This is a genomic window from Streptomyces sp. NPDC093018 (assembly GCF_040684035.1).
Taxonomy (GTDB): Bacteria; Actinomycetota; Actinomycetes; order Streptomycetales; family Streptomycetaceae; genus Streptomyces; species Streptomyces murinus.
Genome location: NZ_JBFBFF010000006.1, coordinates 57,300 through 113,754, shown reverse-complemented (window position 1 = coordinate 113,754; position 56,455 = coordinate 57,300). Strand labels below are relative to the sequence as shown.

Below are 56,455 nucleotides of genomic sequence, written 5' to 3'. Positions count from 1 at the left end.
GCGGTCGGAGGTGCGGTCCAGGAACCACAGGCGCTCCTGCGCGAAGGACAGCGGCAGCGGGCGGGAGCGGTCGACGGGCACCACCTCGGTCGTGCCGGAGGCGCGGGCACCGGCCACGCGCGGGGCGAAGCCGCGCACGGTCGGGTGCTCGAAGACGGTGCGCAACTCGATGTCCCGGCCGAGCCGCCCGGCGATCCTGGAGACCGCCATGGTGGCGAGCAGGGAGTGCCCGCCCAGGTCGAAGAAGCTGTCGTCGATGCCGATCCGCTCCAGGCCCAGTACATCGGCCCACACCTCGGCGACGATCCGCTCGGTCTCGTCGCGGGGTGCGGCGAAGGCGTCGTCGTCGCACGGGCGGCCGCGGTCGGGGTCGGGCAGGGCGCCCCGGTCGAGCTTGCCGGAGACGCCGACCGGGAGGGCGTCCAGGGTGACGTAGTCGGAGGGGACGGCGTAGTGCGGCAGATAGCGTGCGCACCAGGCCCGCAGCTCCGCCCGGTCGGGCGCGGCGGACGCGTCCGGGGCGGGTACGACATAGCCGGTGAGGGCCTGTCCGGTGGCACGGTCGGGCCGGACGGCGGCCGCGGCGACCAGCGGGCAGGCCCGCAACACCCCTTCCACCTCGCCGAGTTCGATGCGAAAGCCCCGGATCTTGACCTGGTCGTCGCGGCGGCCGACGAACTCCAGCTCGCCCCCGGGCGTCCAGCGCACGAGGTCGCCGGTGCGGTAGAGGCGGCCGCCGGGCGGGCCGTACGGGTCGGGGACGAAGCGGTCGGCGGTCAGCGCGGGCCGGTTCAGATAGCCGCGCGCCAACTCGGTGCCACCGATGAGGAGTTCGCCCGAGACTCCGATGGGCACCTGCTCGTCGTCGGCGTCCACCACGTACACCCGCCGGTCGCCGAGCGGGCGGCCGATGGGCACGCTGCCGGCGGGCGGTTCCTCGGCGTCGTAGGTGGTGGCGGTGACGGTGGTCTCGGTGGGCCCGTAGGCGTTGCAGACCCGCACCCAGGGCACGGCGGCCCGCCAGACGGCCAGGGTGTCGGCCGGTACCGCCTCGCCGCCGAGGACCAGCAGCCGCAGCGGCGCGAGGGCGGCGGCCAGCCGCCGGTCGAGGGAGAGGGCCAGCTCGGACCAGTAGGTGGGCGGCACATTGACCACGGTCAGTTCGTGCCGCTGGACGATCTCCGGTACCTGGGTGGGCAGCCAGGGCTCCTCGGGGCGCATGACGACGGTGGCGCCGGAGGTCAGGGCGGGCAGCACCTGGTCGAGGGAGGCGTCGAAGGAGAAGGAGGCGAAGGCCAGTACCCGGTCGGCGGCGGTGATGCCGAGGCGCTGCCGTGCGGCGGCCACGTGCGAGGCGAGCGCGGCGTGTTCGACACCGACCGCCTTGGGGCGTCCCGTGGACCCGGACGTGAAGATGACATGCGCGAGCTGGCGGGGGTCGGGCCGGTGGCGGGGCCCGTCCGGGTCCGGGGTGACGGCGGTGACGTCGACGGCGACGGGTGCGAGCGGGGCGGCGGTCACGGCGGTCGCCGGTGCGCTGACGACGCAGGACAGCTGGGCCTCCTCGGCCATGAACGCGAGCCGCTGCGCGGGGAGTTCGGGGTCGAGCGGCACGTACACGCCACCGGCCCGCCAGATCCCCTCGATGGCGGCGACCGACCACAGACCGCGGCGCAGTACGACACCCACCGGGCTGCCCGCGGTGACTCCGGCGGCACGCAACGCGGCGGCGAGTCCACCGGACATGGCGTCGAGTTCCGCGTACGTGGCGCGGTCGTCGCCGCAGCGCAGCGCGAGCGCGTCGGGCCGCCCGGAGAAGGCGACCGGCTGCGCGGGGGCCGCGGGCCGGTCGGGGGCGTGGTGCCAGTCGCTCCCGGGCCGCGCGGGCGCACCGGGCCCGGCGGGCAGGGCGCGCGCCAACTCGTTCACGGGGGCGCCGGGTCGGGCGATGACGGCCCGCAGCAGGGCGACGTACGCCGTCCCGAACGCACGCATCGTGGTGGCGTCGAACAGGGCGGTGGCGTACTGGAGGATGGCGGCGACGCTGCCGTCCGTGCGCAGGGTCAGGTCCAGGAAGACGTCCAGCGGGGTCTCGGTCAGCGGCGGTTCGACGAGCGCCACGTCCAGGTCCGCCATCCGCACCGGCCGGATCGGGGAGTTGAGGAGGGTGAACGACGCCTGGGCGAGCGGGTGCCGGGACAGGTCCCGGGATCCGCCGAGCGCGCCGACCACGAGGTCGAAGGGCGCCTCGGCATGCGACAGATCGGCCGGCACCCGGCGCCGTACCCGCTCCAGCAGGGTGTCGAAGCCGGGCCGTCCGGACAGGTCCGTGCGCAGCACGACGGTGTTCACCAGCGGGCCGATCAGCTCCGCGGCACCGCGCTGGGCCCGGTCGGCGAGCGTGCTGCACACGGCGACGTCGCTGCTGCCCGACCAGTGGCCGAGCAGCGCCTGGTAGGCGGTGAGCAGCACCATGTACCGGGTGACGCGCCGGGAGCGGGCCAGCCCGTCCACGGCGGCGACCAGTTCGGCGGGCAGGTCGAAGCGGACGACGTCACCGGAGCCGTCCCAGACCCGGGGCCGCGGCCGGTCGGTGGGCAGCTCCAGCGGGGTCAGCCCGGTCAGCCGCTCCCGCCAGTGCCCGAGCAGCCGTTCCAGCCGGGCGCCGGAGAGCCGTTCGGCCTGTGCGCGGGCGAGTTCGGCGTACTGCACGGCGGGCGGCTCGACCTCCTCGCCCCGGTATCCGGCGGCCAGTTCCTCCAGCAGCACGCCCCAGGACCATCCGTCCACGGCGATGTGGTGGACCTCGACCAGCAGCAGATGCTCGTCCTCGGAGACCCGGGCGAGGGTGGCGCGGAACGGGTGCTCTTCGGCGAGGTCGACGGGGCGGCCCAGGCAGCGGGCGTACAGCTCTTCGGGGCCGTCCGCCGCGATCCGGCGCAGCGTGAGCCCGGCGGGCGCGTCCACGACCGGCACCGGCTCCCCGTCCACGGCGGTGAACCGCGTCCGCAGCACCTCGTGCCGGGCCACGATCCCGGCCAACGACCGCTCCAGCCGGTCGGCATCGAGGCGCCCGCGCAGCCGCAGCACCAGCGGCAGCATCGACCCGCTGGAGGACCCCGCCAGCTGGTCCATGAACCACAGCCGGCGCTGTGCGAAGGACGCCGTCCGGGCGTCCACGTCGTTCGGCGCCCCCGCAGGGGCCGGGCCTGTAGTCACTGTCGCCTCCCAGCCGTCTTTTCCCAGCAGCCTGCCGCCACCGGCGGGCGGTCCCCAGGGAAGAAGACGCAGCGGTGTGAGCAGAGTCGACTGCGGTTCTGGGGGCGGGGGCGGACTCGGGTAGCCGGGGCCGGGACGGCCGGCTCAGTGGCGTCGGGCCTTGCCGATGCCTTCGGCGATCGCCGGCTTGTCGAGATAGCGGTGGACGTCGTGGGCGTTGAGCTTGCCGTTGTCGACCCTGACGTCCGTGACGCCGACCGCCAGGTGCGACAGGCCCCTGCCCTTGTTCACCGGATCGTTGGCCGCGTACAGGTTGGTCCACTCCACCCCGGCGGGCACGGACAGCGGGCTACCGGCCGTGTGGACGCCCTTGCGCACCGCGAGCCAGCCCAGCGGTGATCCGCAGGTGATCAGCGACGCCACCCCGGGGCCGCCGTCCGCCGCGGGCGGAACCTCGCCGCGGGTGAGCATGTCGTAGAACACGACGGTGCCCAGCGAGTGTGCGATCACCATCCGGGCACCCGTGGTGACCAGTGCCTCCCGGATCAGGGCGCGGACCGCGGCCGCCGTTTCCTCATGGCGCAGGTAGCCGTGGGCTTCCCGGACCAGCCACAGCAGACGGTCGGTCACCCCCTTGCCCGCCACCCGGTCCACGGCCTGCGCCCGCCGGAGGATCCGCGGGGTGAGCCGGCCCGCACCCAGAGTCCGGCCGGCCGTCGGGGAGTCCTGCTCCTTGGCCACCGCGGAGGGCGCGTAATCGGCCAGGGCCTCCAGGATGAAGGCCTCTTCCGCTGCGTCCACGGGCACGTCGTCGGCCGCACGAGCGGCGTCCGGGCCCAGCCGCATGTACCGAGTGACCGTCTTCGGATACACACCTCGGTACGACGGGACGGTGAGGCCGACCGGACCGGCCACCTCGGCGAGCCCCGAGCAGGCCAGCCCCTCGTCCACGGACTCCTGCCAGCTCCTGCTCAGTGCCTCCGTCGTGGCCGAAGCCCCCTGCCGGATGCCGTGCACCCCGACGATCTGCAGTGCCCCCATCGTTCCCCCTCCTCGTCCGCCGCCAGGGCCTCGGCCCCGGGCCGATCGTAGCCGCGGGCGACGGGCCGTCCGCTCCGGATAGGCTGACCGAGCCGTGCGCCGCACCTCGCGTACGGAGCAGGGGGAGAGCTGTGGACGCGCATGAGCCGGCGGGAATCGTCCGGCGGCGGCTGATCGTGGTCGCGCCGGACGGTTACAAGGACAGCCCCCCGGGGTTCGACGAGGCCATCGACGCCCAGGTCGCGCGGATCACGGGATGGCTGGCGGACCCGGAGATCGAGGACGCCCGCCGCTTCGAGGTGACCCGGGCACCGTCGGTGCGTACGGTCGGCGAACTGCGCGACTTTCTGCGCGAGGAGAATCTGGCCGCGGCCAAGTACCGGGAAGCCGTCGTGGTCTACATCACCGGCCACGGCGTGCGCCGGGTCGCGCCCCGCCACTTCCTGACGCTCGCCGAGACCGATCCGGATCGCCTGTTCGCCACGGCGTTCCCGACGAGCGAACTCATCACCGCGGTGCTCGACAGCTGGTCCGAGCATGTGCTGGTCCTCGTCGACTCCTGCTTCTCCGGCACCCTGCGCACGGAGCTGACCAGCCTGCTCGAAGCGCTGTCCACGGAGCGCCACGGGTTCGACGGAGCGGCCGTGGTCACCGCCGGCAATCACGAGGAGCAGCCCCTGGTCGGTTCGTTCACCGAGCGCGTGGCGCTGGCGTGCGAGCGCATGCGCGACGAGACGGCCGGGTACACCGCCCCGTATCTCTCCTTCCAGGAGTGGGAGCAGCTCCTGGAAGAGGTCGGATGGGACGACCGGGGCGTCGAGAAGGACCTGGTCCGTGCCGAGTGGATCGTCCCGCATTCGCGCAGGCGGTTCCCCAGTGCCTGTCTGCCCAACCCCCGCTACCGGCCGCCCGTCGGCACAGCCCGCCCGGCACTGCGCCAACTGGCCCTGACGCGGTCCGCGGACATCGGCACGAACCCCGATGCCCTGGACGAGTTCTGGCTGGAGCGTGCTTCGGGGCGGGCGGCCGCCGACGACCCGGGCTGGTACTTCAGCGGCCGGGCCGAGCTGATGAGCCGCCTGGTCGGGTTCCTGCGCGCGGGCGAGGGGGTCCTCGTCGTCACGGGCGCGGCCGGCTCCGGCAAGTCCGCGCTGCTGGCCCGCCTGGTGACCCTCTCCGACCCCGGGTTCGCCGCGGATCCCTCGTACGCGGCCATGGTGGCGGGGATTCCCGAACGGCTGCGGCCGGATGCCGGGGCGGTGGACGTCGCGGTGCTGGCCCGCAACAAGTCCGCGGGGGCGGTCGTCCAGGATCTCGTCACCAGCCTCGGCCTCGGGTGCGAGGAGCCGTCGCCCGGACAGGCCGAGGAGCTGCCGCTGCCGACGCTGCTGCGACAGGTGCGAAGGCGGGCCGACACCGCCGAAGGGCCGGTCACCGTGGTCATCGACGCGCTGGACGAAGCCAGTGACCCCCTCGCCGTCTTCAACGACGTCGTCCTGCCTCTCGCCCGGCTCCGCGGTCCGGGCGGGGCCCGCCTCGTCCGTCTTCTCCTCGGTGTCCGCAGTTCCCCGGACGTGGCACACCCGTCGGGTGGGTCCCTGCTCGACGAGCGCGCGGACCATTTGCTGCTGCGGTTGACCGAGGCGCTGAAGGACGAGGGCCTGCTGCCCGGGGTGCTGCGCAGTGACGGTCCCGACTGCGCCGACGACATCGCGGCCTACGCCGCCACCCTGCTGCTCGCACCGGCCGACAGCCCCTACCGCGGCGCGTCGGAGGCGGCCGCCGAAGCCGCCACGATCATCGCGGACGCGGTCGCGCCGTCCTTCCTGGACGCACGGATCGCCGCCGACCAGCTGCGACGGGCCGAGACCCGCCAGGAGATGGCCGAGGACGGGTGGCCGGCACGTCTCGCCGACGGGACCACCGGGCTGCTCCGTGAGGACGTCACGGCCGTTTCCCGGAACACCGGCGCCCCGGACACCCTGCTGGTCGCCGCGCTGCGCGCGACCGCGTTCGCGCCGGGCGCCGGTCTTCCCTGGGCGGATGTCTGGCCGGCCGTCACCGCCGCCCTGGCCGGGCCGGGCCATGGATACGGTCACGGCACCGAGGCCGTCGACCACGCCCTGCGGACCCTCCGCCACAGCCGCCTCACCGGTTACCTGGCCATCGCCGAGGAGGATGCCCGCACGGTCTACCGTCCGGTCCACCAGCGGCTGACCGACCTCCTGCTCACCAATCATGAGCTGCTGCTGCCGCGGTCGTCGGTCCTGCCCGGTCCCGCACGGCAGGTGCCGACCCGGGCGGAACGGTTCACCGCGGCCCATGCCTCGATCGCCGCCGAGCTGGCCGCTCTGGTCCGGCGGTCCCGGGCGCGGCACCCGCACCCGTACGTCCGCAGGCATTTCCTCCACCACGCGGCCCTCGGGGAGATGCTGAACGATGCCGACGTACCGCTGGAACTGCTGGCCCAGGAAACCTCCGGCACGCTGCGGTCCCGCCTCGGGCTGCCGCTTCCGGCGGCGGACCCGCGGCGCCGGATGCTCACGGCGGCGGCGGTGGTCGAGCCCTACCTCGACGAGAGCGTGGACCCGGCCTCGCGCCTGGGCAGCATCGCCTTCCAGCGGGGCGTGCGGGGCGAGCCGTGGGAGGCGCCGGCGGGCCTGCCGGCCGCCCTTGCCTGGGGCCGGTGGTCGGCGCGCGTGAACGTTCTCGCCCCGACGAAGGGGGAGACGAGAAGCCTGCACATCCTGCCCACGCTGGACGGGCGGGCACTGATCGCGGTGCTGTCGGAGGCCGGGGCCGTACGGATCTGGGACGCCTCGACCGGCCGCCTGGTGTCCGAGCTCGACGACACCCGCTCCCCCGTCCGTGGCCTGTGCACCATCCGTGCGACCGGGGGCCGGACGTTCCTCGTCACCTGGCACAGGAGGGGCGTGACCCTGTACGACCCCGGCTCGGGCCAGCCCATCACCGCCCTCTCCCTGCCAGCCGTCAACGATGTGCACGTCCTGGAGGACGGCGCCGCGCGCTGGAAGCTGTTCGTCATCACGACGCAGAGCGCCTACGTGTGGCGGCCGAACGCTCATGGCGTCGACGAGGGCCGCGTCGTCGAGGCCGAGGGTTTTCCGGGGTCGGGCCTTGTCTTCCGCCGCAGCACGTCGGCCGTGGTGCGGCGGGCGAGCGGACACGCGCTCGTGGCCTTCCCCACGCCGGAGGGCATCCGCCTCTGGGACCCGTTCTCGGGCTTGACCCCGCATCCGCCGTTCGGGGGCGACCGAGCGCACGTGGCCCTCGCCGTGTCCAGACCCGGGAAGGACGACCTGCTCATCGCACAGACGGGAGCACCTGTCCGATGGCGGCTCTGGGACCCCTTCCGGGGTGAACCCGCTCCGTACCCCGCGCTCCCGGGGCGCCCCCGGGTGACGCTGCCCGGTGGCACGGCGATGGCCTACACCCGGCTCAACCGCATCGTCGTGCGGGACATCGACAGCGGCCGGGAGAACTCCTTCGATGCCGACCTCCCGTCCATCGATGCCCTCGCCGTCCTGGACGACCCGAATGGCCAACGTGTCGTCTCCGCCGGTCCCCAGGGGATCAGGCTGTGGCAACCCGGCCACGGGGCAGCGCTGAACGGGGGCGACCTGATGGAGACGTTGTACAGAGCGCCGCTCGGGCCGCTCGGGCGCGGGGAGGCGTGGCCGCTGTGCAGGACGCAATACCCGGGCCTCGGCGGAGCCGGCGATGTCCTCGTGGTCGGCACCCTCGTCGGACTGGAAGTCCACGACGCCCTGACGGGGCGGCTGGTGAAGCGGTTGGACACCGGGCGTGTCAGGAGGGTCGAGCCGGTCCCGTCGCCTCCCGGCAGCGCGTACATCGTGGTCGAGGATCACGGCTCCTGGTCGGTCTGGGACCTGGTGTCCGGCACGGAGGTGCATCCCGCGCACGAGACCGGCCCCGCCCCCGGACGGTCCTGCGTCGTCACGACGACGGCCGGCGTGCCGATGCTGGTCCGGCTGGAGGGCCGAGGAGACCTCAGCGCCGTGGTGTGGGATCCGGTCGGCGGCGCCGAGACCGCCGCCCTGCCCAGGCTGGCCACCGAGCAGCCGCGCTTCCTGGCGCCCCTTCCCGCGCGGGACTCGGGCACCACCCTGATCGCCGTGGTGGGCATGGCCGGCATCGATCTCGTCGACCTGTTCTCCGGTCGCGTCGTCACCACGCTGAGACGGCCCGCCCATCGCCGGTCGCTGGTCCGGCACGTGTGCGCTTTCCGCAGCCACCACGGGGTATTGCTGGTCGCGACCACATCGGCCGAGATCTTCGTCTGGGACACGGCCGACGGCTCCCTTCTCGCCCACTGGAGAGCTTCCGACACCCTGGCCCTGGCCGCGGTGCCCCTCTCGGACGGCCGGGCGCTGATCGCCTCCGCGAGCCCGAGCGGCATCCGCCTCCGGGACCCGCTGACCGGCGAACTCCGCCACACCCTCCTCACCGGCGCCCCGGTCCACGCACTGGCCGTCGGCACCGTCGCGTCGGGCCCCGCACTGCACATCCTCGGCCCGGCGGGACTGGCGACGCTCCTGCTGGACGAGCGGCTGCTGTGACGGAGGGCCGCAACGGCCGCGCCGCGCTGTACCGACCCGGCACGGCGCGGCGCGAGCGCGATCAGCCCTGCTCGACCAGCACCGCCATCCCGTCCAGCAGCCGCTGCAGCCCGAACTCGAAGAGGGCGTCCAGGTCGAGGTCGTAGCCCGCCGCGGCGAGGCGGGAGAGGGCGGGGAAGCGGCCGGTGGCCAGGATGTCGAGGAGTTCGGGTTCCTGGGTGTCCATCCACTCCTCGCTGTCGAGGCCGCTGTACGCCTCGGCCTCCCGTTCCGACTCCAGGTTCACGGCGATGCCGCGGGCGTAGTTGAGCAGCATCAGATGCGCGGTGAAGGCGCTTTGCAGGTCGAGGCCGCGGGAGTGCAGGACGGAGAGCATCCACTCGCTGTACGGCAGGGCCGAGGCCACCATCTGGGGGCGGGTCACCGACAGGGCCGGCGCGAGCCAGGGGTGGCGGCGGAACTGGTCCCACAGCCGCCGCGCCGCCAGCTCGATCGCCGCGCGCCAGTCCTGCGGCGGGTCGGCGGGCAGCGGGTTCCGCGCGATGACCGCGTCCAGCATCCGCGTCAGCAGGTCGTCCTTGTCGGTCACATGCCGGTACAACGACATGGTCGCCACGCCGAGTTCGGCGGCCACCCGGCGCATCGAGACCGCCGCCAGCCCCTCCGCGTCGGCGACCTCGACCGCGACGGTGACGATCCGGTCCAGCGTGAGCGCCGACGGGGCCGGGGACGCGTCGGCGGACCGGGCGGCCCGCCGGGTGGCGGCAGCAGGGCGAGCGGGCCGCGCCGGGGGTGCCACGACCGTGCCGACGCCGGGTACGGCGCGGACCAGGCCCTCGTGGCGCAGCTCGGTCAGCACCTTGGTGGCCGTCGCCATGGCCACACCCCACTGGCGGGTGATCTCCCGGGTGGAGGGCACGCGCTCGCCCGGCGCCAGTTCGCCCGTCTCGATCCGCCGTCGCAGCTCGCCGACGATCTGACCGGAGCGCGACACCGCCTGTCCGCTCATCGCCATCCTCCGCACTAGTGCACTGAAGGGGGCCATCGTAAGCCCGCGACGCCGGGTGATACGTCCGTACGGCCCCGCCCCAGCACCCTCACGCACTAGTGCACTGCACCGTAACTCGCCTTATCAGCAGGCCATTTCACGCTTGCGCACTAGCTTGCGTACGGCGTACATTCGCATCATGACCGACAACGAGATACTCATCTGCGGCGCCGGCATCGCGGGGCCTGCGCTGGCGTACTGGCTACGCGAGGGGGGCTTCACGGTCACGATCGTGGAGCGGGCGCCGGCTCCCCGGCCGGGCGGGCAGACCGTGGATCTGCGCGGCGCCGGACGTACCGTGATCGAACGGATGGGCCTGATGGACCGGGCCAGGGCGGAGAGCGTGGACCAGCGCGGGCTCGCCCTCGTCGACACCTCGGGACGCATCACCGCCGCCCTGCCCGCCGACAGCTTCGGCGGCGAGGGCATCGTCTCCGAGATCGAGATCCTCCGGGGCGACCTCGCCCGGCTGCTGTACGAGGCGAGCCTGCCCGGCACGGAGTACCTGTTCGACGACACGATCACCGCCATGGAGCAGGACGCGGACGGGGTCACGGTCACCTTCGAGCGGGCCGCGCCCCGCCGGTTCGGGATGGTCGTCGGCGCGGACGGGCCGCACTCCGTGGTGCGCGCGCTGGCCTTCGGCCCGGAGCGGGAGTTCGTCCGCCCGCTCGGCCTCTACACGGCCTGGTTCACCGCCACCGACGACCTGGACCTCGACGGCTGGTACATGATGCACAACGCGCCGCCCGGTCTGGTCGCCTCCGCCCGGCCGGGCCGACTGCCCGGCGAGATCAAGGCGGGCCTCAGCTTCCGCTCGGCGCCCCTCGCCTACGACCGCCGGGACATCGCCGCCCAACACGAGCTGCTGGCCCGCCGGTTCGCCCACGTCGGCTGGGAGGCCCCGCGGCTGCTGCGGGCGATGCGCACCGCCCCGGACTTCTTCCTCGACTCCATGGGCCAGGTCCGCCTCGACGGCTGGTCGCGCGGCCGGGTCGCGCTGCTGGGCGACGCCGGGTACTGCGCGACCCCGCTGACCGGCCTCGGGACCAGTCTCGCGCTGGTCGGTGCGTACGTACTGGCCGGTGAGCTGGCCACGTCCGGGGGCGACCACCGGGCCGCGCTGCGCCGCTACGACGAGGTCATGCGCCCGTACGTCGACCAGGCCCAGCAGCTCCCGCCGGGCGGCGCCTCCGGATACGCGCCCACGAGCCGCCTCGGCATCCGGCTGCGGGACCTGTCCATGCGGCAGATGACCCGCCGGCCGATGCGGAACGTGCTCGCGGCACAGTTCGCCAAGGCCGGGAACATCGAGCTGCCCGCGTACGAATGGGGCTCACAACTCCCGGGCCACCTCCAGGAGTTCGGCGTCTGACCGGGACGCGGCGACGCGCAACGCGCGGGCTCCGCGCACCGGGCCCCGGAGAACACAGCGCCCGCCGGCCACAGGGACCGGCCGCCCCCTCCTGCCGCCGCGAGGAAGCCGCTGCCGCCGATGACGGGGTACGCCAGGCTGTCCCTAGCCCGAAGTCCGGGAGTGAGGTCGGGAGCGACGCCGAGAGGGAGGCCGAGGCGCATGACCGCCATGCCGCATGAGGAGTACGACGAGACGGGCCCGCAGGAGGAGCCAGTGATCCGGCTGCACCGCTGGGACGCCGACTGGCCGGACGACGATCCGCACGCCAACTTCAAGTCGGACGTCGTCCTCTACGGCCGGCTCGATCCGCTCGCCACCCTGCGGGGCATGGCCGAGAACCTGGACATCCCGGTCGGCGCCCTCGCCCGCTATGTGCTGGCGCGCTGGGCGACCGGCGGCAGCGGGGGTCTGCTGGAGGTCGGGCCGGTGATGGTGCACCGGCTGTGGGAGCCGATCGCCGAGGCGGAGCGGCAGAACAGCGACAGCGAGCGGCTGCGGGCGTACCAGCAGCTGCGGCAGATGATCGCCTGGCTCAAGCTGCCGCTGGACGAACCGAGCGTCTATCCGGCCCAGTTCGAGGACGGTCCGGACGACACCACCCGGTGAACTGCTGGAACCATGGTGCCGGGCCGCCCGTTCCGACGGGCGGCCCACCCGAGTACCCCGCCCGCCCAAGTACCCCGCGCACCCAGGAGTTCCCCGTGTCCGCACCTGACGTCGGCACCATCACCAGCCGCGACCGCTCCGCCGAGCCGCCCGTCCCCCGTGCCGCGCTCGGCGTGGGCGCGATCGTCCTCGGCGAGCGGGGCGTCCTGCTCGGCCGTCACCGGCGCGGCACCCTCGAACTCCCGGGTGGCACCGTGGAGCCTGGGGAGTCCCTGGAGCGGACCGTCGTACGGGAACTCGCCGAGGAGACCGGGCTGATCGTGCGCACCGAGGACGTCGGGCTTCTGGGCACGCTGGTCGATCATGTCGAGGACGTCGTACGCGTCACCGTCGGCGCCCTCGTCACCGTGTGGCGGGGCGAACCGGCCACCCAGCCGGACGAGCGGGTCGGCGACTGGGCCTGGTACCCCCTGGACAAGCTGCCCGACGGCCTGTTCGTGTGCAGCGCGCAGATCCTCACCGCGTGGCGGCCCGAACTGCCCATCGAGCACACCCCGGCGCACTTCACCCCGTACGCCCAGCAGAACCCGTACGCCTAGCAAGTACCCGTACGCACAGGAAGGGAGGGCGGCCGCCGCACCATACCGACGCGGCGGCCGCCCTCCCCCGTACGTCCCCTACAGCGCCTTCTCCAGCCGCTCCGCCATCAGCTTCACGAAGCGGGCCGGTTCCTTCGGCTGGCCGCCCTCCGCCAGGACCGCGAGGCCGTACAACAGCTCGGCGTTCTCGGCGAGTTCGTTGCCGTCGCCGCGCTCGGTGTACGCCTCGTTGAGCCCCTCGACCAGGGCGTGCCCGGGGTTGAGTTCGAGGATGCGCTTGGCCCGGGGGACCTCCTGGCCCATGGCGCGGTACATGTTCTCCAGGGCCGGGGTGAGTTCGTGCGCGTCGGAGACGATGCAGGCCGGGGAGACGGTGAGCCGGGAGGACAGCCGTACCTCCTTGATGTCGTCCTCCAGCCGCTTGCCCATCCACTCCAGCAGACCGGCGTACGCCTCGTTCCGCTTCTCCCGCTCGTCGTCGGCGCCCTCGTCCTCGCTCTTCGCGTCGAGGTCGAACTCGCCCTTGGCGACGGAGCGCAGCTTCTTGCCCTCGTACTCGCCGACCGCGTCGACCCACACCTCGTCCACGGCGTCGGTGAGCAGCAGCACCTCGATGCCCCGGTCGCGGAACGCCTCCATGTGCGGGGAGTTCTCGATGGCCTGGCGGGAGTCGCCGGTCAGGTAGTAGATGTCTTCCTGGCCGTCCTTCATCCGCTCCAGGTACTGCTTCAGCGCGGTCGGCTCGCTCTCGTGGTGCGTGCTCGCGAACGAGGAGACCGCGAGCAGGGCCTCGCGGTTCTCCGCGTCGGTGACCAGGCCCTCCTTGAGGACGGTGCCGAACTCCCGCCAGAACGTGGCATAGCGGTCCGACTCCTCGCCCATCAGGTCCTTGACCGTGGAGAGGACCTTCTTGGTGAGCCGGCGGCGCATCATCTCGATGTGGCGGTCCTGCTGGAGGATCTCACGGGAGACGTTGAGCGTGAGGTCGGCCGCGTCCACGACGCCCTTGACGAAGCGGAGGTACGGCGGCAGCAGCGCCTCGCAGTCGTCCATGATGAACACACGCTTGACGTAGAGCTGTACGCCCCGGCGGAAGTCCCGGGTGAACAGGTCGTGGGGGGCGTGTTCGGGCAGGAAGAGCAGCGCCTGGTACTCGAAAGTGCCCTCCGCCTGGAGCCGGATGGTCTCCAGCGGGTCGCGCCAGTCGTGCCCGATGTGCTTGTACAGCTCGTGGTACTCGTCGTCGGACACCTGGTCGCGGGGCCGCGCCCACAGCGCCTTCATGGAGTTGAGGGTCTCGGGCGCCGGCTCCTCGCCGTCGGCCGGGGTCTCGGTCACCATCCTGATCGGCCAGGTGATGAAGTCCGAGTACCGCTTGACGATCTCCCTGATCTTCCAGGGCGAGGCGTAGTCGTGGAGCTGGTTCTCCGGGTCGGCCGGCTTGAGGTGCAGGGTGACCGAGGTGCCCTGCGGCGCGTCCTCGACCACGGTCAGGGTGTACGTCCCCTCGCCGCGCGAGGTCCAGCGGGTACCCTGGCTCTCGCCGGCCCGCCGGGTCACCAGGGTCACCTCGTCGGCCACCATGAAGCCGGAGTAGAAGCCCACGCCGAACTGGCCGATGAGCCCCTCTTCTCCGGCCGCGTCCTTGGACTCGCGCAGCTCGCGCAGGAATTCGGCGGTGCCGGAGTTGGCGATGGTGCCGATGAGCTGCCCGACCTCGTCGTAGGACATACCGATGCCGTTGTCCCGCACGGTGAGCGTGCGGGCTTCACTGTCGATGTCCAACTCGATGTGCAGGTCGGACACTTCGACGTCGAGCGCGTCGTCCCGCAGCTTCTCCAGGCGCAGTTTGTCCAGCGCGTCGGATGCGTTGGAGACGAGCTCGCGCAGAAAGACATCTTTGTTCGAGTACACGGAGTGGATCATCAGCTGGAGCAGCTGACGGGCCTCCACCTGAAACTCAAACGTCTGCGTCGACATGTTCGCGGTTACCTCACGGGTCCTGTCGTCGGAACTGGCGCCAGCCACTGTAAAACACCATGTCGCGACGGGGGGTCACATCAGGCCCAGAGGGACTGCGCGAGGGCGGCTCCCATGAAGGCGGCACCGAGTCCGGCGACGATGCTGGCGACGACGTTGGCGGCGGCGAAGAAGCGCGCCCCGTCCTCGGCGAGCCGCAGCGTCTCGTAGGAGAACGTGGAGTACGTGGTCAGCGCCCCGCACAGCCCGGTGCCGATCAGCAGCTGGAAGTCGGAGGACATCCCGCCCGCGACGACCGCCCCGGTGATCAGGCCGAGGATGAGGCTGCCGACGACATTGACGGTGAAGGTGCCCCAGGGGAAGACGGTGTCGTGCCTGGACTGCACGGTGCGGTCGGTCAGATAGCGCAGCGGTGCGCCGACGACGGCTCCGGCGATGACCAGCAGCCAGTTCACGAACTCTCCTTGTCGTCGTGGCCGCCCGGGCGCACGATCTCGCAGTGGTCGAGGGTCACCAAGCCCTCGCCGACCAGCTCGTCGAGCTGGGGCAGGAAGGCCCGGACGCGTTGTTCGGTGTCGACGACGACCACGGCCACCGGCAGGTCCTCGCTGAGGGACAGCAGCCGGCTGGTGTGGATCAGGGAGGTCGCCCCGAATCCCTCCACGCCCCGGAACACGCTGGCGCCGGCCAGCCCGGCCCGGTGCGCACGGTGCACGATCTCGGCGAAGAGGGGCTTGTGGTGCCACATGTCGTCCTCGCCGACGAGGACCGTGAGCCGGACGCCGGGAACGGTCGTTGTCGTCATGATGTCCTCCACTCGATGACGCGCCGGGTGAGGTGCGCGGTGGTCCAGACGGCCGCGAGGGCGCCGAGCGCGGTCGCGACCAGGTCGAGCAGGCCGGTGGTGGCCCGGCCGGCGTCGGTCAGGCGTTCGATGTCCACGGTGTAGGTGGAGAAGGTGGTGAATCCGCCGAGCACTCCGGTGCCGAAGAAGGGTCTGACCAGGCGGTGTCCGGCGCCGATGTCGGTGATGACGACCATGAGGACGCCGATGACGGCGCAGCCGCTGACGTTCACCCAGAACGTGGTCCAGGGGAAGGCGCCGGAGGCGGTCGGCCACAGCAGCGCGGTGACGTAGCGGGCGCAGGCTCCGACGGCGCCGCCGACGGCGATGGCCGCGAGGACGGGTCCCTGCGTGCGCCAGGGCACGCTCCGACGGGCCGGCGCGCGCCGCTCGATGCCGCGTTCGGTGGATGCCTTCAGCGCGGTCCGCTCTGCCACATGGGCCTCCTCGTACAGGGCGCCCGGGGCATGCCGGGGCGCACTTCGTCATAAGGAGGGACCATTGGCGGCGACATCGCCGCGGTTGGGTACGGCGGGACCCACCACCGTGCGGGGACCGGGGTCGCGCCGCGCGACCAGGATAGCGCGCAGCGGGTACGGCCTGATGACGGGCCCGGCATCCGAGACGGCCGCACGCGTGCGCGGGTGGTCCGGGGCCCCGGTCGGGGTAGTCCTCCAGCAGTCACGGCCCCCGCGGGAATGAGGTCCCCCATGCGTGTCCGAGCCGCCGTCACCGACGCCCCGGGCGGGCCGTTCACCGTGCGGGAGGTGGACCTCGAAGTGCCGCGCCCGCGCGAGGTGTTGGTGCGGATCACCGCCGCGGGGGTGTGCCACACCGATCTGAGCAGCCAGGCGGTCTGGCCGGTGGAGCTGCTGCCGATGGTGTTCGGGCACGAGGGCACGGGGGTGGTCGAGGCCGTGGGGGCGGAGGTGACCGGGGTCACTCCGGGAGACCATGTCGTCCTCACCTTCCACAGCTGCGGCGCGTGCGCGCAGTGCGCGGCCGGTCATCCCGCGTACTGCCGTTCGATGCGCGCCCTGAACGCCTCGGGCGGCCGGGCGGACGGCAGTACGCCGCTGTCGTGGGGCGGCAATCCGGTGCGCGGCGCGTTCTTCGGCCAGTCCAGCTTCGCCACCCACGCCCTCGCCCATGAGCGCAACACCGTGCGGATCCCGGCCGATCTGCCGCCCGCGGTGGCCGCGCCGCTGGGCTGCGGGGTGCAGACCGGGGCCGGTACGGTCCTGAACCGGCTGCGGCCCGAGCCGGGCAGCTCGCTCGTGGTGATCGGGGCGGGCGGTGTCGGCCTCAGCGCGGTGATGGCCGGCGTGCTCGCGGGCTGCGATCCGGTCGTCGTCGTGGAGCCGGTGGCGTCCCGGCGTGCGGTGGCGGTGAGCCTCGGGGCGGCGGCCGCCCTGGATCCCGCCGACGGCGACGGGATCGTGGCGGCGCTGCTGGATCTCACGGGTGGCGGGGCGCGTCACATCGTGGACACCACCAGCAGCCCGGAGATGCTCGCCCGCGCCCTCGGCGCGCTGCGGCACCGGGGCGACCTGGCGCTCACCGGGATCGGCACGGAAGTGTCGTTCGACGTGATGAGCCTGCTGAGCAAGGGTGTCCGGCTGCACGGGGTGATCGAGGGGGACGCGGATCCGGCCCGTTTCATCCCCGAGCTGATCGCCCTGTACCGGCAGGGCCGCTTCCCGGTCGACCGGCTCGTCACCACGTTCCCCTTCGAGGACATCGACGCGGCGGTGCGCGGGATGCGCGACGGCACCGCGATCAAGCCGGTGCTCGTCTTCGACTGAACGGCGCCCCGGGCCACGGTGATTGCCGGCGGGCGGCGCGCTGCTCATCATGTCGGGATGCGCTTCTCCGTGAACGTACCCAACTTCGGTGACTTCGCCGATCCCCGTGCCGTCGCGACCGTGGCCGTCGCCGCCGAACAGGCGGGCTGGGACGGCCTGTTCGTCTGGGATCACGTACTGCACCGGCGGCACCAGGGGCGGCCCTTCGGCGACCCCTGGATGCTGCTGACGGCGGCCGCCCTGGCGACCTCCCGCATCCGCCTGGGCACGCTGCTGACGCCGGTGCCCCGGTACCGTCCGCAGCAACTGGCCCGGCAGGTCGCCACGTTGGACCAACTGAGCGGCGGCCGGGTGATCTTCGGGGCGGGTCTGGGCGGTCCGGTCGAGGACGAGTACGAGAGCTTCGGCGACACCGCCGCGCCGCGCGAGCTGGCCGGACGGCTGGACGAGGGCCTGGAGCTGCTGGCCCGCTTCTGGTCCGGCGAGCCGGTGGACCATCAGGGCCCCCACTACACGGCCCGGGACGTGACCCTGCTGCCCGCCACCGTCCAGCGGCCCCGTCCGCCGGTCTGGATCGGCGGGTTCTGGCCGCGCCGCGCGCCCATGCGCCGGGCGGCGCGCTGGGACGGCGCCGCGCCGCTCTTCGAGACCGCCCGCCACGGGCAGGCCCCGGAGGTGGCCGAGGTCCGCGAGCTGATCGCCTATGTGCGCGAGCGCCGTACGACCGGGGGCGAGCACCCCTTCGAGTTCGTCCTCGGCGGTGTCACCCCGGCGGACCCGGCCGGGGCCAGGGACGTGCTCGGTCCGCTGCGCGACGCCGGTGCCACCTGGTGGGACGAACGGCAGCTGCACGGCGGGCCCGATCTGGACCGGCTGGAGCCGGTGCTGCGACGCGTGGAGGCGGGGCCGCCGACGCTCTGACGGGATCCGGAACCCCTCAGCGGGCCCGGCATATCCGCACAGACCCCGGCGAAGCGAATAGCGGAATTGCTAAAGTTTGCAATTGGTTAGATGCTATGTTCGTTGTATTCGCTGAGAGGGAAGTCGAGGGATCGTGTCGGTTCCGCTGTACCAGGCGAAGGCCGAGTTCTTCCGGATGCTCGGTCACCCCGTACGGATACGGGTGCTGGAGCTGCTCCAGGACGGGCCGCGGCCGGTCCGGGAACTGCTCGCCGCCATAGAGGTGGAGCCCTCCAGCCTCTCCCAGCAGCTGGCCGTGCTGCGCCGCTCCGGGATCGTCACCTCCACCCGCGAGGGCTCGACGGTCGTCTACCAGCTCTCCGGCGGCGATGTGGCCGACCTGATGCGGGCCGCCCGCCGGATCCTCACCGAGATGCTCACCGGGCAGCACGAACTGCTCACCGAACTGCGGGAAGCCGAGGTCTCCGCCCGATGAGCACCGCCCTCACCCGGGGGGTGCGGACCGTACGCTCCCGGATCACCTCCCTGCTGCCCGGCCGCGCCGACCTCGTCGCGGTACGCCGCGATCCGCGCCGGGACCTCCTCGCCGGCCTCACCGTCGCGATCGTCGCGCTCCCCCTCGCCCTCGGCTTCGGCGTCTCCTCCGGCCTCGGCGCCGAGGCGGGCCTGGCCACCGCGGTGATCGCGGGCGCGGTCGCGGCCGTGTTCGGCGGCTCGAACCTCCAGGTGTCGGGACCGACCGGCGCCATGACCGTCGTCCTGGTGCCGATCGTGGGCCAGTACGGGCCCACCGGTGTGCTGACCGTCGGCCTGATGGCCGGTGTGCTGCTGATGGTGCTGGCCGTGCTGCGGGCCGGTAAGTACATGCAGTACGTGCCCGCCCCCGTGGTGGAGGGCTTCACCCTCGGCATCGCCTGCGTGATCGGGCTCCAGCAGGTGCCGAACGCGCTCGGCGTGCCCACGCCCAAGGGCGACAAGGTGCTGGTGGTGACCTGGCGGGCGTTCGAGGAGTTCGCGAAGGCGCCGAACTGGACCGCCGTGGGGCTCGCGCTCGCCGTGGCCGCGGTGATGCTGCTGGGCGCCCGGTGGCGGCCCACGATCCCCTTCTCCATCCTCGCCGTGATCGCCGCGACCGTCGTCGCCCAGCTCGCCCACCTGGACGCGGCCAAACCGATCGGCGACCTGCCGTCCGGGCTGCCCGCGCCCTCCCTCGCCTTCCTCCACCTCGGCGACCTGGGCTCGCTCGCGGCGCCCGCCGTCGCCGTGGCCGCGCTGGCCGCCCTGGAGTCCCTGCTCTCGGCGTCGGTCGCGGACGGCATGACCGTCGGACAGAAGCACGACCCGGACCGCGAGCTGTTCGGCCAGGGCCTGGCCAATATCGCCGCCCCGCTGTTCGGCGGCGTACCGGCCACCGGCGCGATCGCACGCACGGCGGTCAACGTACGGACCGGAGCCGGTTCCCGCACCGCCGCGTTCACCCACGCCGTGGTCCTCGCGGTGATCGTCTTCGCCGCCTCGCCGCTGGTCGCGAAGATCCCGCTGGCCGCCCTCGCGGGTGTGCTGCTGGCCACCGCGGTGCGCATGGTCGAGGTCGGCTCGCTCAAGGCCATGGCGCGGGCGACCCGCTCGGACGCGGTGATACTCGTCCTGACCGCGGTCGGCACCCTCGCCCTGGACCTCGTCTACGCCGTGATCATCGGTCTCGCCGTGGCCGGTGCCCTCGCGCTGCGCGCCGTGGCCCGGCAGGCCCGGCTCGACCGGGTGCCGCTGGACCGGGGCGACCACAGCGCGGAGGAGCACGCGCTGCTCGCCGAGCACATCGTGGCGTACCGGCTCGACGGGCCGCTGTTCTTCGCCGGTGCGCACCGCTTCCTGCTGGAGCTGACCGAGGTCGCCGACGTCCGGGTGGTGATCCTGCGCATGTCGCGGGTGTCGACCATCGACGCCACCGGCGCCCTGGTGCTGAAGGACGCGGTGGAGAAGCTGCGCCGGCGCGGCATCGTCGTCCTGGCCTCCGGCATACGGCCCGGACAGCTGCGCGTCCTCGACTCGGTCGGCGCGCTGGAGCTGCTGCGGCCCGACGGCCGGGACTACGCCACCACCCCCGAGGCGATCCAGGCGGCCCGCGGCCACCTGGAGGGCCTCGTGCCCGCGCTGCCCGCGCAGCGGACCGCCCCGGCGCCCAGTGAGGAAGCCGTCCGATGAGCGGGACGGCCGGCGCGGAAGACCACCACGGCCCGACCCACCACCACGGCCCGACGGAGCGATGATGTCCCAGGCCTTGCAGGCCCTTCCCCACCGCCATGTGCTCACCCTGCCCGCCGTACCCAAGGCGGTCCGGGTCGCGCGGGAGACCGCGGAAGAGGCCCTCGTGGAGTGGGGCATCGGGCTGCGCCACCGTGCCGTGGACCCGGCGCTGCTGATCATCAGCGAGCTGGTCACCAACAGCGTCCGGCACGCGGCCCATGTCTCCCCCGAGGTCACCGTCATCTACGCGGCCGCCCACGACTGTTTCGCCTTCGCCGTGCACGACCGCCACCCCCACAAGCCGCATCTGCGCACCGCGCTCGCCGGACCCGGGGGCCTGGCCACCGTGATGGAACTGGTCCTCGGCCTGGGCGGCACCGCGGTGGTCCGCGCGGACGCCGACGGCGAGGGCAAGAGCATCTGGATCACCCTGCCCCTGTAGAACCACCGGGCCCCACTCCCCCACCGGCCCTCCTCCCCGCACAAGGAAGCTGCCCCCGCATGACCATCGACTGGCGCTACACCATCGAGCAGGACCTCGGGGTCCTCTCCGTCGCCGGCTACCTCGGCCCGGACGCCGTACGCCGTTTCAACGGCGCCATCGGCTGGGTCGTCGCGCGCGGCACCGGGCCGGTCGTGCTCGATCTGACCGAGCTGCGCAACTGGTCCGCGGAGGGCCAGGTCGCCATCATCGAGGCGGCCCGGCTGCTCGCCGCCTCCGGCCGGGGCCTGGAGCTGGCCGCGATACCCGCCGACGGCTCGCTGGTCCCGGCGGGCGAGGGCCCCGACATCCCGGTCCACTGCGATCTGGCCGCGGCCCGCGCCGCGCACGGCCGGGGCCCGCGGACGCCGGACGACGACCGCCAGGAGTGGCGGACGGACGGCTGGCCCACCTCCTGACCTGCGTACGATCCCCTTTTCGACTTACCGCACGACCCCCTGTCGAACCCACCGCGAAAGAGTTCCAAGAGCGACAACCTCCCCGCCTGCCCCGCCTGCTCGGGCACGTTCACCTATGAGATGGGCGCGCTGCTCGTCTGCCCCGAGTGCGGCCACGAGTGGTCGGCGTCCTCGGACACCGCCGCCGAGGAGGGCCGGGTGATCCGGGACTCGGTCGGCAATGTGCTCGCCGACGGCGACACCGTGACCGTGGTCAAGGCGCTGAAGGTCAAGGGCAGCCCGTCCGGCATCAAGGCGGGCACGAAGGTGCGCAACATCCGGCTCGTGGACGGTGTGGACGGCCATGACATCGACTGCAAGATCGATGGATTCGGCGCGATGCAGCTGAAGTCCAGCGTGGTCAAGAAGGCCTGAGCGAGCGCGAGCACGCGGTCGCCGGGATGCTGCGGGCGGCGCAGGAGGAGGCCGGGCCCTCCTAGCCGGTCCCTCCTGGCCCGGCCCGACGGCCTGCTCCGGGTCTGGTTCTCCCGACGGAACCCCCATACAGCGGCAAAGACTGCTGAAACCAGGCAAAACGCCGGGAAAGCCGCGTAACTCAAGCCACTCCTCTCCCTGTTGGGCCCCGTGAAAGCCCTCACCAGCAGCCGGGAGAGGTTCATGGGCCTGTTGCGCAAGATCCGGACCACCGGGCGGGTCGCGGAGCCCGCCCCACCCCGCCCGGACGGACAACCCCTCGAAGCAGCACGGCAGTTGGGCGGCTCGGCGCAGGTGCGCTGCGTGGACGCGGGCTCCTGCAACGGCTGCGAGATCGAGATCGCCGCCGCCTTCAACCCGGTGTACGACGCCGAGCGCTACGGCGCCCGACTGGTGGCCTCGCCCCGGCACGCGGACGTCGCCCTGGTGACCGGGCCCGTGACCCGGAACATGGCGGAGCCGCTGCGCCGCACGGTGGCCGCGATGGCCGAGCCCCGGCTGGTGGTCGCGGTCGGCGACTGCGCCCTCGACTGCGGGGAGTTCGCCGGCGGGTACGGCGTCGAGGGCGCGGTCGGCGATGTCGTACCGGTGGATCTGGCGGTGCCCGGGTGCCCGCCGGAGCCGGCGGCGATCGTGGCCGCGCTGCGCCGGGTGACCGGCCGGTGAACGTGCTCCCGGCCGCCCTGACGACGGCCACCGCACTGGGCGGCGCGGGCACACTCGCGGCGCTCGTGCTGCCGTACCGGGCACGGATCGTGGCCGTCGGCGTGCTGACCTGCGGCATCGGGGCGAGCGGCGCGGTCGCGGGCGTGGCCGCGCTGGGCGGCGCCCGCTGGACAGCCGTACTGCCCGCACTGCTCCCGCTGACCGGGACGCGGCTGGCGGTGGACGCGCTGGCGGGGCTGTTCATGGCCGTCGCGGGCACGGTCGTGGCCGCCGTCGGGGTGTACGGCATCGGGTACGCGGCCGGGCACGGTCCGCACGGGATCGGCTCGCGGACCGCGCAGGCGGTGCTGCCGCTGTTCGCGCTGACCCTCGTCCTGGTCCCGGTGGCCGCCTCGGTCTCGACGTTCCTGGCGCTGTGGGAGCTGATGGCGCTGGCTTCCCTGTCGCTGGTGCTCACCGAGCACGCCGAGCGGCGGACGGTACGGCAGGCCGGTCTCTGGTACGCGGTGCTGACCCATCTCGGACTCGCCCTGCTGCTCGCCGGGTTCGCGCTGTTCGCGGCCGGGGCGCACGGGGAGACGTTCACCGCGCTGCGCACCGGCGCCCACCTCCTCTCCCCCGCCACCCGCGGACTGGTCTTCGTGCTGGTGGCGGCGGCGTTCGCGTCGAAGGCGGGCGCGGTACCGCTGCACGCCTGGCTGCCCAGGGCGCATCCCGAAGCACCCAGTCCCGTCTCGGCGTTGATGAGCGCCGCCATGGTCAACCTCGGTGTCTACGGCCTGGTGCGCACCGGCCTCGACCTGCTGGGCGGCGGCCCCGCCTGGTGGTGGCTGTGGCTGCTGGCCCTCGGCGGGCTGAGTGCCGTGCACGGCATCCTCCAGGCCGCGATGGCCTCCGATCTCAAGCGGCTGCTGGCGTACTCGACCAGCGAGAACATGGGGCTCGTCCTCGTCGGGGTGGGCGCGTGCGGGCTGTTCGCGGCCGGTGGGGAGCGGCCGCTGGCCGCGCTGGCACTCGCCGCGGCGCTGCTGCATCTCGTCAACCACGCCGCCTTCAAGGCCCTGTTGTTCTGCGCGGCCGGGTCCGTGCTGCGCGCCACGGGACTGCGGGACCTGGACCGGCTGGGCGGGCTGCGCCCCCGGATGCCGGTCACGACCGCCTGCTTCGCGCTGGCCGCGCTCGGCGCCATGGCGCTGCCGCCCGGCAACGGGTTCATCGGCGAGTGGCTGCTGCTCCAGTCCCTGATCCACGGCATGAAGGTGCCCGGGGTCGCGGTCGCCCTCGTACTGCCGCTGTCCGTGGGGCTGATCGCGCTGTCGGCGGGGATCGCCGCCGCCGTGTTCGTGAAGGCGCTCGGGGTCGGCTTCTTCGCCCGGCCCCGCGACGCACGGGCCGCCGCGGCGCGCGAGGCACCGCCGCCGATGCTCGCCGGGATGGCCCTGCTCGCGGCGGTCACGGTGGGGCTCGCGGTGCTGCCGGGACTGCTCGGTGACGGCCTCGACCGGGTGGTGGGCGCGGTCGGGCTGCCCGGCGCGGGCGCGCTGACCGGGGGCGGCCTCCGGGTGCGGCTGACCGGTGTGTCCGCCTCGCTCTCCCCGCTGTGGGTGGTGGCCGCCCTCACCGCCGCGTTCGCGCTCGCCACCGGGCTGCCCCGCCTCTACGGCCGCCGCAGGCGCCGCACGGGCGCCCGGCTGTGGGACTGCGGGGGCGGGGCGCCGACACCGCGCATGGCGTACACGGCGACCTCGTTCGCCGAGCCGTTGCAGCGGGTCTTCGACGAGGTGCTCGCCCCGGAGCAGGACGTGGCCGTCACCCCGGTGCGCGGTTCGGCGTACCTGGTGGAGCGGGTGCGGTTCCGGCGCCGGGTGCCCGACCGGATCGAACACCACCTGTACGAGCCGGTGTTGCGGGCGCTGGAGGGGACCGGCCGGGCGGCGCGGCGGCTCGCGGGCGGCAGTGTGCACGTCTATCTCGGCTATGGCTTCGCGGGACTCGTGGTCCTGCTCTCGGCGCTGGTGGTGGGCTGGTGAGGAACGCGCTCGGGTACGTGGCCGTCGTCGGCCAGGTCGTGGCCGTGGTGGCCGGGGCGCCGCTGCTGACCGGGTGGATGCGGCTGGTGCGGGCCCGCCTTGAGGGCCGGGCGGGGGCCGGGGTGCTGCAACCCTGGCGGGACGTGCGCAAGTTGCTGCACAAGGAGCCCGTCACCCCGGTCGGGACCGGGCCCGCCTTCCGGATCGCGCCCGCGCTGCTGGTCGCCACCACCGTGGTGGCCGCCGCGCTGGTGCCGCTGCTGTCCACCGCCACACCGGTGAGCGGGCACGCGGATCTCATCGTGGTGGTGGCGCTGTTCGCGCTGGGCACGCTCGCGCTCGCGCTCGCGGGCCTGGACACCGGCACCGCGTTCGGCGGGATGGGTGCCTCCCGGGAGATGACGGTCGCGGCGCTGGTCGAACCGACCATCCTGCTCTCGGTGTTCGCGCTGTCGCTACCGGCTGGGACCACCAACCTCCCGGCGATCGTCGCCGACGCCGTCGGACAGCCGGCCCGGTTCGCCTCGCCGGCCGGGCTGCTCGCCGTCGCCGCGCTCGCGGTCGCGGTGCTCGCCGAGACCGGCCGGATCCCGGTGGACAACCCCGCCACACACCTCGAACTCACCATGATCCACGAGGCGATGGTGCTGGAGTACGCGGGCCCCGACCTGGCGCTGGTCGAACTCGGGGCGCAGCTGCGGCTGGCGCTGCTGCTCGGGCTGCTGTCCTCGCTGTTCGTGCCCTGGGGCATCGCCACCGGCGCCTCCTGGGCGGCGCTGGCCGCGGCCCCGGTGCTGTGCGCGGTGAAGGTGGCCGTGCTGGGCGCGCTGCTCGCGGCGGCCGAGGTGTGCTGGGCGAAGGTACGGCTGTTCCGGGTGCCCGAACTCCTCGCCGGTTCCTTCCTGTTGGCGCTGCTCTCGGTGTCCGCGTCGTACTTCCTGAACGGAGCGTCATGAGCAGCGGTCTGTACCCGCGTCTCCTCGATCTGGCCTGCGGGGTCTTTCTGCTGGCGGCCGTGCTGGTGCTCTGGCGGCGCGAACTCGCCGCGATCATCCGGGTGTTCGCCCTCCAGGGGGCGGCTCTCACGGTCCTCGCCGTCCTGCTCGGGGCGCACGAGGGCCGGTGGGACCTGGTCGGGGTGGGCCTCGGCGTCGGACTGCTGCGGGCGGGCCTCCTGCCGTACCTGATGCGGCGCGCGCTGGCCGCGCTGTCCGCGGGCCGGGGCGGCGACGAGGTCCGCGAGACCCGGCCGCTGGTCAATGTGGCGGCCTCGCTGCTGACCGCGGCCCTGCTCACCCTGCTCGCCTACGCGGTGTCCCGGCCGCTGACCCTGCTCGATCCGACCCCGGCCACCCGGGCGCTGCCGGTGGGGCTCGCCGTCGTACTGATCGGGTTCTTCGTGCTGGTGACCCGGCGCCGGGCGCTCGCCCAGGTGGTCGGGTTCCTGCTGCTGGACAACGGCATCACCGCCACCGCCTTCCTCGCCACCTCCGGAGTGCCGCTCATCGTCGAACTGGGCGTCTCCTTCGATGTGTTGCTGGCGGTGCTGGTGCTGGAGATCCTCACCACCCGGATGCGGGCGGCCTTCGGCACGACCGACATCGACGACCTGCGGGAGCTGCACGACTGATGAACGCGACGCCGACCGCCGCCCTGCTCATCGCGCCCGCCGCCGTACCGCTGCTGGCCGCCGCCGCGTACGCGCTCACCCCGGTACGGGCGCCCCGACCGGTCCCGGCGCGGGTGCGGGTACGGCAGCCCGTAGGAGTGGGGGCGCACACGGGCGCGGCGGATCCGCTCCCCGGCCGGGACACGGGGGTGCTCGCCGGTCGTGACACGGGGGAGCTGCCCGGCCGGGGCGCCGGTGAGCTGCCCGGCCGGGGCGCCGGTGAGCTGCCCGGCCGGGGCGCCGGTGAGCTGCCCGGCCGGGGCCGGGGGATGCTGCCCGGCCAGGCCGCCGAGGCACCGGACGGCGGCCTCCTCGGCACGCCTCCGAGGTCCCCGGGCGCCACCCCCGGCTCCCCGGGACGGCAGCCCGCCACCTGGGCCGGACTCGTCTCCCCGCTGGCGATCCTCCTCTGTGGGTGCCTCCTCGCCGTCCGGGTCCCCCGTACGGGTCCGCTGACCGCCTGCTCCGGGCTGCTGCGGGCGGACGCCCTCAGTGTCTGGATGCTGCTGGTGGTGGGCGCCGTGGCGCTGATCGCGTGCGGGTCGGGGCCCGCGTACCTGGCGGGCGAGCGGGCCGCGGGGCGGGCGAGCCGCCGTACCGCCTGGCGGTACCAGGTGCTGGTGCAGGCGTTCCTGGCCGCGATGTGCCTGGCCGTGGTGACCGCGAACCTCGGGGTGCTGTGGGTGGCGGTGGAGGCCACCACCATCGTCACGGCGTTCCTGGTGGGCCACCGCCGCACCCGCACCTCGGTGGAGGCCGCGTGGAAGTACGTGGTGATCTGCTCGGCGGGCATCGCGCTCGCCTTCCTCGGCACCGTGCTGATCTACTACGCGGCCCGGCAGGCGGGCGTCGCCGAGTCCTGGGCGCTGGACTGGCCCACGCTGGTGGCCCACGCCGGCCGCCTCGACCCGGGGGTCACCCGGCTCGGCGTCACCCTGGTCGTCCTCGGCTTCGGCGCCAAGGCGGGCCTGGTCCCGCTGCACGCCTGGCTGCCGGACGCGCACAGCCAGGCGCCCGCGCCGGTGTCCGCGCTGATGTCGGGGGTGCTGCTGTCCGTGGCGTTCTCGGCGATCCTGCGCTACCGGGTCATCGCGGACGCCGCCCTCGGCGCCGGTTTCACCCGGGTGCTGCTGGCCGGGATCGCCCTGCTCACCCTGGCGCTCGCCGCCGCTCTGCTGCTGGCCCAGCGCGACCACAAGCGGATGCTGGCCTACTCCAGCATGGAGCACATGAGCCTGATCGCCCTGGCCACGGCGGTCGGAGGCCCGCTCGCCCTGTCGGCGGCGCTGCTGCACATCGCCGGGCACGGCCTGGCCAAGTCGGCCGGGTTCTGTGCCGCGGGCCGGATCCTCCAGCTGACCGGCACCTCGCGCATCGGCCGGATCCGGGGGCTGCTCGGCCGGGCACCGCTGCTGGGCGGGGTGTTCGGCTGCGCGGTGGCGGCGCTGCTGGGCTTCCCGCCGTTCGGTCTCTTCGCCTCCGAACTCGGCATCGCCCGCGCGGGTTTCGCCGCCGGTACCGGTTTCGCCCTGGTGACGGCGGCGGCCCTGCTGCTGGTGCTCACCGCCTTCGCGGCGCTCGCCGCCCGCACCGCCCATATGCTGCTCGGCCCGGCACCCGACAGTCCAACGAGCCATTCCCGTAAGGGTACTTGGCCCCTGCTGCTCGCCCTGGTCGCCTGTGCGGTCCTGGGCACCACGACCGGACCCCTCACCGGCCTGCTGCGCGCCGCCGCCGGCGCGATCGGAGGGCGCTGACCCCATGCGCACCACGGAAATCCTCGCCCTGTCCCAACTCCCGCTCCGCGCATCCGAGTTGCTGACGGGCGGTCATCGGCTCGCGCTGGTCGCCGCCCATCACGACAAGCTCGGCATCCGTGTGGTGTACCTGTTCGTCGCCGGACCGCCCGACACCCGTACCGAACTTCATGTGCTGCTCGATCCCGACCGCCCCGAGCTGCCGACGCTGGCCCATCTCTCGTACCCCGCGGGCCGGTTCGAGCGGGAGATGCGGGACCTGTTCGGCGTCGTACCGCTCGGGCATCCGCTGCCGCGCCGACTGGTACGGCACTTCCACTGGCCGCGCGGCTGGTATCCGATGCGCCCGGACGCCGGGCCCCCGCCGCCCTTCGGGGAGCAGGAGGGGCCGTACCCCTTCCTGGAGGTCGAGGGCGACGGGGTGTACGAGATCCCGGTCGGGCCGGTGCACGCGGGGCTGATCGAGCCGGGCCACTTCCGGTTCTCCGTGGTCGGCGAGACCATCCTCCGGCTCAAGGCCCGCCTGTGGTTCGTGCACAAGGGCGTGGAGAAGCTGTTCCAGGGCCGCACCGTCGCGGCCGGGCTGCCGCTGGCCGAGCGGATCAGCGGCGACACGGCCGTCGGCCACGCCCTCGCGTACTGCCTCGCCGTCGAGGAGGCGACCGGCGCCGAGGTACCCGACGAGGCCCGGCGCGCCCGTGCCCTGCTCCTCGAACTGGAGCGGGTCCACAACCATGTGGCCGACCTCGGCATGCTCTGCAACGACGTCGGCCACGGCATCCTCAACGCCCACGCCCAGCGGGTCCGCGAACAACTGCTGCGCCTCAACCGGGAGATCACCGGCCATCGGCTGCTGCGCGGCGGCATCGTCCCCGGCGGCGCGGCCCTGCGCTCCGTGCCGGAGGTACGACGGCTCAAGGCGATCGGGGAGGACATCCGCGAGCTCACCGGCCTCGCCCTCGGCCACTCCACGGTCCGCGACCGCTTCACCGGCACCGCCGTGCTGCCCGCCGACGCCGCCCGGGAGATCGGCTGCCTCGGCTATGTGGCCCGCGCCAGCGGCCTGGCCTACGACGCCCGCCGCGCGCATCCGTTCCTCGACCACTGCGCGCCGAAGGGCGCCGTCCGCGGCGGCGGCGATGTACTGGCCCGCTTCCTGGTGCGGGCCGAGGAGATCGACGTCTCCCTCGCGATGATCGGGCACTTCGCCGAGGAACTCGCCGGTCCGGTCACCGCGTTGGGCGCGCCACCGGTGCCGGGGACGGGGCCCCGCAGCGGGGTGGGCCTGGTGGAGGGCTGGCGCGGCACCATCGCCACCCGGGTCGAACTCGGCCCGGACGGCACGCTGCGCCGGGTCAAGCCCGTCGACCCGTCCTTCTTCAACTGGCCCGCGCTGCCGGTCGCGTTGACCGACACGATCGTGCCGGACTTCCCGCTGACCAACAAGAGCTTCAATCTGTCGTACGCGGGCAACGACCTGTGAGCCCGCAGGTCCCGGGCGCCTCGGCGGACCGGACGCCGCGGTGCTCGGCGCCGCGCGGCCACAGCACCTCCACATCGACGCCGTGGCTGCGCGCGTAGGCCACCAAGTGGGCGGTCGCGTCACCGCCGTTGGAGGGTGAGCCGTCCCAGACGGCCAGCACCCGGGCGCAGGAGCGGACCAGGGCCTCGTCGGCGCCGATGCAGGAGGCGCGGTCCCCGGGGTCGTACTCGACCAGGCGCACCATCTGCGACAGCAGCAGCAGTTCACCGGCCGCCTTGCGGTCCGGTTCGGCGACGTAGGCGGGCACGCCGCTGCGGGACGGCAGTACGGTCACCAGGGCCAGCCCCGCCCTGCGCGCGGCCCGCCCGAACGCCACGGGCAGGCCCTTGCCCGCCCTGACCAGCCCGGCGCGGCCACCGCGGGCGCGGTCGGTCAGCCGCGAGCGCAGCTCCTCCTCCAGGAGGGCCAGCGTCGGCACGGTGAGATCCGGATGTCCGACGACGGCGATCACTCCTGACATTCCCTTCCTCGCATGCGCTGATCATCGTCATGCGCGGGCGCCGGGCACAGGGGCCTGTCGGCAGAGATTCCGGGGCCGAACGGCCCATGGACGGCGGTGTCCGCGATGCGCCGGGCACAGGTGTGCGAGGCATGCGGCGAGACCCGGTGATTCGGCCGGTTTCATGGCCCCGGAACGATCTGTGCGGTAGTTTGAGACGCAGGTCACACCCGCCACACATGCATAGACGCATCCGTGGTGATCAGGGGAGGTTCTGGTTGACCCCGGCACAGCTGCGGGCGTTCTCGGCGACCGTTCGGCTCGGCTCCGTGAAGGCAGCGGCGGCGGACCTCGCGGTGACCGAGGCCGCCGTCTCGCTGCACATCGCCCATCTGCGCCGGGAGCTCGGCGACAAGCTGTTCACGCGCACGGGCAGCGGGCTGGCGTTCACCCCGGGCGGGCTGCGGCTCGCCAGCCGCGCGGCGCAGATGCTGGGCCTTCAGGACCAGACCGTGCTGGAGGTGCAGCAGGCCGGATCCGGGCGGCGGCTGCTGCGGGTCGCCACTTCCAGCCTGTTCGCCGAGTACGCGGCGCCCGGCTTGATCGAACTGTTCGCGGGGCGGGCCGACGATCTCGACGTGGAACTGAGCGTGCACGATCCGCAGCGCTTCCCGCTGCTGCTGTCGGAGCGGGCGGTGGACGTGGCCATCGGGCCCCGGCCGGCCACCGTGGACGCCTCGATGAGCTGTACGCACTTCCTCAACTACCAGATGATCGCGGTCGTCGGCGCCACCCATCCGCTCGCCGCCCGCACCGGGCCCGCCGGGGTCGCGGAGCTGCGCGAGCAGACCTGGCTGCTCGGGCCCTCGGCGGTGGGCCGGGCCGGGATAGTGCCGTCGGTGCTGCGGCGGCTCCAGATCCCCGAGGACCATCAGCGGATCTTCCAGAGCCACACCGCGGCGGTGGACGAGGCGAAGCACGGCACCGGGGTGGCGCTCGCGGTGACGTTCGCGGTCAGCAAGGACCTCGCCGACGGCGACCTCCGGCAGCTCGGCGGCCCCCAGCTGCCCGCGCGCGGCTCCTGGAACCTCCTCACCCTCGGCGACCGCGAGGCCCCGCCCGCCGCCGCCGAACTCCGCCGCTTCGTCACCAACCCGCGCGCCACCCAGGCCATGCTGCGCGGCGCGGGGGTCACGGCGGGCCGGTTCCGTCCGGCGATCCATGTGACGCTGTGGAGCTGAGCCGCGGCGTCACCGCTGCGGTTCGATCAGGATCTTTCCGCTTCTGTGCCCGGCGGCGGGGTCCTGGAGATGCTCGGCGAGTGCGCTGAGCCCGACCCGGCGGGACACGGCCGTGCGCAGAAGGCCGCGGCGCAGCTGCTCGAAGACCGGGGCGAACAGCTCGGGCAGCTGCCACCGCCCGTCCCCGTGGACGGTGTCACGCAACCGAAACAACTCCACGCGCGGGCCCCCGGGTCCGGTGAAGCACCTCGCGGGCAGCGGTGTTCCCGACAGCAGGCCGTAGTGGACGAACACGCCGTCGCCCGAGGTGAGCGCGCACACGTCCGCGCTCACCTCGCCGCCGACGCAGTCGTAGGCCACATCGATCCCCCGGGGCCCGGTCAGCGCCCGCAGACGTGCGCGCCATCCGGGCTCGTCCGTCCGGAGCACGGCCCGCCACCGGGACGGATCGGCGACCGTCCGCCCCGGCGTTCCGCGTACGACCCCGATCGGCGCGACACCGCGCGCGGTGAGGAGTTCCGCCAGCTGCCCGCCGATGACCGATGTCGCCGCCGTGACCACCACCTGGCGCACCCCCGGCCGGCAGAACCGCTCGACCATGGTCACGGCGGTCAGGGGGTTGATGTAGGCGAAGCAGGCGACGTCGTCGGGAAGATCGTCCGGGACCGGGACGCACCAGGAGTGGTCGAGCCGCTTGTACTGCTGCCAGGCCCCCGCGGAACCCAGCGGAAGCACCCGGCGGCCCAGCACCGCGGCGGGCACCCCCGGTCCGGCCGCCTCGATCACACCGACGCCGTCGAACCCCGGGACCAGCGGGAACGACGTCCGAGTCCCGTAGGCGCCCGAGACGGTGACCTCGTCGGAAGGATGGACAGTCGACGCGATCATCCGCACCACGACCTCGCCCGCGCCGGGAACCGGGGGCCCGGCCACCTCGCGTACGGCCAGGACATCGGCGAGGCGACCGGGCGAGTCGACGACGGCGGCCAGCATCGACGGCCTCCCTTCCCTGTGCGTGCCGGAACGATCCAGAACGTCCGATCCTATGAACGCCGAGGATCGCGGCTCCGACCGGGTCAGCGCCGGGGACGGCCGTGGGGGACGCGCCGTGGGGGCCTACTCCCACACCTTCGTCCGACGCCGGGGCGGGCCGCCGCGCCCCGTCAGCCGGGCCACCTCGGGGGCCACCCGCAGCAGGGAGGCGAACGTGTCCGCCGGGAGGAGCAGGTCGATGTACGGGAGCGCGGCGGTCATCGTCGTCGTGCGGGGGCGGTAACCCGGGGCGCCCGCGCGGGGGTTGAGCCAGACGACCGTATGGGCGCGGCGGCGCAGCCGGGCCATGGCCGCGGCGAGGCGTTCGGGCGGGTCGCCGTCCCAGCCGTCGGAGGCGATCAGGACGACGGCGCCGCGCAGCGCGCCCCCGTGGTGGGAGGCGAGCAGGGTTTCCAGGCAGTGCGCGATCCTGGTGCCGCCGAACCGGTCCTCGACCCGCCCCGACGCCTCCTCGAACGCCGTCTTGGCCGAGCGGTGCGCGAGCACGTTGGTGAGCCGGGTCAGCGAGGTGGCGAAGGCGAACACCTCGGCCCGCGTGGTCAGCGCGAGCGCCCGCATCAGATGCAGATAGGCCACCGCCTGCGCCTGCATCGACCGGCTCACATCGCACAGCACCACCACCCGCCGGGGCCGGTCCAGGGGCCCGGTGCGCACCAGCCGGACCGGTTCCCAGCCGGTGCGCCGGGAGCGGGCCACCGTCTCCCGGATCGCCACCCGGGGCCCGCCCGGACGCCGCGCGTACCGGCGGGAGCGGCGCGTCGGCCACTGCCGCAGCCCCGTCTCCAGCCACTGCCCGAGCAGCGCCGCCTCCCGGTCGCCCAGCCGCTCGAACGGCGTGTCCACGGCACCGGCCAGCTCGGTCGGCAGCCGCTGCGGCACGGTCAGTACGTGCTCCTCGCTCGGCTCGGCCGCCCCCACCACCGGCGGCAGCGTCACCCAGGGCAGCCCCGCGTCCTCCACCGGATCGCCGTCCGCACCGGCGGGCAGCGGGGCGCGGACGTCGTCCCTGGCGGGTGGCACGGCGCCCCGGCCGGTACGGCGGGCGTGCGGGTCAAGGGACAGCACCGCGTCCCCGAACACCGCGTCGAAGACCTCGTCGAAGCGGGTCAGATACGGCTGGTCGCGGACCAGGGTGACCCGGGCCGTCCAGTACAGGGCGGACCGTGTCGTGGGCCATGACGCGGCCAGCGCGCGCACGAAGTCCCGGGCCGAGGTCAGGCCCACCGGCACGCCCCGGCTCCGCAGCCGGTCGGCGAGCGCCACGGCGAACGCGGCCCGGTCGACGGCGGGCAGGAACGGCTCGGTCGGCGTCCTCACACGGGCTCCCGTGTCATCGCCGGGCTCAGTGCACCGCCCAGTAGATCACCACGCCGACGACGACCACGCCGACGGCCACCGGGACGAGCCGCTTGTACACCGACTTCCCGGCGTACTGCATCAGGTCCAGGGGTTCGTTCTCGCGCACGGTCGGCTGCGGGCGGGCGGCGGGCCGGGGCGCTGCGGCGGACTCGGGCCGAGGGGGCGGTGAGGGCCGTACGGCATGGGCGTCCGCAGGGGCATGGGTGTCGGCGGCGGTCGGCTCGGCGGGGCTCTGCTCCACGGCGCTCTGCTCGGCGGTGGTCGCGGGCGAGGGTGCGGGCGCGGCCGCCGGTGCCTCGGATGCCTCCGGCTCCGTCGGCTCCGTCGACTCCGTCGGTTCCGTCGGCTCCGCAGGTTCCGGCTTGTGCAGCAGCTGCTCCTCCACGTTCGCCACGAACTGCGCGAACAGCTTCTCGGAGATCTCCTTGATCATGCCGCTGCCGAACTGGGCCAGTTTTCCACTGATGTTGAGGTCGGTGCTGACGCTCACCGCGGTGCCCGTGCCGTCGGGCCGCAGCCGGGCGTGCACGGTCGCGGAGGCGTTGCCCTGGCCCCGGGTGTCCTTGCCGGAGGCGCTGATCACCGCGCTGTGGCTGGCCTCGTCCTGCTCGGTGAAGCGGGCGGTGCCCTGGAACTGGCTGATCACCGGCCCGACCTTGACCTTCACCTTGCCGCGGTAGACATCGCCGTCGACCCCGGTGAGCTGGGCACCGGGCATACAGGGGGCGAGGCCCTCCAGATCGGTGAGCGCCTGCCAGGCCCGCTCCAGGGGCGCGTCCACCCGGAACTCGTTGTCGATCTTCATGGCTTACGGTCTCCTCGCTTCTTCGGGGTAGCCGAGTTCGCCGAGGGCCCCGGTGATGGCGGTGCGGTCGTCGGGGCTCTTGGCGACCGCGCTGAGGGTGCTGATCACATCGCGGCGGGCCAGCCGGGACACGCGCAGCGCGGCGAGCGCGGACACCCAGTCGATCGCCTCCGCCAGGCCGGGCGCCTTGTCCAGGTCCATGGCGCGGACCTGTCCGATGAACGCGGTGGCGGACGCGATCAGCGGTTCGTTCGCGGCCGGCACCGAGCGGCGCAGGATCTCCGCCGCGCGCTCGGGGCCGGGGTAGTCGATCCAGTGGTAGAGACAGCGGCGGCGCAGCGCGTCATGGAGTTCGCGGCTGCGGTTGGAGGTGAGGACCACCACCGGGGGCCGGGCGGCGGCAAAGGTGCCCAGCTCCGGGACGGTGATGCTCCACTCCCCCAGGAACTCGAAGAGCAGCGCCTCGAATTCGTCGTCCGCGCGGTCGATCTCGTCGATCAGGAGCACCGGCGGCAACGGCCCCTGATGGCGTACGGCGCGCAGCAGCGGCCGGTCCAGCAGGAAGTCCTCGGTGAACAGGTCGGCGTCGGCCAGATGCTCGCCGCGCGCCTCGGTGAGCCGCACGGCGAGCAGCTGGCGCTGGTAGTTCCACTCGTACAGCGCCTCGCCGGCCGTCAGGCCCTCGTAGCACTGGAGCCGGATCAGCGGGGTGGCGAGGGCCTCGGCGAGCGACTTGGCCGCGCTGGTCTTGCCGACGCCCGGCTCGCCCTCCAGGAGCAGCGGCCGGTCGAGGACGGTGGCCAGGTAGAGGGCGGTGGCGGTGCCCTCGTCCACGAGGTGGCCGACCTCGGCGAGACGGCGCCGTACGTCCTCGGCGTCCAGGAAGAGTGCGCTCACCCGCCCACCAGTCCCGTCGCACAGCGGTCCCGGCAGCCGGTGCCGCAGAACCAGAACTCCTTGTCCCCGGCGGCGAGATGAGGGGTGTCGGCGGTCACGGTCACCGTCATCCCGCACACCGGGTCGACGACCTGGGCCGTCGGTTCGGGCAGGGCCGTCGGCGGTGGTGCGCTGCGCGCGCGTACGGCCTCCACCACCTCGGCGAGGATGGACAGGGCCACCTCCGGTGCCGTGCGGGCGCCGATGTCGAGGCCGGCCGGGGTGTGCACACGGGCCCGCTCCGCCTCGCCGAGGCCGAGTTCGTCCAGCAGGGCGGCGCCCCGGCGGCGGCTGGCGACCAGGGCGATGTGCGGGACGTCCGCGTCCAGGGCGGCGCGCAGCGCCTCGGCGTCGCCGCGGCCCTGCCCGGCCACGATCACCGCGCCGGTGTACTCGGCGGGCGGCCCGTCGGGCAGGGAGCGCGCGGTGGCGTACCCGAGGACGTCGGCGAGGGCGATGAACGCCTCCGCGATCGGGGTGGTGCCGACGACCTCGATCAGGGGCGGCGGCAGCACCGGCTCCAGGAAGATCTCCAGCGCCCCGCCGGACAGGCAGGGGTTGACCACCACTTTTGCGCCCGGGGTGTCCGGGAAGGCCACCTCGCCCGCCGGCAGCACCCGCAGCAGCAGCGGTCCGCCGCCGTTGAGAGCGCCGAGCGCCGCCGTGCGCACCGAGCCCTCGGCGCACATCCCGCCGACGAATCCGTCGATCGTGCCGTCGCCGTACACGATCGCCTCGTCGCCCGGGTGCGCGGACGCGGGCGGCTGGGCGCGCACCACGCGGGCGTGCACGAACGGCACGCGCCGCTGGGCCAGTTCGAGCGCACGCGCGCTCACCGTCTTGGGCACCCCGGTCACCTCCTCGACTCCGTCACCGTCTCCTGTTGTGTGCCGCCTGCGGTCAGATCGGCGGGAGGGGCCGGCCCTGCATCGCCTCCCAGACCCGGGAGGGGGTCAGCGGCATGTCCGCGTGCCGGATCCCGAACGGGGAGAGCGCGTCGACCACCGCGTTGACGATCGCCGGCGGGGAGCCGACGGTCGCGGACTCGCCCACACCCTTGGCGCCGATCGGGTGGTGCGGGGAGGGGGTGACCGTGAATCCCGTCTCCCAGTCGGGCACTTCGAGGGCGGTCGGGATGAGGTAGTCCATCAGGGAACCGCTGAGGCAGTTGCCGTCCTCGTCGAAGGCGATCATCTCCATCAGCGCCATGCCGACGCCGTCGGTGAGCCCGCCGTGCACCTGACCCTCGATGATCATCGGGTTGATGCGGGTGCCGCAGTCGTCCACCGCCACGAACCGCCGTACCGTCACCTTCGCGGTGCCCGGGTCGATGTCGACCACGCAGATATAGGCGCCGTGCGGATAGGTGAGGTTCTCCGGGTTGTAGCAGATCTGCGCCTCCAGGCCGCCCTCGACGCCCTCGGGCAGATCGCCCGCGCCGTGTGCCCGCATCGCGATGTCCTGGATGGTCACGGAGGCGTTCGGGTCGCCGGCCACCTTGAAGGAGCCCTTCTCCCACTCCAGGTCGGCGACCGAGACCTCCAGCATCCCGGAGGCGATCAGCCGCGCCTTGTCGCGGACCTTGCGGGCGACCAGGGCGGCGGCCGCGCCGGAGACCGGGGTGGAGCGGCTGCCGTAGGTGCCGAGGCCGAACGGGGTCTGGTCGGTGTCGCCGTGCACGACCTCGATGTCCTGGGGCGGGATGCCGAGCTCCTCGGCGACGATCTGCGCGAACGTCGTCTCATGGCCCTGCCCCTGGGTCTGCACCGACAGCCGTACGACGGCCTTTCCGGTGGGGTGGACCCGCAGTTCGCAGCCGTCGGCCATGCCGAGGCCGAGGATGTCCATGTCCTTGCGAGGTCCGGCGCCGACCGCCTCGGTGAAGAAGGACACGCCGATGCCCATGATCTCGCCGCGGGCCCGCTTCTCGGCCTGCTCGGCGCGCAACTCGTCGTATCCGGCGAGCTGTTTGGCCAGTTCCATGGTCGGGGCGTAGTTCCCGGAGTCGTAGACCCAGCCGGTCTTGGTGCGGTACGGGAACTGCTCGGGCCGGATGAAGTTCTTCATCCGCAGCTCGATCGGGTCCATCCGCAGTTCGTCGGCGAGGCAGTTGACGATCCGCTCGACCAGGTAGACCGCCTCGGTGATGCGGAAGGAGCAGGCGTACGCCACCCCGCCCGGCGCCTTGTTGGTGTAGACGGCGGTCATCTTGCAGTAGGCCGCCTCCAGGTCGTAGCTGCCGGTGAAGACGCCGAAGAAGCCGGCCGGATACTTCACGGGCGCGGCGACGCCGTTGAACGCGCCGTGGTCGGCGAGGACGTTGGTGCGGATGGCGAGGATCCTGCCCTCGCGGGTGGCCGCGATCTCGCCGCGCATGATGTAGTCGCGGGCGAAGCCGGTGCTGATCAGGTTCTCGGCGCGGTCCTCCATCCACTTCACCGGTTTGCCGGTGAGCAGGGAGCCGACGATCGCGCACACATAACCCGGGTAGATCGGCACCTTGTTGCCGAAGCCGCCGCCGATGTCCGGGGAGACCACGCGGATCTTGTGCTCGGGCAGTCCGGCGACGATCGCGTACAGGGTGCGGTGGGCGTGCGGGGCCTGGGTGGTGGACCACAGGGTGAGCTTGCCGTCGACCGCGTCGTAGTCGGCGACCGCGCCGCAGGTCTCCATGGGCGCCGGGTGCACCCTCGGGTAGACGATGTCCTGCGAGACGACCACGTCCGCGCGCCGGAACACCTCGTCGGTGGCGGCCGCGTCACCGGTCTCCCAGTCGAAGACGTGGTTGTCGGCCTTGCCCTCCAGATCGTCGCGGATGACCGGCGCCTCGGGCGCGAGGGCGGTGCGTACGTCGATCACCGCGTCCAGCGGTTCGTACTCGACGTCGATCAGTTCGAGGGCGTCGCGCGCCGCGTACCGGTCCTCGGCGACGACGAAGGCGACCTCCTGGCCCTGGAAGCGGACCTTGTCGGTGGCGAGGACGGCCTGCACGTCGTTCGACAGGGTCGGCATCCAGGCCAGGCCCTTCTCGGCGAGCATCGCGCCGGTGACCACCAGGCGGACCTTGGGGTGGGCCTCGGCGAGGGTGGTGTCGACGGACAGGATGCGGGCGTGGGCGAGCGGGGAGCGCAGGATCGCCAGGTGGAGCATGCCGGGCAGCTGGAGGTCGTCCACGTAGCGGCCCCGGCCGCGGACGAAGCGGGGGTCCTCCTTGCGCAGCATCCGGCCGTGGCCGTTGGGCTTCTGGTCGTTGTCGACGAAGGCGGTGCGGTGGCCGTTGGCGGCGACGGTGGTCATGAGGCGCTCCCCGAGGTCGACGCGACGGACGGTCCGGGCGCGTCGGCCGGTGCGACGGTCCGCTCGGGCTCCTCGGCGGTGGTGCGGGTGCCGGCCTGTTCGGCGGCGGCCCAGCGGATCGAGCGGACGATGGTGGCGTAGCCGGTGCAGCGGCAGATCTGGCCCGAGATGGCCTCGCGGATCTCCTCGTCGGAGGGGTCCGGTTCCCGGTCGAGGAGGGCGCGGGCGGTCATCATCATGCCGGGGGTGCAGAAGCCGCACTGCAGTCCGTGGCATTCCATGAACCCGCGCTGGATCGGGTCGAGTTCGCCGTTCTGCTCCAGGCCCTCGACGGTGCGTACCTCGTGGCCGCCCGCCATCGCGGCCAGTACCGTACAGGATTTGACGGGTTCGCCGTCCAGCCAGACCACGCAGGTGCCGCAGTTGCTGGTGTCGCAGCCCCAGTGGGTGCCGGTCAGCTGGAGGTGGTCGCGCAGGAAGTGCACCAGCAGCAGCCGGCCCTCGATCTCCCGGGTGACCTCTTCGCCGTTGACGGTCATGGTGACCTGCACGATCACACCTCCTGTCCGTTGATCCGGGCCGCGGCCCTGCGCAGTACGCGCATCGTCAGCTCGCGGGCCAGATGCCGCTTGTACTCGGCGCTGCCGCGCCGGTCGGTGGCCGGGGAGCAGGACTCGGCCGCGATGTCGCCGGCCCGCGCCCACAGCTCCTCGGCGGGCGGCTGTCCGCGCAGGGCATCGGCGATCCCGGGGATGCCGGCGGTGTTCGGGCCGACGGCGGCGAGGCCGACCCGGGCGTCCGCGATCCGCCCGGACTCGTCCAGCCAGAGCGCCGCGCCCGCCGAGACGACCGCCCAGTCCCCGGCGCGCCGCTCGACCTTCTCGTAGGCGCTGGATCCGCGCGGGCGGACCGGGAAGCGGACCTCGGTGAGGATCTCGGCGTCGCCTACGGCGGTCTCGTACGGCCCCTGGTGGAAGTCCTCCATGGAGACCACGCGCTCGCCGTCCATGCCGCGGATGACGCAGGAGGCGTCCAGCGTGGTGCACACCGCCGAGAGGTCCTCGGAGGGGTCCGCCTGGCACAGGGAGCCGCCCAGGGTGCCGCGGTTGCGCACCACCGGGTCGGCGATCACCCGTTCGGCGTCGCGGAAGATCGGGAAGGCGGCGGCGAGTTCGTCGGACTCCAGCAGCTCGCGGTGCCGGGTCATCGCGCCGATGCGGATCAGGCCGGGCTCGACACGGATATGGCCCAGCTCGTCGTGCAGCTCATTGATATCGATCAGATATTCGAAATTGGCCAGCCTGAGTTTCATCATCGGGATGAGGCTGTGCCCGCCGGCCACCAAGCGGGCGGTGTCGCCGAGCCGGTCCAGGAGCGTGACCGCCTCGTCCACCGTGCCCACCCGCTGGTACTCGAACGGAGCGGGAACCTGCATGCCGCACTCCCCTGTCTCGCCCGGCGGGCAGCCGGGCGCGTCGGGCGCCGTTGTCCAAAGATCATTGCGCCTCCGTCCGGGGCGGGGTGTCAATCGCGGCTTAAGCCTTTGCTTAACTCGCTCACCGCGGCGGGCACGGTCACTTAAGCGAAGACTTAAGCTGCCGTTGACATGCGACGGACGGCATTCGCATGATCCGGACGCCGGGCGGGTGAAAACGGCTGCCACGGCGTTCGGGCCGGGGTCGGACGCCAAGACGCGGACCGCCGTACGGCCTGCACAGAGGACCGAACGGGTATTCGGTGGGTGTGGCGGTGGTGGCCGCCGCCGAAGGAGGCACACGGATGCGGGACATCGCGCAGGGCCTCTCCTCCTGGAGTGCGTCGGGCAAGCGATTCGCGGTGGCGACGGTCGTACGGACCTGGAAGTCGGCGCCGCGCCAGGCGGGCTCGTCGCTGGCGGTCGCCGAGGACGGCGAGGTGATCGGCAGCGTCTCCGGCGGCTGCGTGGAGGGCGCCGTGTACGAGCTGGCGAGCGAGGTCCGGGAGAGCGGCGAGCCCGCCCTCGTGACCTACGGCGTCAGCGACGACGACGCGCTTGCGGTCGGCCTGACCTGCGGCGGGATCATCGAGATCCTGGTACGCCCGGCGGGCGCGGGCCGCTTCCCGGGGCTGCCGGGGGTGCTGGCGGCGATGGACACCGGGCGGCCGGTGGCGGTGGTGTCGCCGCTGCCGGACGAGGGCGGCGGCGCGGAGCCGGATCCCACGGCCGCGCCCGCCAGTCAGATGATCGTCACGCCGTCCGGTGCGCAGGGCTCGTTCGGCGACCCCCGTCTCGACGCGGCCGTGGTCGAGCGGGCGCAGGGGCTGCTGGCGCAGGGCAGTACCGGTGTGGTGCGGGTCGGGCGCGCGGGCGAGGAGCGGCGCGACGATGTCGCCGTGTTCGTGGAGTCCTTCGCGCCACCGCCGCGGATGCTGGTGTTCGGCGCCATCGACTTCGCGTCCGCGGTGGCCCGGATCGGAAAGTTCCTCGGCTATCACGTCACGGTGTGCGACGCCCGCCCGGTGTTCGCCACCCGCCGCCGCTTCCCGGACGCGGACGAGCTGGTGGTGGACTGGCCGCACCGCTATCTGGAGTCGACCGAGGTGGACGAGAACACGGTGATCTGCGTCCTCACCCACGACCCGAAGTTCGATGTGCCGCTGCTCCGGCGGGCGCTGCGCACCCCCGCCCGCTACATCGGCGCGATGGGCAGCCGCCGCACCCATGAGGACCGGCTGCGGCGACTTCGCGAGGAGGGCATGACCGAGGCGGAACTCTCCAGACTCTCCGCCCCGATCGGCCTCGACCTGGGCGCTCGCACCCCGGAGGAGACGGCGGTGGCCATCATGGCCGAAGTCATCGCCCTGCGCTGGGGCGGCACGGGCCGCCGACTGGTGGAGATGACTCCGCTGCCGATCCATCGCTGACACCGGCAGTCGTCGACGCGGTCCGGGATCCGCGCGAGCGCCCGGCGCGGAGCTGACACGCCATCAATCCCCCTTCTCCGCATTCGGGAGGTCGGCCGGACGCAGGCCGGACCCACGGAAGCCAGTAGTGGAATATTGAACTACCTGGTGCCGTTGTGTCCGGCGAAGGAGGTCACAAGTGGAGACCACGTACTACGACCATGGCACCCCGGCCGAGCGCTGGGAGCGTGCCCAGGCGTTCTTCGCGGCCAAGGACTACGCGGGGGCGGCACGCGTGCTGGCCGCCCTGGTGGAGGAGGTGCCGGAGCAGACCGGGCCCCGGCTGCTGCTGGCCCGTGCGTACTACCACTCGGCGCAGTTGCGGCGGGCCGAGGGCCAGTTGCGGACGATCGTGCAGCGCGACCCGGTGGAGCACTACGCCCGGCTGATGCTGGGCCGCACGCTCGAACGGCAGTCGCGGCACGAGGAGGCGGAGCGGCATCTGCGGATCGCCGCCGCGCTCACGGGCGACCTCCCGCAAGGCCGGAGCGACCTCCCTCAGGACCGGAGCGACCCTCCGCAGGGCCGGGGCGACATGCGGCGGCACTGACGCGGATTGCGGCGGATTCCCGCGGGCACCGGGGCGACGGCCGCCGCGGCACCGGGCCGCGCGCCTCGTGCCCGGGTGGCCCACCGTGGCATCCTGGCGCGATGGCACCCGACCGTGATCACGCGCCGCTCGCCGAACGGGTCGAGGAACTCCTCGCCGCCGGCGGCCCCCTGCCCATCGTCGCCGCCGGGCGGCCGGTGCTGCGCCGCCCCACCGAGCCGTACGACGGCCAGCTCGGCCCCGCCCTGCTGGCCCGCTTCGTCGAGGCGCTGCGCCTGACCATGCACGCGGCGCCCGGCGTGGGCCTCGCCGCGCCCCAGGTCGGCGTGGAGCTGCGGATCGCGGTCCTGGAGGACCCGGCGCCGGTGCCGGAGGAGATCGCCGCGATCAGGGGCCGGCGGCCCCAGCCCTTCCGGGTGCTGGTCAACCCCGGGTACGAGCCCGTCGGTACGGCGCGTGCCGCGTTCTTCGAGGGCTGCCTCAGCGTGCCCGGCTGGCAGGCGGTGGTGGCCCGGCACGCCGAGGTGCGGCTGCGCGCCGAGGACGAACAGGGGCGCCCGGTGGACGAGGTGTTCACCGGCTGGCCCGCCCGCATCGTGCAGCACGAGACGGACCACCTCGACGGCATGCTCTACCTCGACCGCGCCGAGCTGCGCTCCCTGTCCACCAACGAGGCCGTCGCCGCCCTGTGGGCCCAGCCGACCCCGGCCACGGCCGCGACCGCCCTCGGCTTCGAACTGCCGTAATCCTTCCGCGCGTCGGAGTCCCGGCAATTCCCCCGAGGGCGCCCTCAGTTGTCCCGGTACGCCTCCAGCAGGCGCAGCCAGACCTCGCTCAGGGTCGGGTAGGAGGGGACGACGTGCCACAGGCGGCTGATCGGGACATGGCCCGCGACGGCGATCGTGGCCGAGTGGATGAGTTCGCCGACGCCGGGGCCGACGAAGGTGACGCCCCGCAGGATCTCGTCCTCCAGGTCCACGACCATGCGGGCGCGGCCCTTGTAGCCGTCGCCGTACAGCGCCGCCCCGGCGACGGAGGAGAACTCGACGTCGACCGCGCGGACCCGGTGTCCGGCCTCCTCCGCCTCGGCGAGGGAGAGCCCGACCGCGGCGGCCTCGGGATCGGTGAACACGACCTGCGGTACGGCCTCGTGGTCGGCGGTGGCCGCGTGCGGGCCCCAGGGGCCGTCCAGCAGCGGGGTGCCGGCCGCGCGGGCACCGATGGCCGCACCGGCGATACGGGCCTGGTACTTGCCCTGATGGGTGAGGAGCGCGCGGTGGTTGACGTCGCCGGCGGCGTACAGCCAGTCGGTCCCGGTGACCCGCAGGGTGTCGTCGACCTCCAGCCAGGAGCCGGGTTCCAGACCGACCGTGTCGAGGCCGATGTCATCGGTTCCCGGGATGCGGCCGGTGGCGAAGAGGATCTCGTCGGCCTCGAACCTCTCACCCGTACGGGTGAGGGCCACGACGGTGCCGTCCTCCCGGGTGACGGACGCGACGGACACCCCCGTGCGCACGTCCACCCCGGCCTCGGTGAGCGCCTCTGCGACCAGTTCCCCGGCAAACGGCTCCATCCGGCTGAGCAGTCCCTTGCCGCGCACCAGCAGGGTCACCCGGGAGCCGAGCGCCGCCCAGGCGTCGGCCATCTCGGTGGCCACGACACCGCCGCCGACGACGAGCAGCCGCCCGGGGGCCGAGTCGGCGCTGGTGGCCTCCCGGCTGGTCCACGGCCGCACCTCGGCGAGTCCGGGCAGGTCGGGCAGCTGGGCGCGGGTGCCGGTGCAGACCACGACGGCGTGCCGGGCCGTGAGGGTGGTGACGCCCCCGTCGGACACGGTGACGGTGACCGTGCGCGGTCCCGCGAGGCGGCCGTGGCCCCGGTAGAGGTCGGCGCCGATGCCCTCCACCCAGTCGACCTGCCCGTCGTCCTGCCAGTGGGAGGTGAAGTTGTCGCGGCGCTCCAGCACGGCCGGGGTGTCCAGGGGCCCCCGGGCCGCCGCGGCGAGGCCGGGCAGCCGGCGGGCGTCGGCCTGGGCGATGACCGGCCTGAGCAGCGCCTTGCTGGGCATGCACGCCCAGTAGGAGCACTCGCCGCCGACCAGTTCGCTCTCCACGATCGCGGTGGTGAGGCCGGCCGCGCGGGTGCGGTCGGCGACGTTCTCCCCCACGGGCCCGGCCCCGAGCACCACGACGTCGTACGCGATGGTTTCCGATTCCGTCGATTCCGTCATGGGGTCAGTCTGGTGGGTGGTGTGCGTGGCGGCCACATGGGTACGAGCGCGCACACGGGCGCCCGGTGCGCGAGAGGCAGCCGGGTGCGCGTGAGCGATGCCCGCACCAGCGCGGACACCGCCCGGAATAGGCGGCCCAGCGGCCGTGTTTCCGCCGTCGGCACACCCCGGACCAGGAAGAGGGAACCAGGCCATGAGCAGCACCGTGGAACTGACCAAGGACAACTTCGACCAGACGGTCACGGACAACGACTTCGTGCTCATCGATTTCTGGGCGTCCTGGTGCGGTCCGTGCCGGCAGTTCGCGCCGGTGTACGAGAAGGCCGCCGAGGACAACCCGGACCTGGTGTTCGGCAAGGTGGACACCGAGGCGCAGCCGGAACTGGCACAGGCCTTCGGCATCCAGTCGATCCCGACGCTGATGATCGTGCGGGACCGGGTGGCCGTGTTCGCCCAGCCGGGCGCGCTGCCCGAGGCGGCCCTCACGGACGTCATCGGGCAGGCACGCGAGCTGGACATGGACGAGGTCCGCAAGGGCATCGCCGCCCAGGAGGGCCAGGCGCAGTAGCCGCCTGGACGGGGTGACGGCCCGGGTTCAGGTGGACTCGCGCCGTACGACCGAGGAGCCGAGGACCCGGTGCACCTCCGGTTCGCCGCCCGGCTCGCGCACCGCGCGGTCGACGAGGGCGGCGAGGGCGCGGCCCGAGGGCAGTTCGATGCGGACGGTGCTCAGCCGGGGCCGCAGCAGCCGGCCGAGCATCAGGTCGTCGGCGCCGATCACGGCCACGTCCTCGGGGATGCGCCGCCCGGTGTCCTTCAGGGCGCGCATCAACAGCATGGCGTACTCGTCGTTGTAGGCGAACACCGCGTCCAACTCGGGCCAGTTTTTGACGAGTTCGGCGGCGGCCCGCTCCGTGTAGGCGAGCGGCACCCCGATGACGCTCGCCCCGGTGCCGCGCAGCGCCTGCCGGGCGCCGGCGAGCCGGGGTCTCGAATAGATCTCCAGGCCGGGCTCTTCCGGTACGACGACGCCGATCCGCCGCCTGCCGCGTTCGTACAGGTGGGCGGCCGCGCACCGGCCCACCGCGTCATGGTCCATCAGCAGGGCGTGCGCGCCCTCGACCCGTTCGGGACCGAGGGTGACGACCGCGCGGGCGCCGGAGCGTTTGAGGACGGCGACGCCCCGCGGGCCGATCCCGGTGCCGGGCACCAGGACGGCCACGGGCCGTAACTCGGCCCAGGCGCGGGCGGCGTCGTCGCCCTGGAGGCCGACGGAGCCGTGCTGGACGACGGTGTAGTCGAGTCGGTTCAGAGCGCCCTGGACCTCATTGAGGAACGCGCTGTAGAGGGGTCCGACGGGGATCGCCGGGGCGGGCATGAGGACCGTACGGCTGTGTCCCGCGCGCAGGCTGCGGGCGGCCGCGTGGGGGACGTACCCCAGTTCCCGCGCGGCCTCGTGGACGCGCCGCCGGGTGGCTTCGCTGATCCGCACGGCGTCGGTGTTGTTGAGGACGTAGGAGACGGTCGCGCGCGAGACGCCGGCCAGGCGGGCCACATCGGCACTCGTGGGAGTGTTCGGTATCTGCACCATGACAGACCGCATCTTGGCAGAGCGGCCCGGGGGTGCGGCGGGCGGGGGAACGTGGTTCGCTTTTTGACAACTCCCGTGTACGGCAGGGACGTTCGGCCCTTGCCGGGTGGGCGGGGTCAGGCGGGTGGCTGGGTGCGCGTCACCCGTGCGACCAGGTCCACCCAGGCCGACTCCAGGCGGGCCATGGGCATCCCGCACTGCCGGGTCAGATGGTGGATGAGCGCCGGATCGAGGGAGGCCAGCAGGGTCTGGGCCAGCAGTTCGCAGTCCGCGTCGGGCATGATCTGGCGCAGCAGCATGGTGACATGGGTGCGCAGCGCCTGTGTCGCGGGGTGGGAGAAGCGGCGGCACGCCTCGGGCTGGGCGGCGAGTTGCAGCTCCAGCTGCTCGGCGGAGCGGTAGAGCACCGCGATGCCGAACGCCCGCAGCCGCTCCAGGGGCGGCGCGCCGGGGCCGAGCGGCGGGGGCCCGCCGAGGAAGTCGGCCTGGAGCTGCCTGCCCGAGTGGTCGAGCAGGGCCATCAGCAGTCCGGTGCGGTCGCCGAAGCGCCGGAAGACCGTACCCTTGCCGACCTTGGCCGCCGAGGCGACGGCCTCCATGGTGACGCCGGCCACGCCGTGCTCCGCGATCAGCCGGGCGGCGGCCTCCAGCAGCCGGGCCCGGTTGCGGGCCGCGTCGGCGCGCAGACAGGGCTCCTCGGGAGCCGTGCCGAGCTCCAGCAGGGGTGGCGCGTCGGAGGGCTCCTGCGGCGTCGGGAAGGGCTGCGGCGCGCTGGACATGAAGACAGGGTAAAGCACCGGGAACAGAACTGGACCCCGGTCCGGTTAGAGTGGTAGAAATTTAAACGGACCTTGGTCCGGATCGTAACGGCGATGTTTCAGCCCCTGGAGATTTCCCATGTCTGTTCGTATCCTCGCGCTCGTCGGCAGCCTGCGTGCCGGTTCGCACAACCGTCAGCTGGCCGAGGCGGCCGCCAAGCTCGCCCCCGAGGGCGCCGAGGTCGTGCTCTTCGAGGGCCTGGCCGATGTGCCCTTCTACAACGAGGACATCGACGTCGAGGGTGGTGTCCCGGCCGCCGCCGCGGCGCTGCGTGAGGCCGCTCAGGGCGCCGACGCGTTCCTGCTGTTCTCGCCCGAGTACAACGGCACCATGCCGGCCGTCCTGAAGAACGCCATCGACTGGCTGTCCCGCCCGTACGGCGCCGGCGCCTTCGGCGGCAAGCCCGTCGCCGTGATCGGCACCGCCTTCGGCCAGTTCGGCGGCGTGTGGGCGCAGGACGACACCCGCAAGTCGGTCGGCATCGCCGGCGGCAAGGTGATCGAGGACATCAAGCTCTCGATCCCCGGCTCCATGACCCGCTTCGCCGAGACCCACCCGGTCGACGACGCCGAGGTCGCCGCCCAGCTGACCGAGGTCGTGGCGCGTCTGCACGGCACCGCGGCGGAGATCACGGCCGCCTGAGCCCCACCCGAACCACCCGTAGGGACCGAAGCCGAGCGGCCTCCGGCCCCTACGGGTTTTTTTCCGACCCCGGGGGGCTGACCTCTGGGGCCGACCTCTGCGGGCTCTTCCGGCCCGTAGAGGGTTTCCGACCCCTAGTGGGTTTCCGACCCCTACGGGTGTCTGCCAGCCTGTACGGGTTCTCCAGCCCCTACGGGTGCCTACCGGCCCGTACGGGTTCTCCAAGCCCCTACGGGTTTCTTCCAGCCCTAATAGGGCCCCTCCCCGGCCCCTCCGCCCCCTAAGTGGGTTTCCGGCGACTCCGCCCCCTCCGGATCCTCCGGGCCCATTACGGCAGCCGGGGGTACGACTCCGCGTCGGGCTCGACTTCCGGGAGTGGTCGGGGGTATGCGGACGATGGCCGTACGGCCATGATCGTGTCAGTCGCCCGAGGAGGAAGCCGTGTCCCTGGTCCCGCCCCCGTTCGACCCGGAACTGGCCGCGTGCCTGGAGTCGCTCGGGGACGCGGCCGCGCCCGGGTTCCGGCTGGCGGACCTCGACGCCGCCCGGCGCGGCGCCTGCCTGGCGGCACCGGACCTCACCCTGGGCGGCGCCTTCGAGGTGAGCGAGTACGCGGTGCCGGGTCCGCCCGGTGACCCCGGAGTCCCGCTGCTGGTCTGCCGTCCGAGGGGTACGACGGCCCCGCTGCCGGTGCTCTACCACGTACACGGCGGCGGCATGATGGCCGGCACCGACCGGGCCGGGGTGGAGGTCCCGCTGGACTGGGCGCGGGAGCTGGGCGCGGTGGTGGTGTCGGTCGACTACCGGCTCGCCCCCGAACACCCGCACCCCGCCCCGGTCGAGGACGTCTACGCGGGCCTCGTCTGGACCGCGGCGCACCCGGCGGAGATCGGCGGCGCCCCGCGGCGGATCGTCGTCGCGGGGGCCAGCGCGGGCGGCGGGCTCGCGGCGGCCGCCGCCCTGCTCGCCCGGGACCGGCAAGGCCCCTCCCTGCTCGGCCAGTTGCTGATGAGCCCGATGCTGGACGACCGCAACGACACCGTCTCCAGCAGGCAGATGACCGGCCGCGGCCTGTGGGACCGCACCGCCAACGAGACCGCCTGGACGGCGCTGCTGGGCACGGGCAGGGGCGGCCCGGACGTCTCCCCGTACGCGGCCCCGGCCCGCGCCACCGACCTGTCCGGGCTGCCACCGGCCTACCTCGACGTCGGCTCGGCGGAGACCTTCCGGGACGAGACGGTCGCTCACGCGTCCCGCCTCTGGGCGGCCGGCGGCCGGGCCGAACTCCACGTCTGGCCGGGCGCGTTCCACGGCTTCGACACCCTCGCCCCGGACGCGGCCCTGTCCCGCACGGCGCGCGCCGCCCGACTCGACTGGCTGCGGCGGCTGTTCGCGCGGTGAGGCACGAGGCCGGCCCGGCGGGCAACCCCCTCCCCAGCCCCGCTCGTTGACGTTACCGTTCGGTAGACCCCGTGTCCGGAGCCTCCCGGAGGTACTCGCCCATGACGCCCGACCGCTCCCCCGGTCTCGCCGAGTCCGCCCGTGCGCTCGCCGCCGGGGAGGTGACCTCCCGGACCCTGGTGGAGCGGACCCTGGCCCGGATCGAGGCCGGTCGGCCGGTGCTGAACGCCTTCCGTGTCGTGCGCGCCAAGGCCGCGCTCGCCGAAGCGGACGCCGCCGACCGGGAGTTGGCGGCGGGCGGGCGGCGCCCGTTGCTCGGGGTGCCGGTCGCGGTGAAGGACGACACGGACGTGGCGGGCGAGCCGACGGCGTTCGGCTGCGCGGGCGACTTCCCGCCGGTCGCCGAGGACGGGGAGGCGGTACGGCGGCTGCGCGCGGCCGGCGCGGTGATCGTCGGCAAGACGAACACCTGTGAGCTGGGGCAGTGGCCGTTCACGGAGGGGCGGGCCTTCGGCGACACCCGCAACCCCTGGCATCCCGGGCACACCCCGGGCGGTTCGTCGGGCGGCTCGGCGGCAGCGGTGGCGGCGGGCCTCGTCCCGGCCGCGCTCGGCTCCGACGGCGCCGGTTCGGTGCGCATACCGGCCGCCTGGACCCGGCTGATCGGCATCAAGCCGCAGCGCGGCCGCATCTCCACCTGGCCGCGCCCCGACCCCTTCCAGGGGATCACGGTCAACGGCACGCTGGCCCGTACGGTCGCCGACGCGGCCCTGCTGCTGGACGCCGCGAGCGGCAGCCACGCCCGGGATGTGCACCGGCCGCCCGCGCTGACGGTCGCGGACGCGGTCGGCCGCGATCCCGGCCGGCTGCGCATCGCGCTGTCCCTGAAGCCGCCGTTCACCGCCGTACCGTCCCGGCTGCATCCGCAGATCCGCGCGCGGGTCACCGAACTCGCCGGGCAGCTGGCCGCGTCGGGGCACGAGGTGACGGAGGACGACCCGCCCTACGGGCAGATCGGGCTGGCGTTCGTGCCCCGCGCCACCGCCGGGATCGCCGAACTGGTCGCCGAGGCCCCCGACCCCGCGCTGCTCGACCCCCGCACCCGGGGCGCGGCCCGGCTGGGCAGGCTGCTCGGCGGGGCCCCGCTGCGGGCGGCCCGGCGCGCGGAGGCGGCGCTGCAAGAGCGGATCGGCGCCTTCTTCCGGTCGTACGACGTGATCCTCGCCCCGACCACGGCGGCGCCCCCGCCGCGGATCGGCGCGCTGTACGGGCTCGGCGGGGCGGCCACGGACCGGGCGATGATCGGCGCGTGTCCGTACGCGTGGCCGTGGAATGTGCTGGGCTGGCCCGGGGTCAATGTGCCCGCCGGGTTCGCCGGGGACGGACTGCCGGTGGGGGCGCAGTTGCTCGGGCCCGCGGGAAGTGAGCCGCTGCTGGTGTCGCTCGCGGCCCAGCTGGAGGCGGAGTTGCGCTGGCACGAGCGGTGGCCGCCGGATCCGGCCGGGTGAGGGGTCAGACCGTGAGCAGGCCGATGCCCAGGGCGAGCAGGGCGGCGACCTTGAGGAGTTCCAGGGTCACGTACCACAGGTGGCTGCGGGAGCGGGGCAGTTCCTCGCCCGCGAGGACGCGGTCGGAGCGGCGGTTCAAGTAGGGGCGGACGGCGGCCAGTTGGGCCAGCAGGAGGACCGCGGCGGCCGCCGTCAGCCCGATGATCGAGGCGGGGGCGGCGCCGACCGCGACGGCGACGATCACCATGACCGCGAACGCCGCCTCGACCGTGTTCAGCGCCCGGAACACCAGTCGGCCGATGCCGAGCCCGACGGGGACGGTCACGCCCGGGGCGCGGAACTTCAGCGGCGCCTCCAGGAAGGAGATCGCCAGCACCATTCCGAGCCAGACGAAGGTGATGGCGGTGGCGACGGCCGCGGCCGTGGTGTTCATCGGTGGGTGCCCTTTCTCGTGTCCCGTGGTGCGGGGCTCGCCGCGCTCAAGTGGGCGTGGCAGGAGTCGGGTTCGGCGAACGGCTCCAGACGGGTCGCCGTCAGCGGCGCGTCGAGCCGGTCCAGGGCACCCTGGATCAGGCCGAGATGGAGGGGGCAGATCAACTCGCCGTGTTCCTCGGCCAGTTCGAGGAAGGGGCAGTGGCGGAGGCGGATCCGCTCCGGGGTGTTCTCGTCCGCCGCAGCCCCCGGCACGAGCTCCGGCTCGAAGCCCAGGTCGGTGAGGAGCGCGAGGAGCCGGGTGACCGACCGCTCGGCCGTCGGCCGTTCGAACGGCGGCAGTGGGTCGACGAGGAAGCGGCCCCATTCACGGCCCGTCTCCCCGGCCTGCTCGCGCGCCTCGGCCGGATCCGCGGACGTCCAGCGGCTGAGCAGCATCCGCGCCAGCAGCAGATACCCGCGCACCCCGCCGCGGTCCATGCCGGGGCGGACGGTGTAGACGGTGCGCGGGCGGCCGGGGCCGGTGGACGCCTCGGCCCGGCGCTCGACCAGGCCCTCGGCCACCAGGGCGTCCAGATGGAAGCGGACGGTGTTGGGGTGCACGCCGAGGCGCTCGGCCGTCTCCGTCACCCCGAGCGGCGCGGGCGCGGCGCGCAGCACGTCGAGCACGGCACGCCGACGCGGACTCTCCGCCATGTTCCGCCTCCCCTGACCTGCGCATATTTTTCATGAATTCTACGTGTAAAAATTGTACGCCGGGTCTCGGAGACCGAGGACAGCGAGGGGTAGAGATGACGTCAGAGGCCGAAGGGGCGAAACCGGTTCCGGAGCTCTTGTGCGATGCCCGGGCACTGGCCGAGGAGCCGCCGGTGCCGTCCGGGGTGCTGTGGAAACTCGCCGAGAGCGGGCGCCAGTTGGACGCCAACGTGGTGCGGATCGCGCCGGGCGAGCGGATCGCGGCGCACGCGGAGGGGCGACTGGATGTGCTGCTGCTGGTCGTCGCCGGGGCCGGGGTGCTCGGCGGGGGCGCCTCGGACGCGCCCCGGCCGGTCGCCGAGGGCGCCCTGGTGTGGCTGCCGCGCGGCTCCACCCGCAGCATCAGCGCCGGGGAGCGGGGCCTGACCTATCTCACCGTGCACAACCGCCGCCCCGGCATGGGCATCACCGCCCGGCCCGCGGACGGACCGTCCTGACCCATATCCGGACCGATCCGGACAGGCCCCAACCGGGATGCGGCAGGCACCCGTTGCCCCTGCGGGACGTGCCATTAAGGTGCCCCCGTGAGCACGTTTACCGACACCGATGAGAACGTCCCCGGCCGCCACGGCCCGCACGCCACCGCCGAGGCCGACCCGCGCGAGGTCGGCCGGGTGCGCACCGAGTACTCCCCGGCCCACGACGGCGACCCGGACCCGGGCGAGATCGTGTGGACCTGGGTGCCGTTCGAGGAGAACGACGGCCGGGGCAAGGACCGTCCGGTGCTGGTCGTCGCCCGCGAGGCGGCGGGCACCTTCCTGGCGGTGCAGCTCTCCAGCAAGCGGCACGACGGCGACCGGGAGTGGGTGGCCATCGGCAGCGGCCCCTGGGACCGCACGGGCCGGGACTCCTGGGTGGACGTGGACCGGGTGCTGCGCCTCCACGAGGACGGCATGCGCCGCGAGGCCTGCGCCCTGGACCGGATGCGGTTCAACCTGGTCCGGCAGCGGCTGCACGAGCGGTACGGCTGGACCTGACGGCCGACTCCGGGCTGCGGGGGCGCCAGGTCACGAGGACAGGCGCCCACCCCGCCCGACGCCGGGACGGAACCGCACCGCACCGGCCCCCTCAGACCCTGGCCAACAAGACCCCGGCCCGGCTAGACCCCGGCCGACGCGAATACCCGTACGAACGCCTGCCGTACCGTCGCCTGCGGCGTCCGGTCCAGGACTCCGAACACCACCCGCTCGAACGTCCGCTCGAACCGGCCCCCGGTGCCGAGCAGTTCCCGGAACGCGCCCGCGACCTGCTCCGGGTCGTTCTGGAAGACTCCGCAGCCCCAGGCGCCCAGTACCAGCCGCCGGTATCCGTGGGCCGCGGCGGTCTCCAGGACCCGCTCGGCGCGGGTCGCGAGGGCGGCCGGGATCTCGGCGGCGCGTTCGGGTGCCGTACGCCGCAGGACACCCGCGTTCGGGGCGGCGGCGGTCAGGAAGCCCACGCGGTAGGGCTCGGCGAGGAGCCGGCCGCGGTCGTCGCGGAAGACGGGGACGCCAGGGGTGTGGATCACCCGGTCGGAGTAGAGCGGGTCCCGGTCGGCGCGGTGATGGTCGTAGAACTCCCGGGCCTCCAGCAGGCACGTGTACAGCGCGGAGGCGCGGCACAGGGCCTCCTCCTGGGCCTGGGCGCCGTTCAGATAGCCGCCGCCGGGATTTCTCGCCGAGGCGAAGTTCAGGACGGCCACCGGCGCGTCCGCCAGCCGCCGGGCCGCCTCCGTGCTGCTCTCGCCGGTCACCTCGACGACCGTGGCGAGGCCCGGGGCCGACGGCACCGGGACCGGCCCGGGGCCGTACATCCGGGTGCCGGTGCGGGCGGCCGCCGTCGCGTCCGCGAGGGACACCTCCCGGCCTCCCGGGAGCCGGTAGCGGCCCGCCGCCACGATCTGTTCCGTCTCTGAGGCGATACCGCGCAGGCGTGCGCTCATGGCGCCACCCCCGTGGACGCCATGACCGCGGCCCGCGCGGTCTCCCCCGTTGTGCTCATGTCGTCATCCTGGGTGATGCTGGGAGGCGGTGCAACGGAGTTTCCCGGCCCCGGAATCCGCCGCGAACGCGCACGGTCACGAAGATGACCGTTCCGGAACGCCCGGAAGGGCGCTCTTGTGCGATCCGGCACGAGGGTCTTGGCTGGGACGAGTGCCGGTCCGGCCGACCGACGCCGGACCGCAGACATGGTGGAATCTCAGGAGGATCCCGACATGTCCGATGCGACAGACGAGGGTGGCGACTGTACGGGGCGCCGTGCGACCGTCACCGAGGCCGAGGTGGACGCCCTGGTCCAGGGCATCTGCTTCAAGACCGGGCCGCCCCGCACCCTCGGTGTGGAGCTGGAGTGGCTCATCCATGACCGGGACCTGCCGCAGCGTCCCGTGACACCCGACCGACTGCGCGCGGCCTACGCGGCCGTGCGGGCCGTACCCCTCGGTTCGGCGCTCACCGTCGAACCCGGCGGCCAGCTGGAGCTCAGCTCGCCGCCCGCCGCCTCCCTGATGGAGTGCGTCGGCACCGTCTCCGCCGACCTCGCGGCCGTCCGCGCCGTCCTCGACGAGCAGCGGCTCGTCCTCGTCGGCCTCGGGCACGATCCCTTCCGCGTCCCGGACCGGTTCCTGCGCGAGCCGCGCTACGACGCGATGGAGACCTGCCTGGACCGCACCGGACCGGCCGGGCGGCACATGATGCGCGCCTCCGCCTCCGTGCAGGTCTGCGTGGACGCGGGCCATGAGGAGCCGGGCCCGCTGGGGCACGGGCGGCGCTGGTGGCTGGCGCATCAGCTGGGCGCGGTCCTGGTGGCCGCGTTCGCCAACTCCCCGCTGGTCGACCGGCTGCCCACCGGCTGGCTGTCCACCCGGCAGCTGATGTGGGCAAAGATCGGCGCGGCCCGGGCGGGCGCGCCCCCGCCGCGCGAGGAGCCGCGGTCCGCGTGGGCCCGGCATGTGCTGGACTCCCCGGTGATGTGCGTGCGCCAAGACGGCGGGCCCTGGGAGGTCCCCGAGGGGCTGACCTTCCGGGAGTGGACCCGCGGTCAGGGGTCCCGGCCGCCCACCCGGGCGGACCTCGACTACCACCTGACCACCCTGTTCCCGCCGGTCAGACCGCGTGGCCATCTGGAGCTGCGGATGATCGACGCGCAGCCGGGCGAGGACGGCTGGATCGTGCCGCTCGCGGTGACGGCGGCGCTCTTCGACGATCCGCAGGCCGCCGAGACCGCCTACCGCTGTGTGAAGCCGCTGGCCGAGCGGGCCCTGAACCTGCCGGCCCCGCACAATCCGCTGTGGAGCGACGCGGCCCGGCTCGGGCTCGCCGACCCGGAGCTGCGGGAGGTGGCCGCCGCCTGTTTCGCGGCGGCGCTCGACGCGCTGCCCCGGCTCGGCGCCGACACCGGGGTGACGGACGCCGTCGCGGGGTACCTGGAGCGCCATGTCGCCCGGGGCCGCTGCCCGGCCGACGATCTGCTGGACGCGCTGCCCGGCACCCCTGCCGCCCCCGCCGGGAGCGGCCCCGCCGCCCGGGGCAGGAAGGACATTCCCTCATGACCGCAGCCAAGGCCGAGGCCACGACCGCGGAGCCGGACACCGAGGCGCTGCGCGAGCGCGCGCTGGCCTCGCTCACCACCGCCCGGGACCGCACCACCTTGCTGACCACCTGCGTGGACGAGCCCGATCTCACCGCGCAGCACTCGCCGTTGATGTCCCCGCTGGTGTGGGACCTCGCGCACATCGGCAACCAGGAGGAGCTGTGGCTGCTGCGGGCGGTCGGCGGGCGGGAGGCGATGCGCCCCGAGATCGACGGCCTGTACGACGCCTTCGAGCATCCACGCGCGAAGCGGCCCTCGCTGCCGCTGCTGCCGCCCGCGGAGGCCCGGCACTACGCGGCCGAGGTGCGCGGCCGGGTCATGGACGTGCTGGAGTCCGCCGACCTGAGGGGCAACCGGCTGACCGAGGCCGGGTTCGCCTTCGGGATGATCGCTCAGCACGAACAGCAGCACGACGAGACGATGCTGATCACCCATCAGCTGCGCAAGGGTCCCGCGGCGCTGACCGCGCCGGACCCGGAGCCGGGCCCGCCGTTCATGGGTCCGGCCGAAGTCCTCGTCCCCGGCGGCCCGTTCACCATGGGCACCTCCGGTGAGCCGTGGGCGCTGGACAATGAACGCCCGGCGCATCCACGGGAGGTGGCGCCGTTCTGGATCGACACCACCCCGGTGACGAACGCGGCGTACCAGGCGTTCATCGAGGACGGCGGCTACGACACCGAGCGCTGGTGGACGCCGGAGGGCTGGGCGCACATCCGGCGGGGCGGCATCGACGCGCCGCTGTTCTGGCGCCGGGAGGGCGAGCGCTGGCTGCGGCGCCGCTTCGGCACCACCGAGGTGGTGCCGCCCGATGAGCCGGTGCTGCATGTGTGCTGGTACGAGGCCGACGCGTACGCCCGCTGGGCCGGGCGCCGGCTGCCCACCGAGGCGGAGTGGGAGAAGGCCGCCCGGCACGACCCGGCCACCGGCCGCTCCCGGCGCTACCCCTGGGGCGACGCCGACCCGGGTCCGGAGCACGCCAACCTCGGCCAGCGGCACCTGGGCCCCGCCCCGGCCGGCAGCTACCCGGCGGGGGAATCCCCGCTCGGGGTACGGCAGTTGATCGGCGACGTGTGGGAGTGGACGGCGAGCGACTTCCTGCCGTACCCGGGCTTCCAGGCGTTCCCGTACAAGGAGTACTCGGAGGTGTTCTTCGGCGCCGAGCACAAGGTGCTGCGCGGCGGTTCGTTCGCCGTGGACCCGGTGGCCTGCCGGGGCACCTTCCGCAACTGGGACTATCCGATCCGGCGGCAGATCTTCTCCGGTTTCCGCACGGCCCGTTCGGAGGCTGTCTGATGTGCCGTCACCTCGCTTATGTGGGGCCTGAGTTGCCGCTGGGGCGGCTGCTGACGGAGCCGCCGTACAGCCTGTTCCGGCAGTCGTGGGCGCCGCGGCGGCAGCGGTACGGGACGGTCAACGCCGATGGTTTCGGCGTGGGCTGGTACGCCGAGGGTGATCCCGAGCCGGCCCGATACCGGCGGGCCGGGCCGATCTGGGCGGACCTGTCCTTCACCGATCT

51 protein-coding genes and 1 pseudogene (2 of these 52 only partly in view) are annotated in these 56,455 nt (G+C 73.5%); 30 read left to right on the top strand and 22 right to left on the bottom strand.

Annotated elements, in window-relative coordinates:
- A protein-coding gene (locus AB0N90_RS16440; RefSeq protein WP_365196949.1) for an amino acid adenylation domain-containing protein crosses the window boundary here: on the bottom strand, positions 1–3,219 show its 5' portion. Its footprint begins 3,138 nt before the window's first position; the window shows 3,219 of its 6,357 coding nt (coding positions 1–3,219); it begins with the start codon at positions 3,217–3,219; its stop codon lies off the left edge, out of view.
- A gap of 144 nt (positions 3,220–3,363) precedes the next feature.
- Complete coding sequence (locus tag AB0N90_RS16435; RefSeq protein ID WP_365196946.1) at positions 3,364–4,260, bottom strand: hypothetical protein; 897 nt, start codon at positions 4,258–4,260, stop codon at positions 3,364–3,366.
- A 131-nt stretch (positions 4,261–4,391) separates the two neighbouring features.
- Here AB0N90_RS16435 and AB0N90_RS16430 point away from each other — a divergent pair, with 131 nt between their 5' ends.
- The gene (locus AB0N90_RS16430; RefSeq protein WP_365196944.1) at positions 4,392–8,861 is read left to right on the top strand and encodes an AAA family ATPase; all 4,470 of its coding nucleotides are present in this window, start codon (positions 4,392–4,394) and stop codon (positions 8,859–8,861) included.
- 61 nt (positions 8,862–8,922) lie between these two features.
- Here AB0N90_RS16430 and AB0N90_RS16425 read toward each other — a convergent pair whose 3' ends face one another.
- Positions 8,923–9,870, bottom strand: a complete 948-nt coding sequence (locus tag AB0N90_RS16425) for a TetR/AcrR family transcriptional regulator C-terminal domain-containing protein (RefSeq protein ID WP_365196943.1) — start codon at positions 9,868–9,870, stop codon at positions 8,923–8,925.
- A gap of 178 nt (positions 9,871–10,048) precedes the next feature.
- Between AB0N90_RS16425 and AB0N90_RS16420 the strand changes: the two genes are divergently transcribed.
- From AB0N90_RS16420 to AB0N90_RS16410, 3 genes and pseudogenes are all read left to right on the top strand, one after another.
- The gene (locus AB0N90_RS16420; RefSeq protein ID WP_365196942.1) at positions 10,049–11,284 is read left to right on the top strand and encodes an FAD-dependent monooxygenase; all 1,236 of its coding nucleotides are present in this window, start codon (positions 10,049–10,051) and stop codon (positions 11,282–11,284) included.
- A gap of 201 nt (positions 11,285–11,485) precedes the next feature.
- A complete protein-coding gene (locus AB0N90_RS16415; protein ID WP_365196941.1) occupies positions 11,486–11,932 on the top strand; it encodes a DUF6027 family protein in 447 nt (148 codons plus the stop codon).
- Between the two features lie 119 nt (positions 11,933–12,051).
- Positions 12,052–12,531: pseudogene (locus tag AB0N90_RS16410) on the top strand (NUDIX hydrolase); the annotation flags it as partial.
- A 78-nt stretch (positions 12,532–12,609) separates the two neighbouring features.
- Here the strand turns inward: AB0N90_RS16410 and htpG are convergent.
- The 4 genes from htpG to crcB (AB0N90_RS16390) form a co-directional block, all read right to left on the bottom strand.
- On the bottom strand, positions 12,610–14,511 hold the full coding sequence (gene htpG, locus AB0N90_RS16405) for a molecular chaperone HtpG (RefSeq protein WP_365196938.1): 1,902 nt from the start codon (positions 14,509–14,511) through the stop codon (positions 12,610–12,612).
- A gap of 80 nt (positions 14,512–14,591) precedes the next feature.
- A complete protein-coding gene (gene crcB, locus AB0N90_RS16400) occupies positions 14,592–14,966 on the bottom strand; it encodes a fluoride efflux transporter CrcB (protein WP_085567937.1) in 375 nt (124 codons plus the stop codon).
- Positions 14,963–15,316: a DUF190 domain-containing protein gene (locus AB0N90_RS16395; RefSeq protein ID WP_361673215.1), complete on the bottom strand. Its 354-nt coding sequence runs from the start codon at positions 15,314–15,316 to the stop codon at positions 14,963–14,965. Before AB0N90_RS16395 ends, crcB (AB0N90_RS16400) begins: the two co-directional genes overlap by 4 nt.
- A complete protein-coding gene (gene crcB, locus AB0N90_RS16390) occupies positions 15,313–15,774 on the bottom strand; it encodes a fluoride efflux transporter CrcB (RefSeq protein ID WP_365197371.1) in 462 nt (153 codons plus the stop codon). Before crcB (AB0N90_RS16390) ends, AB0N90_RS16395 begins: the two co-directional genes overlap by 4 nt.
- A gap of 291 nt (positions 15,775–16,065) precedes the next feature.
- Between crcB (AB0N90_RS16390) and AB0N90_RS16385 the strand changes: the two genes are divergently transcribed.
- The 13 genes from AB0N90_RS16385 to AB0N90_RS16325 all read left to right on the top strand — a co-directional run bounded on the left by AB0N90_RS16385 (position 16,066) and on the right by AB0N90_RS16325 (position 29,307).
- Entirely contained in the window at positions 16,066–17,160 is a 1,095-nt protein-coding gene (locus tag AB0N90_RS16385; protein ID WP_365196936.1) for an NAD(P)-dependent alcohol dehydrogenase, read from the top strand.
- A gap of 57 nt (positions 17,161–17,217) precedes the next feature.
- The gene (locus AB0N90_RS16380) at positions 17,218–18,081 is read left to right on the top strand and encodes an LLM class flavin-dependent oxidoreductase (protein WP_365196933.1); all 864 of its coding nucleotides are present in this window, start codon (positions 17,218–17,220) and stop codon (positions 18,079–18,081) included.
- 133 nt (positions 18,082–18,214) lie between these two features.
- Positions 18,215–18,556 carry a metalloregulator ArsR/SmtB family transcription factor gene (locus tag AB0N90_RS16375; protein ID WP_085567932.1) on the top strand — a complete coding sequence of 114 codons (342 nt, stop codon included), beginning with the start codon at positions 18,215–18,217 and terminating at the stop codon, positions 18,554–18,556.
- A complete protein-coding gene (locus AB0N90_RS16370; RefSeq protein ID WP_365196930.1) occupies positions 18,553–20,286 on the top strand; it encodes a SulP family inorganic anion transporter in 1,734 nt (577 codons plus the stop codon). Before AB0N90_RS16375 ends, AB0N90_RS16370 begins: the two co-directional genes overlap by 4 nt.
- Before the next feature lie 64 nt (positions 20,287–20,350).
- Positions 20,351–20,770, top strand: a complete 420-nt coding sequence (locus AB0N90_RS16365; protein ID WP_365196928.1) for an ATP-binding protein — start codon at positions 20,351–20,353, stop codon at positions 20,768–20,770.
- Positions 20,771–20,829: 59 nt separating this feature from the next.
- Complete coding sequence (locus AB0N90_RS16360) at positions 20,830–21,228, top strand: anti-sigma factor antagonist (protein WP_361673229.1); 399 nt, start codon at positions 20,830–20,832, stop codon at positions 21,226–21,228.
- Positions 21,229–21,267: 39 nt separating this feature from the next.
- Positions 21,268–21,642 (top strand): zinc ribbon domain-containing protein YjdM, encoded by a 375-nt coding sequence (locus AB0N90_RS16355; RefSeq protein WP_365197368.1) that lies wholly within the window; start codon positions 21,268–21,270, stop codon positions 21,640–21,642.
- Between the two features lie 243 nt (positions 21,643–21,885).
- A complete protein-coding gene (locus AB0N90_RS16350) occupies positions 21,886–22,368 on the top strand; it encodes an oxidoreductase (RefSeq protein WP_365196925.1) in 483 nt (160 codons plus the stop codon).
- On the top strand, positions 22,365–24,398 hold the full coding sequence (locus AB0N90_RS16345; protein WP_365196923.1) for a proton-conducting transporter membrane subunit: 2,034 nt from the start codon (positions 22,365–22,367) through the stop codon (positions 24,396–24,398). Before AB0N90_RS16350 ends, AB0N90_RS16345 begins: the two co-directional genes overlap by 4 nt.
- The gene (locus tag AB0N90_RS16340) at positions 24,395–25,354 is read left to right on the top strand and encodes an NADH-quinone oxidoreductase subunit H (RefSeq protein WP_365196920.1); all 960 of its coding nucleotides are present in this window, start codon (positions 24,395–24,397) and stop codon (positions 25,352–25,354) included. Before AB0N90_RS16345 ends, AB0N90_RS16340 begins: the two co-directional genes overlap by 4 nt.
- The gene (locus AB0N90_RS16335; RefSeq protein WP_365196917.1) at positions 25,351–26,028 is read left to right on the top strand and encodes a hypothetical protein; all 678 of its coding nucleotides are present in this window, start codon (positions 25,351–25,353) and stop codon (positions 26,026–26,028) included. Before AB0N90_RS16340 ends, AB0N90_RS16335 begins: the two co-directional genes overlap by 4 nt.
- Positions 26,028–27,824: a proton-conducting transporter membrane subunit gene (locus AB0N90_RS16330; RefSeq protein ID WP_365196914.1), complete on the top strand. Its 1,797-nt coding sequence runs from the start codon at positions 26,028–26,030 to the stop codon at positions 27,822–27,824. The genes AB0N90_RS16335 and AB0N90_RS16330 overlap by 1 nt, the downstream gene beginning before the upstream one ends.
- 4 nt (positions 27,825–27,828) lie before the next feature.
- Positions 27,829–29,307, top strand: a complete 1,479-nt coding sequence (locus AB0N90_RS16325) for an NADH-quinone oxidoreductase subunit C (protein WP_365196912.1) — start codon at positions 27,829–27,831, stop codon at positions 29,305–29,307.
- On the opposite strand, the gene AB0N90_RS16320 is transcribed toward AB0N90_RS16325, so the two are convergent.
- Positions 29,276–29,818, bottom strand: coding sequence for a hypothetical protein (locus AB0N90_RS16320; RefSeq protein WP_365197367.1), 543 nt, complete (start codon positions 29,816–29,818; stop codon positions 29,276–29,278). The genes AB0N90_RS16325 and AB0N90_RS16320 overlap by 32 nt on opposite strands.
- 266 nt (positions 29,819–30,084) lie before the next feature.
- On the opposite strand from AB0N90_RS16320, the gene AB0N90_RS16315 reads away from it, so the two are divergent.
- Positions 30,085–31,047 (top strand): LysR family transcriptional regulator, encoded by a 963-nt coding sequence (locus AB0N90_RS16315; RefSeq protein ID WP_365196909.1) that lies wholly within the window; start codon positions 30,085–30,087, stop codon positions 31,045–31,047.
- Between the two features lie 9 nt (positions 31,048–31,056).
- Here AB0N90_RS16315 and AB0N90_RS16310 read toward each other — a convergent pair whose 3' ends face one another.
- The 8 genes from AB0N90_RS16310 to AB0N90_RS16275 all read right to left on the bottom strand — a co-directional run bounded on the left by AB0N90_RS16310 (position 31,057) and on the right by AB0N90_RS16275 (position 39,932).
- Positions 31,057–32,040, bottom strand: coding sequence for a zinc-dependent alcohol dehydrogenase family protein (locus AB0N90_RS16310; RefSeq protein ID WP_365196906.1), 984 nt, complete (start codon positions 32,038–32,040; stop codon positions 31,057–31,059).
- 123 nt (positions 32,041–32,163) lie between these two features.
- Complete coding sequence (locus AB0N90_RS16305) at positions 32,164–33,417, bottom strand: VWA domain-containing protein (RefSeq protein WP_365196904.1); 1,254 nt, start codon at positions 33,415–33,417, stop codon at positions 32,164–32,166.
- Positions 33,418–33,442: 25 nt separating this feature from the next.
- Positions 33,443–34,264, bottom strand: a complete 822-nt coding sequence (locus tag AB0N90_RS16300) for an SRPBCC family protein (protein WP_365196901.1) — start codon at positions 34,262–34,264, stop codon at positions 33,443–33,445.
- A 3-nt stretch (positions 34,265–34,267) separates the two neighbouring features.
- The gene (locus AB0N90_RS16295) at positions 34,268–35,161 is read right to left on the bottom strand and encodes a MoxR family ATPase (RefSeq protein ID WP_365196898.1); all 894 of its coding nucleotides are present in this window, start codon (positions 35,159–35,161) and stop codon (positions 34,268–34,270) included.
- A complete protein-coding gene (locus tag AB0N90_RS16290; RefSeq protein ID WP_365196897.1) occupies positions 35,158–36,048 on the bottom strand; it encodes an XdhC family protein in 891 nt (296 codons plus the stop codon). The genes AB0N90_RS16295 and AB0N90_RS16290 overlap by 4 nt, the downstream gene beginning before the upstream one ends.
- 52 nt (positions 36,049–36,100) lie before the next feature.
- Positions 36,101–38,497, bottom strand: coding sequence for an aerobic carbon-monoxide dehydrogenase large subunit (locus tag AB0N90_RS16285; RefSeq protein WP_365196895.1), 2,397 nt, complete (start codon positions 38,495–38,497; stop codon positions 36,101–36,103).
- Positions 38,494–39,048, bottom strand: coding sequence for a (2Fe-2S)-binding protein (locus AB0N90_RS16280; RefSeq protein ID WP_136103427.1), 555 nt, complete (start codon positions 39,046–39,048; stop codon positions 38,494–38,496). Before AB0N90_RS16280 ends, AB0N90_RS16285 begins: the two co-directional genes overlap by 4 nt.
- A 2-nt stretch (positions 39,049–39,050) precedes the next feature.
- The gene (locus AB0N90_RS16275; RefSeq protein ID WP_365196893.1) at positions 39,051–39,932 is read right to left on the bottom strand and encodes a xanthine dehydrogenase family protein subunit M; all 882 of its coding nucleotides are present in this window, start codon (positions 39,930–39,932) and stop codon (positions 39,051–39,053) included.
- A gap of 344 nt (positions 39,933–40,276) precedes the next feature.
- Between AB0N90_RS16275 and AB0N90_RS16270 the strand changes: the two genes are divergently transcribed.
- From AB0N90_RS16270 to AB0N90_RS16260, 3 genes are all read left to right on the top strand, one after another.
- Positions 40,277–41,401 (top strand): XdhC/CoxI family protein, encoded by a 1,125-nt coding sequence (locus AB0N90_RS16270; protein ID WP_365196890.1) that lies wholly within the window; start codon positions 40,277–40,279, stop codon positions 41,399–41,401.
- 178 nt (positions 41,402–41,579) lie between these two features.
- The gene (locus AB0N90_RS16265) at positions 41,580–41,990 is read left to right on the top strand and encodes a tetratricopeptide repeat protein (RefSeq protein ID WP_365196888.1); all 411 of its coding nucleotides are present in this window, start codon (positions 41,580–41,582) and stop codon (positions 41,988–41,990) included.
- Positions 41,991–42,091: 101 nt separating this feature from the next.
- A complete protein-coding gene (locus tag AB0N90_RS16260; RefSeq protein WP_365196885.1) occupies positions 42,092–42,736 on the top strand; it encodes a peptide deformylase in 645 nt (214 codons plus the stop codon).
- 44 nt (positions 42,737–42,780) lie between these two features.
- Here the strand turns inward: AB0N90_RS16260 and AB0N90_RS16255 are convergent, their stop codons facing one another.
- Positions 42,781–44,220: an NAD(P)/FAD-dependent oxidoreductase gene (locus AB0N90_RS16255; RefSeq protein WP_365196883.1), complete on the bottom strand. Its 1,440-nt coding sequence runs from the start codon at positions 44,218–44,220 to the stop codon at positions 42,781–42,783.
- A gap of 193 nt (positions 44,221–44,413) precedes the next feature.
- On the opposite strand from AB0N90_RS16255, the gene trxA reads away from it, so the two are divergent.
- On the top strand, positions 44,414–44,788 hold the full coding sequence (trxA, locus tag AB0N90_RS16250) for a thioredoxin (protein WP_365196880.1): 375 nt from the start codon (positions 44,414–44,416) through the stop codon (positions 44,786–44,788).
- A 27-nt stretch (positions 44,789–44,815) separates the two neighbouring features.
- On the opposite strand, the gene AB0N90_RS16245 is transcribed toward trxA, so the two are convergent.
- Both AB0N90_RS16245 and AB0N90_RS16240 read right to left on the bottom strand, forming a co-directional pair.
- Positions 44,816–45,811 carry a LacI family DNA-binding transcriptional regulator gene (locus tag AB0N90_RS16245; RefSeq protein WP_365196877.1) on the bottom strand — a complete coding sequence of 332 codons (996 nt, stop codon included), beginning with the start codon at positions 45,809–45,811 and terminating at the stop codon, positions 44,816–44,818.
- Between the two features lie 116 nt (positions 45,812–45,927).
- Positions 45,928–46,590: a TetR/AcrR family transcriptional regulator gene (locus tag AB0N90_RS16240; RefSeq protein ID WP_365196874.1), complete on the bottom strand. Its 663-nt coding sequence runs from the start codon at positions 46,588–46,590 to the stop codon at positions 45,928–45,930.
- A gap of 118 nt (positions 46,591–46,708) precedes the next feature.
- Here AB0N90_RS16240 and AB0N90_RS16235 point away from each other — a divergent pair, with 118 nt between their 5' ends.
- The 3 genes from AB0N90_RS16235 (at position 46,709) to AB0N90_RS16225 (ending at position 50,181) form a co-directional block, all read left to right on the top strand.
- Positions 46,709–47,272: an NAD(P)H-dependent oxidoreductase gene (locus AB0N90_RS16235; RefSeq protein ID WP_361673297.1), complete on the top strand. Its 564-nt coding sequence runs from the start codon at positions 46,709–46,711 to the stop codon at positions 47,270–47,272.
- A gap of 441 nt (positions 47,273–47,713) precedes the next feature.
- A complete protein-coding gene (locus tag AB0N90_RS16230; RefSeq protein WP_365196872.1) occupies positions 47,714–48,673 on the top strand; it encodes an alpha/beta hydrolase in 960 nt (319 codons plus the stop codon).
- 101 nt (positions 48,674–48,774) lie between these two features.
- Complete coding sequence (locus AB0N90_RS16225; RefSeq protein WP_365196870.1) at positions 48,775–50,181, top strand: amidase; 1,407 nt, start codon at positions 48,775–48,777, stop codon at positions 50,179–50,181.
- Positions 50,182–50,185: 4 nt separating this feature from the next.
- Here the strand turns inward: AB0N90_RS16225 and AB0N90_RS16220 are convergent, their stop codons facing one another.
- Together AB0N90_RS16220 and AB0N90_RS16215 are read right to left on the bottom strand one after the other, a co-directional pair.
- A complete protein-coding gene (locus AB0N90_RS16220) occupies positions 50,186–50,614 on the bottom strand; it encodes a hypothetical protein (protein WP_361673305.1) in 429 nt (142 codons plus the stop codon).
- Complete coding sequence (locus tag AB0N90_RS16215) at positions 50,611–51,309, bottom strand: helix-turn-helix domain-containing protein (protein WP_365196868.1); 699 nt, start codon at positions 51,307–51,309, stop codon at positions 50,611–50,613. Before AB0N90_RS16215 ends, AB0N90_RS16220 begins: the two co-directional genes overlap by 4 nt.
- Positions 51,310–51,404: 95 nt before the next feature.
- Between AB0N90_RS16215 and AB0N90_RS16210 the strand changes: the two genes are divergently transcribed.
- Complete coding sequence (locus AB0N90_RS16210) at positions 51,405–51,806, top strand: hypothetical protein (RefSeq protein WP_365196865.1); 402 nt, start codon at positions 51,405–51,407, stop codon at positions 51,804–51,806.
- 87 nt (positions 51,807–51,893) lie between these two features.
- A complete protein-coding gene (locus AB0N90_RS16205) occupies positions 51,894–52,346 on the top strand; it encodes a type II toxin-antitoxin system PemK/MazF family toxin (protein ID WP_361673312.1) in 453 nt (150 codons plus the stop codon).
- A 122-nt stretch (positions 52,347–52,468) separates the two neighbouring features.
- On the opposite strand, the gene AB0N90_RS16200 is transcribed toward AB0N90_RS16205, so the two are convergent.
- The gene (locus tag AB0N90_RS16200; protein WP_365196862.1) at positions 52,469–53,290 is read right to left on the bottom strand and encodes a TIGR02452 family protein; all 822 of its coding nucleotides are present in this window, start codon (positions 53,288–53,290) and stop codon (positions 52,469–52,471) included.
- A gap of 273 nt (positions 53,291–53,563) precedes the next feature.
- On the opposite strand from AB0N90_RS16200, the gene egtA reads away from it, so the two are divergent.
- The 3 genes in view from egtA to egtC are tightly spaced (each overlapping or abutting the next) and all read left to right on the top strand, a layout consistent with a single transcriptional unit that may run on beyond the window.
- Positions 53,564–54,898, top strand: a complete 1,335-nt coding sequence (gene egtA / locus AB0N90_RS16195; RefSeq protein WP_365196860.1) for an ergothioneine biosynthesis glutamate--cysteine ligase EgtA — start codon at positions 53,564–53,566, stop codon at positions 54,896–54,898.
- On the top strand, positions 54,895–56,232 hold the full coding sequence (egtB, locus tag AB0N90_RS16190; protein ID WP_365196857.1) for an ergothioneine biosynthesis protein EgtB: 1,338 nt from the start codon (positions 54,895–54,897) through the stop codon (positions 56,230–56,232). Before egtA ends, egtB begins: the two co-directional genes overlap by 4 nt.
- Positions 56,232–56,455, top strand: partial view of an ergothioneine biosynthesis protein EgtC gene (gene egtC, locus AB0N90_RS16185; RefSeq protein ID WP_365196854.1) — the start only. 556 nt of this gene lie beyond the right edge of the window; only the first 224 of its 780 coding nucleotides appear in the window; the start codon lies at positions 56,232–56,234; its stop codon lies off the right edge, out of view. The genes egtB and egtC overlap by 1 nt, the downstream gene beginning before the upstream one ends.

Excerpts from the sequence above, each read along its gene's own strand:
- AB0N90_RS16435 (WP_365196946.1), bottom strand. The coding sequence starts at position 4,260 with ATGGGGGCACTGCAGATCGTCGGGGTGCACGGCATCCGGCAGGGGGCT.
- AB0N90_RS16425 (WP_365196943.1), bottom strand. The coding sequence starts at position 9,870 with ATGAGCGGACAGGCGGTGTCGCGCTCCGGTCAGATCGTCGGCGAGCTG.
- AB0N90_RS16420 (WP_365196942.1), top strand. The coding sequence starts at position 10,049 with ATGACCGACAACGAGATACTCATCTGCGGCGCCGGCATCGCGGGGCCT.
- AB0N90_RS16415 (WP_365196941.1), top strand. The coding sequence starts at position 11,486 with ATGACCGCCATGCCGCATGAGGAGTACGACGAGACGGGCCCGCAGGAG.
- htpG (WP_365196938.1), bottom strand. The coding sequence starts at position 14,511 with ATGTCGACGCAGACGTTTGAGTTTCAGGTGGAGGCCCGTCAGCTGCTC.
- AB0N90_RS16395 (WP_361673215.1), bottom strand. The coding sequence starts at position 15,316 with ATGACGACAACGACCGTTCCCGGCGTCCGGCTCACGGTCCTCGTCGGC.
- AB0N90_RS16385 (WP_365196936.1), top strand. The coding sequence starts at position 16,066 with ATGCGTGTCCGAGCCGCCGTCACCGACGCCCCGGGCGGGCCGTTCACC.
- AB0N90_RS16380 (WP_365196933.1), top strand. The coding sequence starts at position 17,218 with ATGCGCTTCTCCGTGAACGTACCCAACTTCGGTGACTTCGCCGATCCC.
- AB0N90_RS16370 (WP_365196930.1), top strand. The coding sequence starts at position 18,553 with ATGAGCACCGCCCTCACCCGGGGGGTGCGGACCGTACGCTCCCGGATC.
- AB0N90_RS16365 (WP_365196928.1), top strand. The coding sequence starts at position 20,351 with ATGTCCCAGGCCTTGCAGGCCCTTCCCCACCGCCATGTGCTCACCCTG.
- AB0N90_RS16360 (WP_361673229.1), top strand. The coding sequence starts at position 20,830 with ATGACCATCGACTGGCGCTACACCATCGAGCAGGACCTCGGGGTCCTC.
- AB0N90_RS16350 (WP_365196925.1), top strand. The coding sequence starts at position 21,886 with ATGGGCCTGTTGCGCAAGATCCGGACCACCGGGCGGGTCGCGGAGCCC.
- AB0N90_RS16335 (WP_365196917.1), top strand. The coding sequence starts at position 25,351 with ATGAGCAGCGGTCTGTACCCGCGTCTCCTCGATCTGGCCTGCGGGGTC.
- AB0N90_RS16330 (WP_365196914.1), top strand. The coding sequence starts at position 26,028 with ATGAACGCGACGCCGACCGCCGCCCTGCTCATCGCGCCCGCCGCCGTA.
- AB0N90_RS16325 (WP_365196912.1), top strand. The coding sequence starts at position 27,829 with ATGCGCACCACGGAAATCCTCGCCCTGTCCCAACTCCCGCTCCGCGCA.
- AB0N90_RS16310 (WP_365196906.1), bottom strand. The coding sequence starts at position 32,040 with ATGCTGGCCGCCGTCGTCGACTCGCCCGGTCGCCTCGCCGATGTCCTG.
- AB0N90_RS16300 (WP_365196901.1), bottom strand. The coding sequence starts at position 34,264 with ATGAAGATCGACAACGAGTTCCGGGTGGACGCGCCCCTGGAGCGGGCC.
- AB0N90_RS16285 (WP_365196895.1), bottom strand. The coding sequence starts at position 38,497 with ATGACCACCGTCGCCGCCAACGGCCACCGCACCGCCTTCGTCGACAAC.
- AB0N90_RS16275 (WP_365196893.1), bottom strand. The coding sequence starts at position 39,932 with ATGCAGGTTCCCGCTCCGTTCGAGTACCAGCGGGTGGGCACGGTGGAC.
- AB0N90_RS16270 (WP_365196890.1), top strand. The coding sequence starts at position 40,277 with ATGCGGGACATCGCGCAGGGCCTCTCCTCCTGGAGTGCGTCGGGCAAG.
- AB0N90_RS16260 (WP_365196885.1), top strand. The coding sequence starts at position 42,092 with ATGGCACCCGACCGTGATCACGCGCCGCTCGCCGAACGGGTCGAGGAA.
- AB0N90_RS16255 (WP_365196883.1), bottom strand. The coding sequence starts at position 44,220 with ATGACGGAATCGACGGAATCGGAAACCATCGCGTACGACGTCGTGGTG.
- trxA (WP_365196880.1), top strand. The coding sequence starts at position 44,414 with ATGAGCAGCACCGTGGAACTGACCAAGGACAACTTCGACCAGACGGTC.
- AB0N90_RS16245 (WP_365196877.1), bottom strand. The coding sequence starts at position 45,811 with ATGGTGCAGATACCGAACACTCCCACGAGTGCCGATGTGGCCCGCCTG.
- AB0N90_RS16240 (WP_365196874.1), bottom strand. The coding sequence starts at position 46,590 with ATGTCCAGCGCGCCGCAGCCCTTCCCGACGCCGCAGGAGCCCTCCGAC.
- AB0N90_RS16235 (WP_361673297.1), top strand. The coding sequence starts at position 46,709 with ATGTCTGTTCGTATCCTCGCGCTCGTCGGCAGCCTGCGTGCCGGTTCG.
- AB0N90_RS16225 (WP_365196870.1), top strand. The coding sequence starts at position 48,775 with ATGACGCCCGACCGCTCCCCCGGTCTCGCCGAGTCCGCCCGTGCGCTC.
- AB0N90_RS16220 (WP_361673305.1), bottom strand. The coding sequence starts at position 50,614 with ATGAACACCACGGCCGCGGCCGTCGCCACCGCCATCACCTTCGTCTGG.
- AB0N90_RS16215 (WP_365196868.1), bottom strand. The coding sequence starts at position 51,309 with ATGGCGGAGAGTCCGCGTCGGCGTGCCGTGCTCGACGTGCTGCGCGCC.
- AB0N90_RS16210 (WP_365196865.1), top strand. The coding sequence starts at position 51,405 with ATGACGTCAGAGGCCGAAGGGGCGAAACCGGTTCCGGAGCTCTTGTGC.
- AB0N90_RS16200 (WP_365196862.1), bottom strand. The coding sequence starts at position 53,290 with ATGAGCGCACGCCTGCGCGGTATCGCCTCAGAGACGGAACAGATCGTG.
- egtA (WP_365196860.1), top strand. The coding sequence starts at position 53,564 with ATGTCCGATGCGACAGACGAGGGTGGCGACTGTACGGGGCGCCGTGCG.
- egtB (WP_365196857.1), top strand. The coding sequence starts at position 54,895 with ATGACCGCAGCCAAGGCCGAGGCCACGACCGCGGAGCCGGACACCGAG.